General features: G+C 68.8%; 52 protein-coding genes and 1 pseudogene (1 of these 53 cut by a window edge). 29 read left to right on the forward strand and 24 right to left on the reverse strand.

Going from position 1 to position 56,546, the window contains the following annotated elements:
- Positions 1-31: 31 nt before the first annotated feature.
- A complete protein-coding gene (locus tag Amac_RS13690; RefSeq protein WP_246268306.1) occupies positions 32-1,192 on the reverse strand; it encodes a sensor histidine kinase in 1,161 nt (386 codons plus the stop codon).
- Positions 1,193-1,449: 257 nt separating this feature from the next.
- Here Amac_RS13690 and Amac_RS13695 point away from each other — a divergent pair, with 257 nt between their 5' ends.
- Entirely contained in the window at positions 1,450-2,589 is a 1,140-nt protein-coding gene (locus Amac_RS13695) for a cystathionine gamma-synthase (RefSeq protein WP_155354749.1), read from the forward strand.
- Here the strand turns inward: Amac_RS13695 and Amac_RS13700 are convergent.
- The 3 genes from Amac_RS13700 to Amac_RS13710 all read right to left on the reverse strand — a co-directional run bounded on the left by Amac_RS13700 (position 2,586) and on the right by Amac_RS13710 (position 3,693).
- Positions 2,586-3,026 (reverse strand): hypothetical protein, encoded by a 441-nt coding sequence (locus Amac_RS13700; protein WP_155354750.1) that lies wholly within the window; start codon positions 3,024-3,026, stop codon positions 2,586-2,588. The two genes, Amac_RS13695 and Amac_RS13700, sit on opposite strands and share 4 nt — an antisense overlap.
- 82 nt (positions 3,027-3,108) lie before the next feature.
- Complete coding sequence (locus tag Amac_RS13705) at positions 3,109-3,357, reverse strand: hypothetical protein (RefSeq protein WP_155354751.1); 249 nt, start codon at positions 3,355-3,357, stop codon at positions 3,109-3,111.
- 162 nt (positions 3,358-3,519) lie between these two features.
- Entirely contained in the window at positions 3,520-3,693 is a 174-nt protein-coding gene (locus Amac_RS13710) for a hypothetical protein (protein WP_155354752.1), read from the reverse strand.
- Between the two features lie 239 nt (positions 3,694-3,932).
- Here Amac_RS13710 and Amac_RS13715 point away from each other — a divergent pair, with 239 nt between their 5' ends.
- Positions 3,933-4,712 (forward strand): GntR family transcriptional regulator, encoded by a 780-nt coding sequence (locus tag Amac_RS13715; RefSeq protein ID WP_170322473.1) that lies wholly within the window; start codon positions 3,933-3,935, stop codon positions 4,710-4,712.
- Between the two features lie 71 nt (positions 4,713-4,783).
- Positions 4,784-5,182, forward strand: coding sequence for a DUF6292 family protein (locus Amac_RS13720; RefSeq protein WP_155354754.1), 399 nt, complete (start codon positions 4,784-4,786; stop codon positions 5,180-5,182).
- Here Amac_RS13720 and Amac_RS13725 read toward each other — a convergent pair.
- A complete protein-coding gene (locus Amac_RS13725; protein ID WP_155354755.1) occupies positions 5,148-7,097 on the reverse strand; it encodes a vWA domain-containing protein in 1,950 nt (649 codons plus the stop codon). The genes Amac_RS13720 and Amac_RS13725 overlap by 35 nt on opposite strands.
- A complete protein-coding gene (locus Amac_RS13730) occupies positions 7,094-8,533 on the reverse strand; it encodes a sigma 54-interacting transcriptional regulator (RefSeq protein WP_155354756.1) in 1,440 nt (479 codons plus the stop codon). The genes Amac_RS13725 and Amac_RS13730 overlap by 4 nt, the downstream gene beginning before the upstream one ends.
- Before the next feature lie 140 nt (positions 8,534-8,673).
- Between Amac_RS13730 and Amac_RS13735 the strand changes: the two genes are divergently transcribed.
- The 5 genes from Amac_RS13735 to Amac_RS13755 all read left to right on the forward strand — a co-directional run bounded on the left by Amac_RS13735 (position 8,674) and on the right by Amac_RS13755 (position 13,888).
- Positions 8,674-9,849, forward strand: a complete 1,176-nt coding sequence (locus Amac_RS13735; RefSeq protein ID WP_155354757.1) for an FIST signal transduction protein — start codon at positions 8,674-8,676, stop codon at positions 9,847-9,849.
- Positions 9,850-9,861: 12 nt separating this feature from the next.
- Positions 9,862-10,824, forward strand: coding sequence for an ROK family protein (locus Amac_RS13740; protein ID WP_155354874.1), 963 nt, complete (start codon positions 9,862-9,864; stop codon positions 10,822-10,824).
- Positions 10,825-10,848: 24 nt separating this feature from the next.
- Positions 10,849-12,063: a threonine ammonia-lyase gene (ilvA, locus tag Amac_RS13745; protein ID WP_155354758.1), complete on the forward strand. Its 1,215-nt coding sequence runs from the start codon at positions 10,849-10,851 to the stop codon at positions 12,061-12,063.
- A gap of 78 nt (positions 12,064-12,141) precedes the next feature.
- On the forward strand, positions 12,142-13,092 hold the full coding sequence (locus Amac_RS13750; protein WP_155354759.1) for an ATP-binding cassette domain-containing protein: 951 nt from the start codon (positions 12,142-12,144) through the stop codon (positions 13,090-13,092).
- Positions 13,085-13,888 carry an ABC transporter permease gene (locus tag Amac_RS13755; RefSeq protein WP_155354760.1) on the forward strand — a complete coding sequence of 268 codons (804 nt, stop codon included), beginning with the start codon at positions 13,085-13,087 and terminating at the stop codon, positions 13,886-13,888. The genes Amac_RS13750 and Amac_RS13755 overlap by 8 nt, the downstream gene beginning before the upstream one ends.
- Here Amac_RS13755 and Amac_RS13760 read toward each other — a convergent pair.
- Positions 13,877-15,328: a M1 family metallopeptidase gene (locus Amac_RS13760; RefSeq protein WP_155354761.1), complete on the reverse strand. Its 1,452-nt coding sequence runs from the start codon at positions 15,326-15,328 to the stop codon at positions 13,877-13,879. The two genes, Amac_RS13755 and Amac_RS13760, sit on opposite strands and share 12 nt — an antisense overlap.
- 131 nt (positions 15,329-15,459) lie before the next feature.
- The gene (gene hppD / locus Amac_RS13765) at positions 15,460-16,554 is read right to left on the reverse strand and encodes a 4-hydroxyphenylpyruvate dioxygenase (RefSeq protein WP_155354762.1); all 1,095 of its coding nucleotides are present in this window, start codon (positions 16,552-16,554) and stop codon (positions 15,460-15,462) included.
- 96 nt (positions 16,555-16,650) lie between these two features.
- On the opposite strand from hppD, the gene Amac_RS13770 reads away from it, so the two are divergent.
- From Amac_RS13770 to Amac_RS13795, 6 genes are all read left to right on the forward strand, one after another.
- Positions 16,651-17,118 carry an Lrp/AsnC family transcriptional regulator gene (locus Amac_RS13770; RefSeq protein WP_246268310.1) on the forward strand — a complete coding sequence of 156 codons (468 nt, stop codon included), beginning with the start codon at positions 16,651-16,653 and terminating at the stop codon, positions 17,116-17,118.
- Positions 17,119-17,206: 88 nt separating this feature from the next.
- Positions 17,207-19,432: a transglycosylase domain-containing protein gene (locus tag Amac_RS13775; protein ID WP_246268312.1), complete on the forward strand. Its 2,226-nt coding sequence runs from the start codon at positions 17,207-17,209 to the stop codon at positions 19,430-19,432.
- Between the two features lie 117 nt (positions 19,433-19,549).
- On the forward strand, positions 19,550-20,467 hold the full coding sequence (locus Amac_RS13780; RefSeq protein WP_155354764.1) for an ABC transporter ATP-binding protein: 918 nt from the start codon (positions 19,550-19,552) through the stop codon (positions 20,465-20,467).
- Positions 20,467-21,171: an ABC transporter permease gene (locus Amac_RS13785; RefSeq protein ID WP_155354765.1), complete on the forward strand. Its 705-nt coding sequence runs from the start codon at positions 20,467-20,469 to the stop codon at positions 21,169-21,171. The genes Amac_RS13780 and Amac_RS13785 overlap by 1 nt, the downstream gene beginning before the upstream one ends.
- Positions 21,172-21,178: 7 nt before the next feature.
- A complete protein-coding gene (locus Amac_RS13790) occupies positions 21,179-22,420 on the forward strand; it encodes a sensor histidine kinase (protein WP_155354766.1) in 1,242 nt (413 codons plus the stop codon).
- Positions 22,417-23,052, forward strand: a complete 636-nt coding sequence (locus tag Amac_RS13795; protein ID WP_155354767.1) for a response regulator — start codon at positions 22,417-22,419, stop codon at positions 23,050-23,052. Before Amac_RS13790 ends, Amac_RS13795 begins: the two co-directional genes overlap by 4 nt.
- A 55-nt stretch (positions 23,053-23,107) precedes the next feature.
- On the opposite strand, the gene Amac_RS13800 is transcribed toward Amac_RS13795, so the two are convergent.
- The gene (locus tag Amac_RS13800; protein ID WP_155354768.1) at positions 23,108-25,135 is read right to left on the reverse strand and encodes a thioredoxin domain-containing protein; all 2,028 of its coding nucleotides are present in this window, start codon (positions 25,133-25,135) and stop codon (positions 23,108-23,110) included.
- 195 nt (positions 25,136-25,330) lie between these two features.
- Here Amac_RS13800 and Amac_RS13805 point away from each other — a divergent pair, with 195 nt between their 5' ends.
- Complete coding sequence (locus Amac_RS13805; protein WP_155354769.1) at positions 25,331-26,479, forward strand: hypothetical protein; 1,149 nt, start codon at positions 25,331-25,333, stop codon at positions 26,477-26,479.
- A gap of 1 nt (position 26,480) precedes the next feature.
- Here Amac_RS13805 and Amac_RS13810 read toward each other — a convergent pair.
- The 3 genes and pseudogenes from Amac_RS13810 to mca all read right to left on the reverse strand — a co-directional run.
- Positions 26,481-26,744 (reverse strand): annotated as a pseudogene (locus Amac_RS13810) (GNAT family N-acetyltransferase); the annotation flags it as partial.
- 38 nt (positions 26,745-26,782) lie between these two features.
- Positions 26,783-26,938: a hypothetical protein gene (locus Amac_RS53615; protein ID WP_170321646.1), complete on the reverse strand. Its 156-nt coding sequence runs from the start codon at positions 26,936-26,938 to the stop codon at positions 26,783-26,785.
- A gap of 9 nt (positions 26,939-26,947) precedes the next feature.
- A complete protein-coding gene (gene mca / locus Amac_RS13815; protein WP_155354876.1) occupies positions 26,948-27,808 on the reverse strand; it encodes a mycothiol conjugate amidase Mca in 861 nt (286 codons plus the stop codon).
- 172 nt (positions 27,809-27,980) lie between these two features.
- Here mca and Amac_RS13820 point away from each other — a divergent pair, with 172 nt between their 5' ends.
- The 3 genes from Amac_RS13820 (at position 27,981) to Amac_RS13830 (ending at position 30,298) form a co-directional block, all read left to right on the forward strand.
- Positions 27,981-28,397, forward strand: coding sequence for a DUF4307 domain-containing protein (locus Amac_RS13820; protein ID WP_155354771.1), 417 nt, complete (start codon positions 27,981-27,983; stop codon positions 28,395-28,397).
- 77 nt (positions 28,398-28,474) lie between these two features.
- On the forward strand, positions 28,475-28,975 hold the full coding sequence (greA, locus tag Amac_RS13825) for a transcription elongation factor GreA (protein ID WP_155347057.1): 501 nt from the start codon (positions 28,475-28,477) through the stop codon (positions 28,973-28,975).
- Between the two features lie 99 nt (positions 28,976-29,074).
- Positions 29,075-30,298, forward strand: coding sequence for a C40 family peptidase (locus tag Amac_RS13830; RefSeq protein WP_155354772.1), 1,224 nt, complete (start codon positions 29,075-29,077; stop codon positions 30,296-30,298).
- Here Amac_RS13830 and Amac_RS13835 read toward each other — a convergent pair.
- On the reverse strand, positions 30,295-30,882 hold the full coding sequence (locus Amac_RS13835; RefSeq protein ID WP_155354773.1) for an acyl-CoA-like ligand-binding transcription factor: 588 nt from the start codon (positions 30,880-30,882) through the stop codon (positions 30,295-30,297). The genes Amac_RS13830 and Amac_RS13835 overlap by 4 nt on opposite strands.
- Positions 30,860-32,335, reverse strand: coding sequence for an MFS transporter (locus Amac_RS13840; protein WP_155354774.1), 1,476 nt, complete (start codon positions 32,333-32,335; stop codon positions 30,860-30,862). Before Amac_RS13840 ends, Amac_RS13835 begins: the two co-directional genes overlap by 23 nt.
- A 76-nt stretch (positions 32,336-32,411) precedes the next feature.
- Between Amac_RS13840 and abmR the strand changes: the two genes are divergently transcribed.
- Positions 32,412-32,930 carry an ATP-binding transcription factor AbmR gene (gene abmR / locus Amac_RS13845; protein ID WP_155347061.1) on the forward strand — a complete coding sequence of 173 codons (519 nt, stop codon included), beginning with the start codon at positions 32,412-32,414 and terminating at the stop codon, positions 32,928-32,930.
- Positions 32,931-33,196: 266 nt separating this feature from the next.
- On the forward strand, positions 33,197-35,017 hold the full coding sequence (locus tag Amac_RS13850) for a phosphoenolpyruvate carboxykinase (GTP) (protein WP_155354775.1): 1,821 nt from the start codon (positions 33,197-33,199) through the stop codon (positions 35,015-35,017).
- 186 nt (positions 35,018-35,203) lie between these two features.
- Here the strand turns inward: Amac_RS13850 and Amac_RS13855 are convergent, their stop codons facing one another.
- The 3 genes from Amac_RS13855 to Amac_RS13865 form a co-directional block, all read right to left on the reverse strand.
- Positions 35,204-36,130 carry an RNA polymerase sigma-70 factor gene (locus Amac_RS13855; RefSeq protein WP_155354776.1) on the reverse strand — a complete coding sequence of 309 codons (927 nt, stop codon included), beginning with the start codon at positions 36,128-36,130 and terminating at the stop codon, positions 35,204-35,206.
- A 6-nt stretch (positions 36,131-36,136) separates the two neighbouring features.
- A complete protein-coding gene (locus Amac_RS13860) occupies positions 36,137-37,081 on the reverse strand; it encodes an NAD-dependent epimerase/dehydratase family protein (protein WP_155354777.1) in 945 nt (314 codons plus the stop codon).
- Positions 37,082-37,231: 150 nt separating this feature from the next.
- Positions 37,232-37,699, reverse strand: coding sequence for a DoxX family protein (locus Amac_RS13865; protein WP_155354778.1), 468 nt, complete (start codon positions 37,697-37,699; stop codon positions 37,232-37,234).
- Between the two features lie 414 nt (positions 37,700-38,113).
- Here Amac_RS13865 and sigJ point away from each other — a divergent pair, with 414 nt between their 5' ends.
- From sigJ to Amac_RS54860, 5 genes are all read left to right on the forward strand, one after another.
- Positions 38,114-38,992 (forward strand): RNA polymerase sigma factor SigJ, encoded by an 879-nt coding sequence (sigJ, locus tag Amac_RS13870; RefSeq protein WP_246268314.1) that lies wholly within the window; start codon positions 38,114-38,116, stop codon positions 38,990-38,992.
- 754 nt (positions 38,993-39,746) lie between these two features.
- Entirely contained in the window at positions 39,747-40,778 is a 1,032-nt protein-coding gene (locus Amac_RS13875; RefSeq protein WP_155354780.1) for a TIGR04222 domain-containing membrane protein, read from the forward strand.
- Between the two features lie 553 nt (positions 40,779-41,331).
- Positions 41,332-42,132 carry an MbnB/TglH/ChrH family RiPP precursor modification enzyme gene (locus tag Amac_RS13880; protein WP_246268316.1) on the forward strand — a complete coding sequence of 267 codons (801 nt, stop codon included), beginning with the start codon at positions 41,332-41,334 and terminating at the stop codon, positions 42,130-42,132.
- 83 nt (positions 42,133-42,215) lie between these two features.
- Positions 42,216-43,016, forward strand: a complete 801-nt coding sequence (locus tag Amac_RS58475) for an SCO6045 C-terminal-like domain-containing protein (RefSeq protein WP_486303477.1) — start codon at positions 42,216-42,218, stop codon at positions 43,014-43,016.
- Between the two features lie 575 nt (positions 43,017-43,591).
- Complete coding sequence (locus tag Amac_RS54860) at positions 43,592-43,780, forward strand: hypothetical protein (RefSeq protein ID WP_218041069.1); 189 nt, start codon at positions 43,592-43,594, stop codon at positions 43,778-43,780.
- Here Amac_RS54860 and Amac_RS57895 read toward each other — a convergent pair.
- Entirely contained in the window at positions 43,755-44,135 is a 381-nt protein-coding gene (locus Amac_RS57895) for a hypothetical protein (RefSeq protein WP_170322474.1), read from the reverse strand. The genes Amac_RS54860 and Amac_RS57895 overlap by 26 nt on opposite strands.
- A gap of 667 nt (positions 44,136-44,802) precedes the next feature.
- On the opposite strand from Amac_RS57895, the gene Amac_RS13895 reads away from it, so the two are divergent.
- The gene (locus tag Amac_RS13895) at positions 44,803-45,585 is read left to right on the forward strand and encodes an isoprenyl transferase (protein ID WP_155347068.1); all 783 of its coding nucleotides are present in this window, start codon (positions 44,803-44,805) and stop codon (positions 45,583-45,585) included.
- Positions 45,586-45,863: 278 nt separating this feature from the next.
- Entirely contained in the window at positions 45,864-47,138 is a 1,275-nt protein-coding gene (phoH2, locus tag Amac_RS13900) for an RNA 5'-3' helicase PhoH2 (RefSeq protein WP_218041065.1), read from the forward strand.
- Here the strand turns inward: phoH2 and Amac_RS13905 are convergent.
- The 3 genes from Amac_RS13905 to Amac_RS13915 are packed head-to-tail and all read right to left on the reverse strand — an operon-like array spanning position 47,135 to position 49,751.
- Positions 47,135-47,662, reverse strand: a complete 528-nt coding sequence (locus tag Amac_RS13905; protein WP_155354784.1) for a hypothetical protein — start codon at positions 47,660-47,662, stop codon at positions 47,135-47,137. The two genes, phoH2 and Amac_RS13905, sit on opposite strands and share 4 nt — an antisense overlap.
- On the reverse strand, positions 47,659-49,080 hold the full coding sequence (locus Amac_RS13910; RefSeq protein ID WP_246268319.1) for an ATP-binding protein: 1,422 nt from the start codon (positions 49,078-49,080) through the stop codon (positions 47,659-47,661). The genes Amac_RS13905 and Amac_RS13910 overlap by 4 nt, the downstream gene beginning before the upstream one ends.
- The gene (locus Amac_RS13915; RefSeq protein ID WP_155354785.1) at positions 49,077-49,751 is read right to left on the reverse strand and encodes a response regulator; all 675 of its coding nucleotides are present in this window, start codon (positions 49,749-49,751) and stop codon (positions 49,077-49,079) included. Before Amac_RS13915 ends, Amac_RS13910 begins: the two co-directional genes overlap by 4 nt.
- Before the next feature lie 399 nt (positions 49,752-50,150).
- On the opposite strand from Amac_RS13915, the gene Amac_RS13920 reads away from it, so the two are divergent.
- Positions 50,151-50,771, forward strand: a complete 621-nt coding sequence (locus Amac_RS13920) for an aggregation-promoting factor C-terminal-like domain-containing protein (protein WP_246268320.1) — start codon at positions 50,151-50,153, stop codon at positions 50,769-50,771.
- A 77-nt stretch (positions 50,772-50,848) separates the two neighbouring features.
- Positions 50,849-52,759, forward strand: a complete 1,911-nt coding sequence (locus Amac_RS13925) for a glycosyltransferase family 2 protein (RefSeq protein ID WP_155354787.1) — start codon at positions 50,849-50,851, stop codon at positions 52,757-52,759.
- On the opposite strand, the gene Amac_RS13930 is transcribed toward Amac_RS13925, so the two are convergent.
- The 3 genes from Amac_RS13930 to Amac_RS57305 form a co-directional block, all read right to left on the reverse strand.
- Positions 52,756-53,580 (reverse strand): 3-hydroxybutyrate dehydrogenase, encoded by an 825-nt coding sequence (locus Amac_RS13930; RefSeq protein WP_155347134.1) that lies wholly within the window; start codon positions 53,578-53,580, stop codon positions 52,756-52,758. The two genes, Amac_RS13925 and Amac_RS13930, sit on opposite strands and share 4 nt — an antisense overlap.
- Before the next feature lie 76 nt (positions 53,581-53,656).
- Positions 53,657-55,045 carry a class II fumarate hydratase gene (locus Amac_RS13935; protein ID WP_155354788.1) on the reverse strand — a complete coding sequence of 463 codons (1,389 nt, stop codon included), beginning with the start codon at positions 55,043-55,045 and terminating at the stop codon, positions 53,657-53,659.
- A gap of 10 nt (positions 55,046-55,055) precedes the next feature.
- A protein-coding gene (locus Amac_RS57305; protein WP_155354789.1) for a serine/threonine-protein kinase crosses the window boundary here: on the reverse strand, positions 55,056-56,546 show its 3' portion. The gene runs 744 nt beyond the window's last position; only the last 1,491 of its 2,235 coding nucleotides appear in the window; its start codon lies beyond the right edge, outside the window; the stop codon is at positions 55,056-55,058.

Here is a 56,546-nt window from a genome sequence, read left to right on the forward strand (position 1 = left end):
GGTGGGAACACCCACGGCAAGCATTCGGCGCTCACCTTCCTCGTGACGCGCTGACGGCTGGGAACTCGGCGACGACTTCCCAGCCGTTCTCCCTGGTAGGACCGGCGGTCAGCTGGCCGCCCAGGGCTTGGACGCGTTCGACCATGCCGACCAGGCCGAACCCGCCCCCCAGCCGGGTCAGCCGGGGGTCGCCGGGCGAGCCCACGTTGCGGACCCGGAGCCGTACCAGATCGGGGGGCGCGCTCAGGGCGGCCTCCACCCACGCCGCGCCGGGAGCGTGGCGGCGGACGTTGGTGAGCGACTCCTGGAGCACGCGGTGCAGTGTCGTCAGAACCTCCGGCGGGAGCGCCAGATCGGTGACCCCGTGGCCGATGTCGAAGCTCGCCCGCGGCCCTTGGGCGGCGAACCGCTCCACCATGATCCGCAGGTCGGCGAGGTCGACCCCCGGACTGCGCGAGGCCTGTTCGTCGGCGCGTAACACCCCGACCAGGCGGCGCATCGAGGTCAGCGCCTCGCCCCCGGCGGTAGCGATGGCGTCCAGGGCGGGCAGCACCGTCTCCGGCCGCTGCTCGCCGACGGCTCTGGCCGCCTGCGCCTGGACCACGATGCCGGTGATGTGATGGGCCACCAGATCATGCAGCTCGCGGGCCAGATCCAGCCGCTCGGACCGGCGCACCGCCTCCACGGCCGCCTCCCGCCGATGCTGCTGCAGCCGCAGATAGGCCCCGGTCACCGCGCCGACCGCCCAGCCGACAAAGAACAGGACCTCGAACACACCCCCCGGCGTGCCGCCGCCCACCCGCAGCCCGGCCGACAGCTGCAGCGTGATCAGGGCCGCACCAGCGAGCACGACGGCGCCTCTCAGCGGCCGCACCCACCGCAACACGCTGATCGTGAGCACCATCAACGCCCCGGCTTCGGCCATGCCTGGCACCGGAAGATCGTCCATCGCCGCGGCGGCGAGGGTGAGCACCAGCGACACCACGACCAGCGTCACCATCGAGCCCACCCGGAACCGGCTGCGCGCCAGCACGGCCACCAGCCCCGCCAGACCGCCCACCGGAATCAGAAAGGCCGACGCCTGCCCGTGTGACACCGCCAACGCGGTTTCGAGCAGCAGAATCATCCCCAGCAGCCCCAGCAGGGCGAACTCGCTGAGCCGCTGGATCCAGTTGACGAAACCTTCACCCACGCTGGCCGAGCCTAGAACCCCCCACCGACAAACCGCATCGGCCGTTCGGCCGACCCCTGGACGGCCGAACCCATCGTTCGGGCGAGATGAACCCAAGCTTCGAAAGTGTTCTATCTACAGAGGAGGTGGGGGGCATGACCGTCCTCGGAATCATTTTTGTGCTCATCGTGGTGCTACTCGCGCTGGCCGATCCGCTGCTGCTGTCGCGATTCGAGCGACTGGACGAGAAGAAGAACGGGTGGCGGTAGCCTCACTGCATGACTGAAGGCTTTGAGACCCTGGCCATTCACGCGGGTCAGGAGGCGGACCCGCTGACCGGAGCCGTCGTTCCGCCCATTTACGCCGTATCTACCTACAAGCAGGACGGCGTGGGTGGGCTTCGTTCCGGATACGAGTACAGCCGGTCGGCCAACCCGACCCGTACCGCACTGGAAGAATGCCTGGCCGCCGTGGAAGGCGGGGCGCGGGGATTGGCGTTCGCGTCCGGCCTGGCCGCGGAGGACACGCTGCTGCGCGCGGTCTGCCGCCCGGGTGACCATGTGATCATCCCGAACGACGCTTATGGCGGGACATTTCGCCTATTCGCGAAGGTTCTGGAGGCCTGGGGGCTGTCCTACGACCCGGTCCCGCTGAGTGACGTGGACGCGGTCCGAGCCGCCGTCCGGCCGCAGACCAAGGTGATCTGGGTGGAGACGCCCACCAACCCGCTGCTCGGCATCGCCGACATCGCCGCGCTCGCGTCGATCGCGCACGACGCGGGGGCCATGCTCGTGGTGGACAACACCTTCGCCTCGCCGTACCTGCAGCAGCCGCTGGCGCTCGGCGCCGACGCGGTGGTGCATTCCACGACGAAGTATGTCGGGGGGCATTCGGATGTCATCGGGGGCGCGCTTGTGGCCGGGTCGGCGGAGCTGGGGGAGCGCCTGGCGTACCACCAGAACGCGATGGGCGCGGTGGCCGGGCCTTTCGACGCGTGGCTGACGCTGCGCGGGCTCAAGACGCTCGCGGTGCGGATGGACCGGCACTGCGACAACGCCGAGCGGATCGTGGATCTGCTGCTGGCGCACCGGAAGGTGACCGAGGTGCTGTACCCGGGCCTGCCCGGACATCCCGGACATGAGATCGCGGCCAAGCAGATGAAGCGTTTCGGCGGAATGATCTCGTTCCGGGTCGCCGGGGGCGAGGCCGCCGCCGTGGAGGTCTGCAACCGGGCGCGGCTGTTCACGCTCGGCGAGTCCCTGGGCGGCGTCGAATCCCTGATCGAGCACCCCGGCCGGATGACACACGCGTCCGTGGCCGGTTCGGCGCTGGAGGTGCCCGCCGACCTGGTCCGCCTGTCGGTCGGCATCGAAACCGTCGACGACCTGCTCGCGGACCTCTCCCAGGCGCTCGGCTAACTCCCGGGGCCCCCGTTGAAGACCATCAGCACCAGGATCACCAGCCAGATCAGCGAGGTCACCCCGCCCAGCGCGGCGATCCTCCCGGTCTGAACCTTCGCGTCATCCTCCGGGTTGTCGTTCTCGAGAGCCCGGAGGGCCTTGCTCATATCCCGATCGATAATGACCAGCAGCACAGCGGCCACGATGAACAAGGTCATCGAGACCGTCAGGTACACCTTCGCCAGGTCGGACCGGCCGAGCAAGGCCCCGAACAGGAAGACCCCCAGCGTCAGCGACCCGAACAGTCGCCCGGCCCGCTTCAGGAAGCGCAGGACGTTGAGGTCACGCGCCCGGATGTACCGCGGCACATAACTCGTGACGGCGGTGAGCGGACCAATCGCGAAGATCGCGAACGCGATGTGCAGCCACAGCAGCACCTTGTCGGAAAACGACATGCGCTGAGGCTATCGCCTCAGTGATCAGACCGGCAGTGCGATTCCGTACGGCTCCCGCAAGACATACGGAATCACGCCGATCTCAGACCCGCAGTTCGCGGTCCAACTCCAGACAGGTCGGGCACGCGTGCTCCGGATGAATGACGCAGGCCGTGTGATCGACGCTGAGCCCGAGAATGCGCCGCGTCCCCGACGACAGCACGCTCCGCGGGCTGAGGGTCAGCGACCGCCGCCGGTCCTCCCGCCGGATACTGTGGACGACGAGCATGAACGCGCTGAGCGCGACCAGCCCCGCGGTGAGACTGAACAGAACGATGATTGTGTACAACACGTGCGACTCCCCATGCTGATGTTGGGTCTGTGTCGCCGCTGACTCCCCGATTGCCAGGCATGACACGCTGTAAACCGACCATATGAGGGCGATCCGACCCTGAGTTGTGAGGGTTCGGACAGGTTTGGCTATGCCGGACGGATAGCGCCCCTGCCCTCGTGGTTAGCTCCGGTTGTGGCTGTAGCGGCGCGCGCAGATCGGGCATGGCGGCACCCGGTAGTCACAGGTGTGGTGCGTCCGCGCCCGGTCGGTCAGCACGATGTTGACCGCCAGCGCCACAAAGGCGAGGGCGATGCCGGCGCCGATGACCAGCGACGCGATGAGGATGAATTCCACGGCGGATCCTTTTCTTCGGTGGCCTCTATATCAGCATTCTCAGGGCCTGCGAAGGAAGGGTTGGAATATAAACTCAGCCCTGTTGGCCATCGTTAAACTCATGACCGGACTCATGCCATTGAGCTACTCATTGGAATGAGTGCGACGTATTACGACGACCGGCTCGTCTCACTCATAGGCATGAGCGGCTTGTACCAATGAGTGGTCTAGGTCTAACTTTGCCAGGGGAAGGGGTTCACGTGGCGGAAGCGCTCTATCGTCAGGTCGCGGCAGATCTCCGGGCGAAGATCAACACGGGGGAGCTGCCGCCGGGCATCCAGCTCCCGTCCGAATCGGCGCTGGAGCGGCTGTACGGCCACCTCTCCGGCTCGCGCGGGGACGCGAAGCTCTCGCGCAACACGGTGCGGCTCGCGATCGCGATCCTGCAGAACGAGGGACTCGTCGAAGCCCGCCACGGCAGGGGCACGTTCGTACGCGAGCGCGTGACGTTCACGGTCCTCGCCTCGGCGGAGGAGGGCGTGGAGGTCACCGACCGCGACGCTTTCGTGGCGGCGGTGAGCGTGCAGGGCCGGAAACCCGAGCAGCTGGGCCTCCGGATGGAGATCAGGACCGCCTCGCCCGAGGTGGCGGAACGGCTGCGCATCGAGGAAGGCGACACCGTCGTCGTGCGGAGCATGAACCGCCTGATCGACGGCCGTCCCTGGTCGATCCAGGAGTCCTTCTACCCGATGGACATCGCCGCGGGCACCCTGCTCATGTCCCCGCAGAACATCGAACACGGCACGGTCACCGAGCTGCGCCGGCACGGGCACGGCCAGGTCGGGTATCGGGACGAGATTGTCTGCCGGATGCCGACCCAGGCGGAGGCGGTGTTTCTCGGCCTCGGCGCGGGCGTGCCGGTTCTAGAATTGTTCCGCACGGCCCACTCGCCGGACCGGCCGATCCGTTTGACCATCAATGTGTATGCGGGGGACAGCACCCAGCTGGCCTACAATATCGGTGAACCCGGAAACGAGTGATCGTCCGCCGCTGGAGTATATTGTGGCGCGCGAATTAACAACCGGTCGATTAATAGAATGGAACACGCGTCATGATCTTCGTGCCCGAAGCGTACAGCGACGCTTGGTTGGAGCTTCCCCTCGCTTATGTGGCGCGGGTGGCCGAGGTGCTGGGCGCTGAACGCTGGTGGGACGATCCCTTCGATCCCCGGGACGCGACGATCCTGCTCGGGCACGGGCGCGCGCTCGTCTGGGACGAGGAGAGCGGGTGGCGGCGCGGAACCTTCCTGTCCGGGCACAAGGGCGTGCGCACCGAGCTGGCCGGGGCCGTCTACCTGGGCGGCGGCGTGCTGCCGGAACCGGAGCGGGTGGCCGACCTGCTCGCGGGCGGCGGAACGGAGCGGCCCGTCTACCGGTCCTACCGGGATATCGGCGACGGGTTCGACCAGGAACTGGTCAGGTACGCCGGCGGGCTCGTAGGAAGTCGTTGACGACGTACTCACCGAGGCGGTCGGCGCTGGGGGCGAAGACGCGCCCGCCGTTGCGGCGGGCCACCTCGTCCACGAACTCGCGCAGGCGTTCGTCGGCGGCGAGCATGAAGACGTTCATGGTGGCGCGGCGGCGGGTCATCTTGTCGACCTCGGCGAGGGTGAGCTCGAGGGTCTCCCGGGAGGGCGGCCACTCGAAGCGGGGCACGCCGTTGCGCATCAGGTGCGCGGTGGGCTCGCCGTCGGTGACCACCAGCACGACGGGTTCGAAGTCGGGGTGGCGGTCGAGGTGGCGGCCCGCGATGAGCAGGGCGTGGTGCAGGTTGGTGCCCTGGACCATGTCCCATTCGAGCCCGGCCAGCTCGTCGGGCTGCAGCACGCGGGCGTAGTTGGAGAAACCGACGATCTGCACCGAGTCCTGCGGGAACTTGGAGGCGACCAGGGCCTGCAGGGCGAGCGCGGTCTGCTTGGCGGCGGCCCAGGTGCCGCGCAGCGCCATCGAGTAGGACAGGTCGACCAGCAGGCAGACGGCGGCGGCTGAGCGGCGTTCGGTCTCGGAGACCTCGAAGTCGTCCACCGAGAGGCGCACCCGGCCGTTCGCCGCGCCGCGCCGTACCCCGTTGATGACGGTGCGGACGACGTCGATGGGCTGCTCGTCGCCGAAACGCCAGGGGCGGGTGGAGCCGGTGAGCTCGCCCGCCGCGCCCGCGTCGCGCTGGTCGTGGTCGCCGCGGCGGCTGGAGTCGAGGGAGGCGAACACGCGGCGCAGGGCGGTCTCGCCCAGGCGGCGTACGGCCTTCGGAGTGAGTTCCAGTTTGCCCCGATTGCGGCGGAGGTAACCCTGGTTCTCCAGCTCGCGCTCGATCCGGCGCAGGGCTTCCAGGTCGTCCACGCCGGAGCGGCCGAGAGCGCGCCGGACGGCGGCTTCGTCGATGTCGTCCAGGCGGGCGCCCGGGTAGTCCTGGCGGAGGGCGGCTTCGAGCTCGCTCAGGTCGGCGAGTTCCTGGAGGGCGCCCACGGCGTCGCCCATGCCCATCGGGTCGTCGCCGCTGACCCGCTCGGGGGAGCTCCAGGACAGGTCGGGACGCCGGGCGTACAGGGAGTCGCCGAGGCGGCGCATCTGGTCGGCGAGACCGGCGCGTTCGAGCGTCTGGGCCATGAGACCGGCGAGTTCCTCGCGCTGCTGCGGCGTGAGCGAGGCCAGCAGCCGCTGCGCGGCCGCGGCCCGCCGGGCAAGCTGATCGACGAGCTCCTCCAGGTTCCGCGGATTCTCCGGGAACATGTCCCCATATTTCCGCATGAAGGAGTCAAAATCCTCCTGGGTGTGCTGCCCCTGGGCGTCCCTGTCCAGCATGTCGTTCAGGTCGGACATCATCTGCCGGACCCGTTCCATCGCCTCCGGATCCGGATTGGCGAGAGCTTCCTTCATGCCGCGGAACTGGCTGTCCAGGATCTCCCGGCGCAGCAGGTCGCGCAGCTCCTCGAAGGTCTGCCGGGCCGCCGCCGACCGCCAGTCGTACTCGTCCAGCTCCCGCACGGCCCGCGCGGTGTCGGACGGCAGCGCGTCCAGGGCCGCCTCGCGGAACCGCGCGTCGTCCGAGGGATCGGGGAACAACTCCGCGCGTTCCTGGCCGATCGCCTTGTCCAGCAGGGCGCGGGCGCGTTCGAGGGTGCCGTCCAGGCGGGTGTTCTCGCGGAGCTCGCGGCGGCGTTGCCGTACCTGGCGGAGGAGCTCTTCCAGGCCGCGCCGGTCCGGCGCGTCGGGGAGGCCGCGTTTGAGCAGGTCGCGCAGGGCGTCCAGCGGGGTGGAGCCGGACAGGATGGCGTCGCCCATCTCGTCCAGCGCCGAGCGCACGTCGTAGGGCGGGGCGAGCGGATCCGGCCCGTCCTGGTATTCGCCGTAACGGTAGGCCGTCATGTGCGGTAGACCGCGCCGCCCGCGATGTCGTCCTTGGAGAGGCGGCGCATCAGGTAAAGGCCTTCGAGCGTGAATTCCAGGGCGGCGGCGGCGTGGCCGGGGGATTCGTCCCCCTCGCCCATGCCGATCCGGGACATGATCTTGGCGAGGCCGTCCACCCGGCCGATCCGGCGCAGCAGTTCGGTGGCGGGCACCAGCTCGCCGGATTCGATCTGGGCGCCTTCGGAGAACTTTTCCAGCAGCGGCGCGAGCTCCAGGCCGCCCAGCGTGTTGCGGAAGGTCTCGGCGGTGGCGCGGCGGAGCAGGTGGGCCAGCACCTCGACCTCGCGGCCCTCCTCGCTGACCTCGAACTCCACCTTGCCGCGCAGCGTGTGCACGATGCCGGGCAGGTCGCAGACCCGGGTCACCGCGTTCTCCTCGCCGGTCAGCGCGGCCCGGCGGACCGCGGACGCGGCGGCGGTCTCGGTGGCCGCGATCGAGAAGCGGGCCGACACGCCCGAGCGGGTGTCCACGGCGGTCGATTCCCGGACCAGCCGGGTGAACCTGGCGATGATCTCGACCAGGTGCTCGGGCACGTCCGCGCCGATGTCGGGGATGACCTCCTGGCGGATCAGGACCAGCTCATCCTCGATCGTCTTGGGATAGTGGGTACGGACCTCCGCGCCGAACCGGTCCTTGAGCGGGGTGATGATCCGCCCCCGGTTGGTGTAGTCCTCCGGGTTGGCGCTGGCGATCAGCAGCAGGTCCAGAGGCAGCCGCAGGTTGTAGCCGCGGACCTGGATGTCCCGCTCCTCCAGCACGTTCAGCAGCGACACCTGGATGCGTTCGGCCAGGTCAGGCAGCTCGTTGACGGAGAAAACGCCCCGGTTGGTCCGGGGCACCAGGCCGTAGTGCACGGTTTCCGGGTCGCCCAGCGTGCGCCCTTCGGCGATCTTGATGGGGTCCACGTCGCCGATCAGGTCGCCCACCGAGGTGTCGGGGGTGGCCAGCTTCTCGCCGTACCGCTCGCTGCGGTGCTTCCACGCGACGCGGATCTCGTCGTCGGCCAGGCCCCGGCAGCGGGCACAGACGGGAGCGTACGGATGGTCGTTGATCTCGCACCCGGCCACCACCGGCGTCCACTCGTCGAGCAGCCCGATGACGGTGCGGATCAGGCGGGTCTTGCCCTGACCGCGCTCGCCGAGGAGCACGAGGTCGTGACCTGCGATGAGGGCGCGTTCGAGATGCGGGAGCACGGTCTCGTCAAAGCCGACGATGCCGGGGAACCGGGGCTCACCCGCGCGCAGGCGGGCCAGCAGGTTCTCCCGGATCTCGGCTTTCACCGACCGGTGGACGTGTCCACTCTCGCGCAGTTCACGCAGAGTGCTCAGTGACGGAGCAGGTGCGGGCGATTTGTGCACGGGATTGAGCCTACGTCGCGGATGCAACACCCGCATCCGATTGCGCTGCGGATCTTGACCATTCAGTGACGAATCGGGTGAGTTCCGGAACGGTGTTGTGGGGAGAATCGGGCATGAGGGCTATGAAATAGAACTACACGAGATAACGGACTTGTCCTGATGAGAGGGGGCGCGCGATGGCAGTGTTGACAAGCCGGTTCGCTGACGGGCTAGCCGTCGGGCCCAACCTGGTGGAGAGCGCGGAGACCGCGATCCGGCAGGCTCTCGCAGGGCTGACCGGGCCGGCCGACCTGGTCTGTTTCTTCATCTGCGGCGAGGACGCCGAGGACGTGACGAAGGCCGGGCAGCGGGCGATGGAGCTGGCGGGCGAGGCGGCGGTGATCGGCTGCAGCGCCACCGGCGTGATCGGCGACGCCCAGGGCGTCGAGCTGTCCCCGTCGGTGAGCGCCTGGGCGGCTTCGCTGGGAGAGGCCCGGGTGACCACATTTGCCCTGGAATCACTCCGAGCCGATGACCGATTTGTGGTGATCGGGTTGCCGGAACGGGAGGTGGACGACCGGGTGGCGATCATGCTCGCCGATCCGTACACGTTCCCGACCGATGCCTTCGTGGAGCACTCCAGCGAGGTGCTGGGGAACCTGCCGCTCATCGGCGGCCTGGCCAACGGCCTGCAGGGCCGTGGTTCGGTCCGGCTGTTCGCCGACGGCGAGGTCTACACCGAGGGCGCCATCGGCGTCATGCTGAGCGGCGCGGTGCGGGTGAGCACGGTGGTCAGCCAGGGCTGCCGCCCGATCGGCCCGACCATGGTCGTCACCCGCGCCGAGGAGAACGTGCTGCTGGAACTCGCCGGCCAGCCCGCGCTGGCCCGGCTGGAGGACATCGTCAGCGCGCTCGACGAGGAGGACCGCGAGCTCGTCGCCTCCGGCCTGCAGATCGGCATCGCCATGGACGAATACGCGGAACGCCACGAGCGCGGCGACTTCCTCATCCGGGGCGTGCTCGGCATCGACCCCGAGCGGGAGGCGGTCGCCATCGGCGACATCGTGCCGGTCGGCCGCACCGTACGCTTCCAGGTCAGGGACGCGGAAACCGCCGACGAGGACCTCTACGAGCTGCTGGACGCGCACCTGGCCGAAGGGGGCCGGGTGGACGGCGCCCTGCTGTTCTCCTGCAACGGCCGGGGCTCGGCCATGTTCGGCACGCCCGATCATGACGCGCTCGCCCTGCGCGACACCCTCGGCCCGATCGGCGTCGCCGGATTCTTCGCGGCCGGCGAGGTGGGCCCGGTCGCCGGTCACAACCACGTGCACGGTTTCACCGCCTCCGTCCTGGTCTTCTCCACCACAATCTGAGGGAGCTCCGTGATGGTCGTGCTGGCGGTCGACATCGGCGGGACCAAACTCGCGGTCGGCCTGGTGGACACCGACGGCGAGCTGGTGCTCTCGGAGCGGGTCCCGACCCCGCCCGGCGGCGACGCCGACGACTTATGGAAGGCCCTGGCCGGGCTGGCCGAGAGCGTCGCCGAGCGGGCGGCAGGCGAGCTGATCGGCGTCGGCATCGGCGTCGGAGGGCCGATGGCCTGGCCGGAAGGCGTGGTCTCCCCGCTCAACATGCCCGGCTGGCGCGACTTCCCGCTGGTCGCCCGCCTGTCGGAACGTTTCCCCGGCATCCCGGTGCGGATCCACAACGACGCCGTGGCCTTCGCGGTGGCGGAACACTGGCGCGGCGCCGGTCACGGCAGCGACAACATGCTCGGCATGGTCGTCTCCACCGGCGTCGGCGGCGGCCTAATCCTGGGCGGCCACCTGATCGACGGCGGCACCGGCAACGCCGGGCACATCGGCCACATCATCGTCGAACCGGACGGGCCCGCCTGCGGCTGCGGCGGCCGGGGCTGCCTGGAGGCGGTCGCGCGCGGTCCCGCGCTGGCGAGCTGGGCCCTGGCGCAGGGCTGGCAGCCCGGAGGACGCCCCTCGCTGGAACCGCTCTACCTGGAGGCCGCCGCCGCCTCGGCCCGCCAGCTGGCCTTCGACGCCGCAGCCGGGGACCCGATCGCGCTGGCCGCGATGCGCAGGGCCGGGCGGGCGATCGGGCTCGCGCTGGCCTCGGCCACCCACCTCTGCGACCTCGACCTGGTCACCATCGGCGGCGGCCTCTCCCAGGCAGGCAAACTGATCTTCGACCCGCTGGAGGAGAGCCTGCGCGCCCACGCCCGGATGGACTTCGCCCAGCGCGTCCGGGTCCTGCCCGCCGCGCTCGGCCAGGACGCCGGCCTCATCGGCGCCGCCGCGCTCATCCTGCGGAGCGACCGCTATTGGGCAGGCTGAATCTCACCCTGCGAAGATGACGCCATGGACGTTCCTCAGGTGACGTACGACGATGTCGTCGCCGCACGCAAGCTGCTGACCGACGTGGTCGTGCAAACGCCGGTCATCCACTCCCGGGTGCTGTCCGAGATCGTCGGCGGCCCGGTGCACCTCAAATGCGAGAACCTCCAGCGGGCCGGCTCGTTCAAGGTCCGTGGCGCGTACGTCAGGATCGCCCGCCTGAGCGACGAGGAACGGGCGCGCGGCGTGGTCGCGGCGAGCGCGGGCAATCACGCCCAGGGTGTGGCGTTCGGCTCGGGCCTGCTGGGCGCCAAGTCCACGGTCTACATGCCGGAGGGCGCGCCGCTGCCCAAGGTCGAGGCCACCCGCGGCTACGGCGCTGAAGTGATCTTCGCGGGCCACACGGTCGACATGGCCCTGCAGGAGGCCAAGAAGCACGCGGCCGAGACCGGCGCGATCTTCATCCATCCCTTCGACCACCCGGACGTGATCGCCGGTCAGGGCACGGTCGGCCTGGAGATCCTGGAGCAGCTGCCGGAGACCGGCACGATCGTGCTGGCCATCGGCGGCGGCGGGCTTGCGGCCGGGGTCGCGCTGGCGGTCAAGCAGCTCCGGCCGGGGGTGCGGATCGTCGGCGTGCAGGCCGAACGCGCGGCCGCCTACCCGGAGTCGCTGGCCGCCGGGCATCCGGTCATGGTCGAACCGGCCACCACGATGGCGGACGGCATCGCGGTCGGCCGCCCCGGCGAGCTGCCGTTCGAGCTGATCCACTACCTGGTGGACCAGGTGGTCACCGTGTCGGAGGAATCGCTGTCGCGGGCGCTGCTGCTCTGCCTGGAGCGGGCGAAGCTGGTGGTGGAGCCCGCCGGGGTCGCCGGGGTGGCCGCGCTGCTCGACCAGCCGCACGCGTTCGACGCGCCGGTGGTGGCGGTGCTGTCGGGCGGCAACATCGACCCGCTGCTGCTGGCCAAGCTGCTGCGGCATGGTCTGGCGGCGGCCGGGCGGTATCTGGCGTTCCGGATCCGGCTGCAGGATCGGCCGGGGGCACTGGCGGCCCTGCTCGGGCGGCTGGCCGAGTTGCGGGCCAACGTGCTGGAGATCGTGCACGAGCGGGTAGGGGCGCGGCTGCACCTGGATGAGGCCGAGGTGCTGCTGCAGCTGGAGACCCGGGGGCCGGCGCACTGCGACGAGGTGCTGGGAGCGCTCCGCCGGGAGGGTTACAAGCTCATCTTCTCCTAAAGCTTCCAGGGGTCGTACGGGCCGAGGGGAGAAAACGGGCATCAACCACGTCAATGGGGGTGAAACGTGGTTGAAACCATGATTAGCGCTGAAGGCCTTGCAAAGCACTATGGCAAGGTCAAAGCGCTTAATGGGGTGGACCTTGAGGTTCCCCGCGGCAGCGTGCTGGCCCTGCTCGGTCCCAACGGGGCAGGGAAGACCACCGCCGTACGGATCCTGGCGACCCTGCTCCGCCCCGACGCCGGGCGCGCCACCATCGCGGGCATCGACGTGCTGGCCCGGCCGGACGAGATCCGCAAGGTGATCGGGCTGACCGGGCAGTACGCGGCCGTGGACGAATATCTGACCGGGCGCGAGAACCTCGTCATGTTCGCGCGGCTCTACCACATGGATCAGCAGACGGCCCGGGACAGGGCCGCCGAGCTGCTCGAACAGTTCGGATTGGCGGACGCGGCCGACCGGCAGACCAGGACGTATTCCGGGGGGATGCGGCGGCGGCTGGATCTGGCGGCGTCGCTCGTGGCCAAACCCAAGGTCATCTTTCTGGACGAGCCGACCACGGGGCTGGATCCGCGCAGCAGGAACGGCATGTGGGACGTGATCAGGGAGCTGGTCCACGATGGCGCGACGTTGCTGCTGACCACGCAGTATCTGGAGGAGGCGGACGCGCTCGCCGACAACATCATGATCATCGATCACGGTCTGGTGATCGCGCGGGGGACGGCGGACCAGCTCAAGGACCGCCTCGGCGGGGAGCGTATCCAGGTCGCGGTGAAGGATCGGTCCCGGCTACCCGAACTGAAGGCGATCGCGTCCAACGTCGGCTGTGGCCTGCCCGAAGTGGATCTCGAGAGCCACAGCGTCACCGTCGAGGTGCGCGACGGGGCGGCGTCGCTGGTGGAGTTCGTGCGCCGGCTGGACGCCAAGGGCATCGAGCCAAGCGACGTGGAACTGCGCCGCCCCACCCTGGACGAGGTCTTCCTGGCCCTGACCGGCCACCGCACCGAGAGCGTGATCCGCGATGGCTAAATGGTCCGAGATGGCGCAGCCGTTCGGGGCGGCTCGCTGGACTGTCGCCGACAGTTTGGTGATCACGCGGCGGTATCTGACGCACATCCCGCGCATCCCGGAACTGGTGTTCTTCACGATCGTGCAGCCGATCATCTTCATCCTGCTGTTCTCGATCGTGTTCGGCAACGCGATCCGGGTGCCCGGCGGCGACTACATCAACTTCCTGCTGCCCGGCATCTACGTGCAGACCATGGCCTTCGCCACCACGAGCACCTGCGTCGGGCTCGCCGAGGACCTGCACAAGGGCCTGGTGGATCGGTTCCGGGCGCTGCCGATGGCCAGGTCCGCGGTGCTGGTCGGGCGGCTGCTGTCGGACACGGTGAAGAACGCGCTGATCCTGGCCATCATGATCGTGGTCGGCTACATCGTCGGGTTCCGGATCACCAACGGGTTCTTCCCCGCGCTGGCCGGGATCCTGCTGCTGCTCCTGTTCGCCTTCACCTTCGCCACCATCGGCGCCTGGATCGGCCTCTCGATGAAATCCGTGGAGGCCGCGAACATGGCCGGCATGGTGTGGATCTTCCCGCTCACCTTCGTCAGCAGCGCGTTCGTGCCGGTCGACTCGATGCCGTCGTGGATCCGGCCGTTCGCCCACAACCAGCCGGTCACCGTGACCGTGGACGCGCTGCGCGCCCTGTTCCACGGCGGCCCGACCCTGTCACCCCTGATCCAGTCGCTGGTCTGGTGCGTGCTCGTCACGGCGATCTGCCTGACCGGCGCGATCACCACCTACACGAGGGTGTCATCCCACTGAGGCGGGCTTGGCCGGCTTGAACAGCCAGGCGTCGAAGAGGTCGTCCAGCTGCTCGCCCGAGATCTTCTCGGCCATGTCGATGAACTGCTCGGTGGTGACGTTGCCGTAGCGGTGGTCGGCCGTCCACTTCTTGAGCAGCGGGAAGAACTTCGTGTCGCCGATCTCGGTGCGCAGCGCGTGCAGCGCCATGCCGCCCCGGACGTAGACCGAGGCGTTGAACAGGTCGTTGGGGCGGGTCACGCCGGGCGGATATTTCCAGATCTCGTCGGTGGCGCTGGCGTAAGCGTCCTCGAACGACTGCTGGGCGGTCCCGTTGCCGCGGTGCTCGCTCCACAGCCACTCGGCGTAGGTGGCGAAGCCCTCGTTGAGCCAGAGGTCCTTCCAGCGGTTGATGCTCAGGCTGTTGCCGAACCACTGGTGGGCCAGCTCATGCGCGATGATGCCCTCGTCCGGCTCGAAACCGCCGTAGATCGGCTTGGTCTGGTTCTCCAGCGCGTAACCGGCCGCGAAGTCGTCCACCACGCCGCCGGTGGACTTGAACGGGTAGGGCCCGAACACGGTCGTCCAGTAGTCGGTGATCCTGGCGGACTGGTCATACAGGCTGTTCAGGCTCTTGCTGAAGCGGGGGTCGGTGGCGGCGTAGACCGGGATGCCGCCCGGCGAGTCGCCGGTGCGGACCTGGAACTTGCCGGTGGTCATGGTGGCCAGGTAGGTCACCATGGGGTTGGACTCGCGCCACACGAACGTGGTCTTGCCGTCCTTGGTCTGGGGCGTTCCGGCCAGCTCGCCGTTGGCGATCGCGGTCACGCCCTCGGGAACGGTCAGGGTGAAGTCGAAGGTGGCCTTGTCGGAGGGATGGTCGTTACTGGGGAACCAGGTCTTCGCGCCGTTGGGCTCGCACGTCACGAACGCGCCGTCCGCGGTGGGGATGAAGCCGTAGGAGCCCAGGTTCGAGGAGTTCTGCACCGGGTCGGGCGTGCCCGCGTAGGCGACCGCGACCTTGAACGCGGCGCCGTCCCGGAGATCGGAGAAGATCGTCAGCTCATCCCCGTGCCGCTCGAACTGGGCGGGTCGCCCGTTGACGGTCACCGCGCTCACGGTGAACCCGTGCAGATCCAGGTTGAACTGCGACAGCTCCTGCGTGGCCTTCGCATCGATGGTCGCCGAGCCGCCCAGGTGTTTGCTCCGCGGTTCGTAGGCCAGCGCCAGCGCGTAGTGGGTGACGTCATACCCGCCGTTCCCGTCCCCGGGAAAGTAGGGATCCCCGATCCCGGTCGTCCCCGCGGTCGCGGCCGACACCGACCGCGCCGCGGCCGGTGGGTTGGACGCGATCGGCGCCTCCCTGCCCGCGGCGTTGTCGGCGCCCGTGGCGCTGTTCGACGCCGAGCAGGCGACCGTAAGGCCAGCCGCGAGCAAGCTGACCACCTTGCGTCCACGCATGTGTGACGTGCCCCCTCCGCACCCGATCCCTGACGAGCAACCCTACGCGAGGAGAACGACAGGTTCAGGCGGCGGCGACGGAGGTTTGCAGGGCCTTGTCGGGCCATGCGGCTTTCGCGGGGCGAAAAGATCTACAGGTTTCCGCGAAGCTCCTGCTCACGCTCGATCGCCTCGAAGAGAGCCTTGAAGTTGCCCTTACCGAAGCCGAGCGAGCCGTGGCGCTCGATGAGCTCGAAGAACACGGTCGGGCGGTCCTGCACCGGCTTGGTGAAGATCTGCAGCAGGTAGCCGTCCTCGTCCCGGTCCACCAGGATGCGGCGCTTCTTGAGTTCGGCCACGGGGGCCCGTACCTGGCCGATCCTGGCGCGGAGCTCCGGGTCGTCGTAGTAGGAGTCGGGGGTCTCCAGGAACTCCACGCCCGCCGCCCGCATGCGGTCGACCGTGTTGAGGATGTCGTTGGTGGCCAGCGCGATGTGCTGCACGCCGGGCCCGCCGTAGAACTCCAGGTATTCGTCGATCTGCGACTTGCGCTTCCCGGCGGCGGGCTCGTTGAGCGGGAACTTCACCTTCCGGGTGCCGTTCGCGACGACCTTGGACATCAGCGCCGAATACTCGGTCGCGATGTCGTCGCCGATGAACTCGGCCATCCGCGTGAAGTCCATGACACGCTCGTAGAACTCCACCCATTCGTCCATGTGCTCGACATTGCCGACACAGTGGTCGATGGCCTGGAACATCCGCTGACCAGGCTCCACGATCGGGTCCGCGGCGACATATCCCGGTAGGTACGGCCCGGTGTAGTTGGCGCGGTCGACGAGGGTGTGCCGGGTCTCGCCGTACGTCGCGATGGCGGCCATGACCACTTTGCCGTGCTCGTCCTCCCGCACGTACGGCTCCACGAGGCCGCGCGCTCCCTGCGCCAGCGCGTGCCGGTAGGCGGCGTCCACGTCCGGCACGTCCAGGGCCAGGTCGATGACGCCGTCGCCGTGCTCGGTGACATGCCTGGCCAGGTCGGAGCCGGGCCGCACCGCGCCACGCAGTTCGAACCGCGCCGCGCCCGAGGCCAGCACGTAGGCGACCTCCTCCCGGCTGCCGGTCTCCGGCCCGCGATAGGCGACCAGCCGCATGCCGAAGGCGGTCGAGTAGAAGTGGGCGGCCTGCTTGGCGTTGCCGACGGCGAACACGACGGCGTCCATCCCATGGACCGGAAACACGTCATCAGTCATGGCGACACTCTCGGACGCGATGGCCAACCTGCGCAACACTCACCGAAAATAGTGGACAATATGCTCAGGAAAAGCGGCGATCATCGGAGCATTATTGTGACCGTTGACCAGTTGGATGTCCGGCTTGTCGCGTTACTGGAGGAAGAGCCGCGCATCGGCGTGCTGGAATGTTCGCGGCGGCTCAACGTGGCGCGCGGGACCGTGCAGGCCCGGCTCGACCGCCTCGCCGCCCGCGGCGTGATCATCGGGTACGGCCCGCAGATCGATCCGGCCGCGCTCGGTTTCGATGTGACGGCGTTCGTGACGTTGCAGATCCGGCAGGTCAGCGGGCATGATCCAGTGGCGGACCGGCTGGCTCTGATCCCCGAGGTGCTGGAGGTGCACACGATCACCGGCGGGCATGACATGCTCTGCCGGGTCGTCGCGCGCAGCAACGCCGACCTGCAGCGGGTGATCGACCAGATCGTGGACGTGCACGGGGTGGTCAGGACCGAGTCCGTGATCGCGTTGGACACCCCGGTGCCGTACCGAACCCTGCCTTTGGTCAAGGCCGCGCAACGGTAGTGGACGATAGCCGCAAGGTAGCTGCAATGTCCCAAGCATCGTTATCTATCGTCTACCGTGAACGCCTGCGAGAGGTCTGGGGGATCGCGTGCGAAGCGGTGAGGAAGATGGGGCACCTGGTCAGGAGGCCGCCGAACCGGCGGTTGCCCAGGAGGCCGGCGAGCCGACGGCTGTGCTGGAGGCCGTTGAATCGACGGCCGAACCGACGGCGAAACCGCGCCGGAGGCTGCTGCGTCGTGTCCTCATCGCCGGCGGGATCGGGATCGCCGGTCTGATCGCCATGTTCGGGGTCGTCTGGGCGATGACCCCGATCCCGGACACCACCCAGGCCCTGGCCACCGCGCAAGGTTCGCTGTTCTACTACCGGGACGGCAAGACCGTCCTCGCCACCCAGGGCGTCAACCGCAAGAACGTGCCGCTCAGCAAGGTCCCCGCCGTGGTCAAGGACGCCGTGATCGCCGCCGAGAACCGGACGTTCTACCAGGACACGGGCGTGTCACTCACGGGTACGGCTCGCGCCATGTGGTCCACGTTCACCGGGCAGCAGATCCAGGGCGGATCGACCATCACCCAGCAGATGGTGCGCAACTACTACAGCGGGCTGAGCCAGGAACGTTCCGTGATCCGCAAGCTCAAGGAGATCATGATCTCGTTGAAGGTGGATCGCTCCAAGTCCAAGGACTGGGTGCTGGAGCAGTACCTCAACACGATCTACTTCGGCCGGGGCGCGCACGGGGTGCAGGCCGCCTCGCTGGCCTACTTCAACAAGGACGTGAGCAAGCTGGGCGCGGCCGAAGGGGCGTACCTGGCGGCGGTGATCCAGCAGCCGACCCGGTTCGCCGACCCGAAGGGCGCGGACCTGGCGGCGGTCAAGGCGCGCTGGCAGGCGGTGGTCTCCGGGATGACCGAGACGAAGGCGCTCACCTCGGCGCAGGCCGCCGGGCTGGTGTTCCCGACGCTGGTCAAGCAGAAGTCGCCGCTGTCGCTGGGCGGGCAGAAGGGCTACATGCTCGCGCAGGTACGGGCCGAGTTGAACCGGCTCGGGTACAGCGACGAGGACATCAACCAGGGCGGCCTGAAGGTCACCACGACGTTCGACCGCAAGTTGATGGGGCTGGCCGAGGAGGCGGTCAAAGCCGTGCTGCCGGCGGACACGCCGAAGAAGGTACGCACCGGGCTAGCCGCGGTCGATCCGGCCACCGGGGAGGTGGTGGCCTTCTACGGCGGGCGGGACTACAACGCGACCGAGTGGAACAACGCTTTCGACGCGAAGGTGCAGGCCGGGTCGACGTTCAAGGCGTATGCGCTGGCGGCGGCGCTGGAGAACGGGTTCGACCTGTGGACCCGGGTGGACGGGAACTCGCCGATGCATATCGCGTCCGCGACGATCCCGAACTCGGGGGATGCGTCGTACGGGTCGGTGGATCTCGTGCAGGCCACCCGGAGTTCGGTCAACACGGCGTTCGTCGATCTCGGGCAGAAGGTCGGGCTCGCCAAGGTCGCGCGGGCGGCGGAGGCGGCCGGGATTCCGGCCGATCAGTTGACGCAGCATCAGGCCGCGCCCACGTTCCCGCTGGGGGTCGCGTCGGTGAGCGCGGTGCAGCAGGCGTCCGCGTATGGAACGTTCGCGGCGGACGGGATCCATCATGACGCGCACGTGATCCGGTCGATCACCGATGTGCGGGGGCACACCCGGCAGATCACCGCGCCCGGGAAGCGGGCCTTCAGCGCGGAGACCACGGCTGACACGACGTTCGCGCTCGAGCAGGTCGTCCAGGGCGGCACCGGCACGGCCGCACGCCTCTACGACCGCCCCGCCGCCGGCAAGACCGGCACCACCGACGAGTCGGCCGCCGTCTGGTTCACCGGCTATGTTCCGCAGCTGTCCGTGGCGGTGGACATGTTCAGAGACGACAACAAAGCGGTGACCGTCCCTGGTTATGGCGCTTTGTACGGAGGCACGCTACCCGCCCAGATCTGGAAGTACTTCATGTCGGCCGCGATGGACGGCAAACCAGTCGAGGAATTCCCGCCACCGACCGACTACCAGACCATGTGGGACAGCCCGAACAGCCCTTCCGACCAGAACAACCAGAACGGCGACGGCGATAACTCAACCCCCTGGGACAGCCCATCACCGTTCCCAACCGCAACGGACACGCCCGAAATGCCCGACTCACCCCCACCAACCGAGGGCGACGGCCAGGGCAACCAGGACAACCCAGGCAACGTCAGCGACACCGCGAACCCCGACCCCCCAACCCCAGCCGAACCAGTAGCCCCCGACCCCACAACAACCGAAGTGAACTTCTAAGAACACCGCCCGGGGATTGCATCAACCGATCGGTGGATTCCGGGCTCAGCCGGATCAGCGGCGGATCATGGCCGGGCAGGCGATTCGGGCGAGGGAGCGTCCGGCCAAGCTGAGTGCATGGCGGTTATCGAGGTGAACGACCTCGTCAAGAGGTACGGCAGGCTCCCGGTGGTGAACGAGGTGTCCTTCTCCGTGGAGCAGGGCGAGATCTTCGGCATCCTCGGGCCCAATGGGGCGGGCAAGACGACCACCGTGGAGTGCGCCGAGGGATTGCGGCGGCCCGACTCGGGATCGATCAGGGTGCTCGGGCTCGACCCGGTCAGGGATGGGCGGGAGCTGAGTCACCAGGTCGGCGTGCAACTGCAGGAGTCGCTCCTGCCGGAGAACATCAAGGTGTGGGAGGCGCTCGACCTGTACGCCTCCTTCTACCGCGCCCCCAAGGACTGGCGCGAACTGCTGGCGGAGTGGGGGCTGGCCGACAAGCGCCAGGCCAGGTTCGGCACCCTGTCCGGCGGGCAGAAGCAGCGCCTGTTCATCGCCCTGGCGCTGGTGGGCGACCCGAAGGTGGCCTTCCTTGACGAGCTGACCACGGGGCTGGATCCGGCCGCCCGCCGGGTCACCTGGGAGCTGATCAAGCGGATTCGGGCGGCGGGCGTGACGGTCGTCCTGGTCAGCCACTCCATGGACGAGGTGGAGGAACTGTGCGATCGGGTCGCGGTGTTCGACCGGGGGCGGATCGTCGCGCTGGACACCCCCGCGAACCTGATCTCGGCCGTGGACGCCGACCAGCATCTGCGCTTCCGGCCGCTGACGCCCTTCGACGACGCGGTGCTGACAGGGCTGCCGGGGGTGGTGTCGGTGACTCGCTCCGGCGACCGGGTGATCGTCGCGGGCCGAGGCGACTTCGCCGGCGCGGTGACCTCCGCGCTGGCTCGTGACCATGTCCCGGTGGCCGAGCTGCGGGTCGAGCAGCACACGCTCGACGACGCCTTCATCGCCCTGACCGGTCGTGCCTTCGACACCCAGGAGAGGTGATGGCCGGCTTTTCCAAACTCGCCAAGGTCGAGTCCAAGCTGCTGCTGCGCGACCCCGGCGCGATCTTCAGCATGGCCATCCCGCTCTTCATCCTGGTGATCTTCAGCGGCGGGGCCGGTCCGGGGGACACCGCGCTGCCCTCGATGTCGATGACGATCGCGGTGGGGTTGGTGGGGCTCTACATGGTGCCCACCACCCTGGCCACGTATCGGGAGCGGGGCATCCTGCGCAGGCTGTCCACCACGCCGGTCAGCCCGGGCGCCCTGCTGGGCGTGCAGCTGATGCTCCAGCTCGTGTTCGCGGTGCTCGCCTCGGCGGTGCTCGTCGCGGTCTCGGTGGTGATCTTCCAGGCGGCCCCGCCCGCCCGCGTCGTGGCGATGGCGACCGCCTTCCTGCTCGGCACCTCGGCGATCTTCGCGGTCGGTCTGCTCATCGCCGCGACCGCGGCGAACGGGCGCGCCGCCAACGGTATCGGCGTGCTGCTCTACTTCCCGCTGGCCTTCCTCGGCGGCCTGATGCAGCCCAAGGAGGCCATGCCCGAACTGCTGGCCGCGATCGGCGAGTTCACCCCGCTCGGCCTGTTCAGGCAGGCCGTCCACGACGCCTGGAGCGGGGCGGCGACACAGCCTCTGCTTCTTGCGATAATGGCGGTATATGCGCTGGTCATCGGCTTGGTCTCGGCCCGTTGCTTCCGCTGGGCGTGAGTCGGCGATGACGCCGTCCGACCCGCTCGACACCGCGGAAGGGCGGTTGGCCACCGGTCTGGCTGTCGTTCCGTACGTGCTGCTGGCCGTCTCGGTGGGGCTCGCGCTGCTCACCGGGGACATCTCAGGGGACCATCGGTTCGGCGTCCTGGGGCTGAGCGCGCTCGCTGCGGGATGGACGCTGTGGATGGTCACGCTGCACCCGGCTTGGATGGTGAACGGCAAGGCGGCGGGCCTCTATATCGCCGGGCTGGTGGCGTTCGTCGCGGCGCTGGGCCTGCTCAGCCCATGGTTCGCCGGTTTCTACGCCTTCACCGGCTACGTCCACTCCTGGCACCTGCTGCGTGGGCGATGGCGGATCGCGGGCGTGGTCGCGACGGCGGCGGCCGCGGTCACCGGCTACTTCGGCGGGCTGCCCGGCCCTGATCCGGCCGTCATCTCCTCCTACGTGCTGGTCATCGTCGCCATCGTGATCCTGGTCGTCCTGTTCAGCCTCTTCGGCGATATGACCGCCGACCAGAGCGTTCGGAGGAAGAAGATGGTCGATCAGCTCGCCGAGGCCAACTCCAAGCTGGAGGAGACGATGCGGGAGAACGCCGGGCTCCAGGCCCAGCTCCTCCTGCAGGCCCGCGAGGCGGGCGCCACTGACGAGCGCCAGCGCATGGCACGGGAGATCCACGACACGCTGGCGCAGGGGCTGGCCGGGATCATCACCCAGGTCCAGGCGGCCGCCCGGGCCAAGCACGACCCGGTCGAGTGGCAGCGCCACCTCGACTACGCCGCCCGGTTGGCCAGGGACAGCCTCGCCGAGGCTCGCCGGTCGGTGCACGCGGTGGGTCCGTGGGAGCTGGAGTCCGCCCGGCTGCCGGAGGCGCTGGCGGACGTGGTGAAGCGGTGGGAGGGCATCCACGGCGTGCGGGCCGAGTTCGCCACGACCGGCCCGGCCCGGCCGCTGCACCCCGAGGTGGAGGTGACCCTGCTGCGCGTGGCGCAGGAGGCCCTGGCCAACGTGGGCAAGCACGCGGGCGCCGCCCGGGTCGGCGTCACCGTGTCCTACATGGACGACGTGGTAACCCTGGACGTGCGCGACGACGGCGCTGGGTTCATCCCGGGCGCCCACAGTGGCGGCTTCGGCATGACCTCCATGCGGCAACGCGTGACCAGGCTGGCGGGCAGCCTGGAGATCGAGTCGGAGCCCGGCGGAGGCACCGCCGTATCGGCCACGGTCCCGGCTCAGGAGCCCAGGTGAACGAGCCCCCGATCCGGCTGATCGTCGTCGACGACCATCCCATCGTCCGCGACGGCCTGCGCGGCATGTTCACCGGCGAGCTGGGCTTCGAGGTGGTCGGGGTGGCGGGTGACGGCGCGCGGGCGGTCAGCCTCGCCGAGGAGTTGCGGCCCGACGTGATCCTGATGGATCTGCGGATGCCGGGCACCGACGGGGTCACCGCGATCAGGCGGCTGGCCGAGCGCGGCAGCACGGCCAGGATCCTCGTGCTGACCACCTACGACACCGACAGCGACGTGCTGCCGGCCATCCAGGCGGGCGCGACCGGCTACCTGCTGAAGGACGCGATGCCCGAGGAACTGGTCCGTGCCGTGCGGGCCGCCGCGCGCGGCGAGGCGGTCCTGTCTCCCTCCGTGGCCACCCGGCTGATCGGCCAGGTGCGCGCGCCGTCCGATCCGCTGAGCGCACGCGAGCTGGAGGTGCTCGCGCTGATCGCCCGCGGCTCCACCAACCGCGAGGCCGCCGCCCGCCTGTTCATCAGCGAGGCCACCGTGAAAAGCCACCTGCTGCACATTTACGCCAAGCTCGGCGTCAACGACCGCGCCGCCGCCGTCGCGGTGGCCTTCGAGCGAGGGCTGTTCGACCGATCTTGATGAAGCTCAGCAGCGGCGGCTGCGACTCGGCGGCCTGGTCATTTGTTGGGTGTTCTCAAGCTGTCTGGCTGAGTTCGTTCTTGAGTGCGCTGGGGGTGGTGACGGGAAGTCTGCACGCGAACTGGCGGCAGACGTAGGCGGCCGGTTCCCCGTTGATCGTGCCCCTTTCGCGTAGGAGGGGTACGGTCTCGTCTCCGTTTCCCCACGCTACGACCAGGCCGGGGACCGTCGACATCAATGCCGTCCGATGGAGTTGTTTTGCTCGGAGGTCGTCTGGTGGCCCGACTATGGCGACCTCGATTGGTCCGTCCAAGGCGGCCTGTGCCACTGCCAAGCCCCATCCGGCGAAACGGGCGTACTTCGCCGCCAGGACCGAAACAGCCCCCAGTGCCGCCTCGGCTGCCTCCCGATGTCTGGTCGATCCGCTCAGGGCTGCGTATGACAACAATGCCCCTGCCGCCGCGAACTGCCCGGAAGGGGTTGCGTTGTCCGTCGGGTCCTGGGGTCGCTGGAACAAACGCTCCCCATCATCTGCCGTATCGAAGAAACCGCCATTCCCGTCCCCGAAGCGTTCCAGCACGCTCTCCAGCAGTTCCCCGGCACTCTCGAACCACCGCGTCTCCCCGGTAACGCCATAAAGCGCGATAAGTCCCTCGGCTAGATCTGCATAATCCTCGAGAACTCCCGAATTCCGTCCTGCGTGTCCGCCTAGGGAGGTACGCAACAGCCACACACCGGTCGATCCGGTGGAAGTCCCCTCCGGGCTGAAGTCGTCGTGTGGATCGATGGATTTGTGTGGATTTTTCGTGACATGTAGGTCTATGAGCAACTCGGCAGCAGATCTGGCTGCATCAACTAGATCTGGACGGTCGAAAAGTGCGCCAGTTTCGGCGAGTGCGGCTATCGCGAGGCCATTCCATCCAGCTACGACTTTGTCATCCCGTCCCGGGCGGACACGTTCTCCCCGGGCGGCGAGCAATGCATTCCGTACCCGTTCGAAACGATCATCGGGATCCACTGGCAGTTGAAGAACCGAAGTGCCGTGCTCGAAAGTCCCCGAGACGTCGAACACCGTCACCGCCCAGGTGCCGTCCTCGTCTCCGAGGACCTCCCTGAGCTGGTCAGGAGTCCAGACGTAGAACCGGCCCTCCTCGCCTTCACTGTCGGCGTCCAGAGCCGACGCGAAACCGCCCTCCGGGGTTCGCATTTCTCGCAGCAGCCAGTCGGCGGTTTCCAGGGCGATTCGTTTGGCGAGCACGGAACCAGTGGCCCGCCACCAATGCGTGTACACGCGAAGCAGCAGCGCGTTGTCATACAGCATTTTCTCGAAGTGGGGGACAATCCACTCCGCGTCCACGCTGTAACGCGCGAAACCGCCGCCGAGCTGGTCGTAGATTCCGCCCCTGGCCATGGTGTCGAGCGTTTTCTCCGCCATCGCGAGAGCATCCGCCGTACCTGCACGAAGAAGAAACTCCAGGACCATCGACGGCGGGAACTTGGGCGCGCTGCCGAAACCTCCGCGTGCCGCGTCGAAAGTATTGGCCAGATCGCGAACGGCTGCGGCGAGGGTGTCCCGTGACGGCAGCGGACCCGAGGGCAGGCCCGCTCGCTCGTTCAGCGCCTCCACCACATTCACGCCCTGCGCCAACACGGCAGGCCGGTCGTTCAGCCACGCCTGCGAGATGCCATGAAGCAACCGCTGGAACTGCGCACGCGGAAAATACGTCCCCGTGTAGAACGGATGCCCATCCGGCGTCGCGAAGACGGTCATCGGCCAGCCGCCGTGCCCGGTCATCGCCTGGGTGGCCCCCATGTACACGGCATCCACATCGGGACGTTCCTCCCGATCGACTTTCACGTTGACGAACTTGTCGTTCATCATCCGGGCCGTCGCCTCGTCCTCGAAGGACTCGTGCGCCATCACATGGCACCAGTGACAGGCCGAATATCCCACCGAGATCAGCAGCGGCACATCTCGCTCGCGCGCCGCCGCGAACGCCTCCTCGCCCCATTCCCACCAGTCCACCGGATTCCCGGCATGCTGCAACAGATAGGGACTCGTCGCATCAACCAGCCGATTCATTTCCGACCTCCTGGGTAGCCGCTCCTTCCATCTTCCCCTGCCGTCGAGGTCCCGCGGAGGTCGCCTGGCGAGGTGGCGAAGCAGGTATGGGGTCCGGGGATGTATTCGGGTGGCGGCGGGCGTAGGCTCACGGGACGTGAGCGAGGACGTCAGGTGTCGCGGTGGGGTGTGGGCGTGGCCGGTGGAGGAGGCTGCGTGAGCGTGGATTTGGAGTTTGCGATCCGGCATTCCGGGCGGGCGGGGAAAGATCTCACCCGGCGGGATGTGGCGCGGGTGCTGCTCGCGGTGCCGACGGGGCAGGCGCTGGTGTCGATGCCCGACCTGAAGCGAGAGCTGCTCGCGGTGGGGAATCCGCTGTCGGCGGCGTTCTGGGAATCGGCGAAGACCACGCTGGCGCGGATCGAGTCGGGGCTGGCCACGGTGGGCGACGTGCAGCGGTGGCTGGAGTCGACCGGGACCGAGCCGATCCTGCTGACCCGCAGCTATTTCGTGTGGCCGGACGAGGGCGAGCGCGGCCCGGTGGCCACCGAGATGTACGCGCGCCTGGTCGAGCACCTGGAGTCGCTTCTGGCGATCGGTGTGATCGATCCAGATTTGCTGGCGGCGGGGGATCCGGCGGCGCGTGAGGCGTACGAGGAGTTGCAGGAGCGGTGGCTGGCGACGTCGCTGCCCGATGGGCGGGTGCCCAGCGCGGTGGTCAGCGACGAGCAGGACGAGGAGCTGTTCGCGGCCTGGGACGAGGAGGAGGCGTTCGCGCTCGGGGAGTTGCGCCGGAGCATGGCCGATCTGCCCGCGCCGCCGCTGCCGGTGGAGGATCTGCGGGCGGCCGCCGGGCGGCTGCGGCGCACGCTGGTGCGGCCGGGGTTCCCAGGGAACGTGCTGCGGGCCTGCGCGGGTCTGGACGAGGCGGCGCTGCCGGCCGAGGACGAGGATCTGTGGCTGGCGGTGGCGGCCGGGATCACCGCGCCGATCTCGGACCTGCCGGACGAGGAGGACGCGGCCCGGTTCTTCGACCTGGACGGCGAGCTCAGCCACGAGGACTCGGTGCTCGCCTCGCTGTGCGCGATCAACCACGCTGACTGGCTGGCCGCCGTCACGGCTCTGGCCCGGTACGGCCCCGGCGTGCTCGCCTCACCCGAGCGGATCGCCCGGTTCATCGCGGACTCGGAGGAGAACGACGGCGAGGCCGACAGCCTGGAAGACCTGGAAGCGACCGAAATGCTCTTCACTGCTGTCACCCCGCTGTGGGCTCACCTCGGCATCGTCGACAAAGCCGAAGTCCTCACCCCACTGGGCTGGTGGGGCCTCCCGAAGGCGTTGGAACGCGCCTGGTCCCCCGAGTAGGTTAGGCGATTTCGTCCTGGTAGTTGTCGGGGACGAGGTCGGCGTATTCGGGGTGGCGTTTGATGTAGGACGCGATGAAGGGGCAGAGGGGGACGACGGAGAGGGCGCGGTCGCGGGCGCCGTTGAGGGCGGCGCGGGCGAGTTGGCTGCCCAGTCCCTTGCCCTCGAACGCCGAGTCGATCTCGGTGTGGAGGAAGACGATTTTCCCGGGGCGGAGCCGGTATTGGGCGAACCCGGCCACATCGCCTTCGACAAGGATCTCGTAACGGTGGGTTTCGGGATTGTCGACGACGGTGGCCTAGGTCACTTTTTGTCCTTCTCGTGCGGGACCTGGATTTTCGAGAGCTGCTTGTTCATGGACTTGACGAGGAAGAACAGCGCGACGCCCAGCGCGAACACGACGAGGAAGCCGAGCAGCCCCGGGCCGTACTCAGGAGCGGCGGCGGCGATGAAGTTCATCTCTCAAGTCTACGAGCAGGCGGTGGGGGCCTCCGCGTGGACTCCCGCGAACAGGTCGTCCTCGGGGACGGTGGTGTCCACCAGGGCGCGGGCCAGGTGGAAGTCCTCGGTCGGCCAGACCTCCATCTGGATCTCGATCGGGCAGACGAACCAGAAGCCGTCAGGGTCCACCTGGGTGGCGTGCGCGAGGAGCGCGCGATCCCGGGTCTCGAAGAAGTCGGCGCACGGCACCCGGGTGGTGACATCCCACTTCTCCGGCCTGTCCTCCCAGCGAGAGATCCAGTCCGCATACGGCGAGCCCATGCCCCGCGAGGTCATCGCCTCATGAAGCGCCTCGAACTTGTTCTTGGAGAAACCCATCTGGTAGTACAGCTTGAGCGGCTGCCACGGCTCCCCGGCCTCGGGGTAACGATCGGGATCCCCGGCCGCGTCGAACGCCTCCACGGAGACCCGGTTGGTCATGATGTGGTCGGGGTGCGGGTAACCGCCGTTGTCGTCGTACGTCAAGATCACATGCGGCCGGAACTCGCGGACCGCGGCCACCAGCGGCGCGGAGGCCACCTCCAGCGACTGCAACGCGAAACACCCCTCCGGCAGCGGCTCGTTCTCGTCCTCGGGCAGCCCGGAGTCGACGAAACCGAGGAAACGCTGGCGCACGCCGAGGATCTCGCGGGCCCGCTCCATCTCAAGCCGCCGCACCTCGCCCATGTTCTCCAGGATGTCCGGCCGGTCCATCTTCGGGTTCAGGATGGATCCGCGCTCGCCACCGGTGCAGGTGACCACCAGCACGTCCACGCCCTCGCTGGCATAGCGGGCCATGGTCGCGGCGCCCTTGCTCGACTCGTCGTCGGGGTGCGCGTGCACGGCCATCAGCCTCAACGGCGCGATCTCAGCACTCACGGGTCTCCTCAAATGTCCTGGGCAACTGCTCAAAGAGGCTAGCTTCAGGGTGCGACAGTTTTCGCCTCGGGCAAGCCTCCGCGGCACCCTCCGCGAACAATTGTCTCGGACAACGCCGCCAGACCGCAGGGAGATTCCGCGCATGTCCCCAGAGCCAGTCACGCGCCCGGTTCTCGGCACGCCCGCGGACTTCCCCGAACGTCCTCCCGCGGGCCGCAGCCGGTTCGTGGTGTATGCGGTGATCGGCCTGATCGTCGCCGTGATCGCCTCCGGCTGGGGCTACGTGATCCTCAGCGCGCGCGGAAATCCGGACGTCCGGGCCGAGGTGGTCTCCTTCGACGCGAGCGCGGCCGACTCGGCGGCGATAACCTTCCTGGTGCACAAGCCCGCCGACCGCGAGGCGAGGTGCCTGGTGCGCGCCCTGGACACCCACCACGTCGAGGTGGGCACCCGCGAGGTCACGATCCCCGCCGGAGAGTCCGACAATTCGTTCACCGAGCGCGTGAAGACCAGTGCGCAAGCCACAGCCGTGCACGTTCAGTATTGCAATCTCGTATAGTGGAATCTTTGGGGAAGCGTTCGAAGGCGTTAACTTCTACGCCTTTCGACTCACCTAGGGAAGCAAGGAGAACCCGCGTGGCCGTCTCCCAGAACGATTCCGTCACCTGGCTGACGCAGGAGGCGTACGACCGCCTCAAGGAGGAGTACGACCGCCTTTCTGGTCCGGGCCGGATCGAGATCGCCAAGAAGATCGAGGCCGCCCGCGAGGAGGGTGACCTCAAGGAGAACGGCGGATACCACGCCGCCAAGGACGAGCAGGGCAAGATGGAGGCCCGCATCTTCCACCTCCGGCAGATCCTCGACAGCGCCAAGGTTGGCGAGGCCCCCCGAACCGAGGGGGTGGTCGGGCCCGGCATGACGGTGACGATCCGCTTCGTCGGCGATGACGACGAGGTGACCTTCCTGCTGGCCTCCCGCGAGGAGAGCGGCGCCCCGATCGACGTGTACTCGCCCAAGTCCCCGCTCGGGGCCGCCATCAACGGCAAGAAAATCGGCGACAAGGCGACGTACACGATGCCGAACGGCCGGGCGATCACGGTCGAGGTGCTCGAAGCCGTGCCGTACATCGGCAACTGACGTTTGTTCAAAATCCGCCGGAGACACGCGCTCCGGCGGATTTCGGCGTTTTGGATCCGCTAGCCTCGTGGGTCGGGCCATGGCGAGAGGGGTGAGGGCGTGATCCGCAGGGCGCTCGCGGAAGCCCGCAGGGATCTCGCCTACCGTCCCCGGCTGCCGGGCCGCCGTCCGCTCCGGCTGCCCTGGCTGTGGCGGCGGGCGATCCCGCTGCTGGTGGTGCTGCTGGTCGCGGTCATCTCCGCCGACCTCCTGATCCTGGCCGAGCTTTACGGGCAAGCCGAACGTCCGGTGGCCGCCCGGCAGCGGAACTTCGTGGCCACCGCGGAGGAGTCCAGGGACGACCCCCCGCCGCCGGTGGCCCCGCTGGGCAAGTTACGGCAGCCGCACCTGTTCGTGGTGAGCGATCAACCGCTCGCGGCGGATACGATCGCCCGGATCCGGGAGGTGCCGGGCGTGGCCGCGCTGGATGTCACCGACGCGGCCGAGGTGACCATGGACGGGCGGCGGGTGCCCACCATGGGAGTCGATCCGTCCACGTTCCGGGCGTACACCCCGGCGCCGACCGCCGGGTCCGACGTGTTGTGGGCGAACATCGCCAAAGGCGAGGTGGCCGTCTCGTTCGAGCTCGGCAACGACGGCGGCCTGCCGCTCGGGTCCGAGGTGACCAGCGGCGGGCGGAAGCTCAGAATCGGCGCGTACGCGACGGTGGGCATGAGCACGATCGCCGCGATCGTGTCCCGGCCGACCGCCAGAGCCCTGGGCCTGCCGGAGGGGAACGCGCTGGTGGTCAGCGCGCCCAAGGTCGACTCCGGGAAGCTGCGCCGGACGCTGCTGCGGCTGCTGCCGAAGGGCAGCCAGGTGGCGACGATCAATCCGGTGCTGGCCGGGCCCCGGCGGCAGACCGCGTGGCCGGCGTCGGCGTTCATGTCGGCGCAGCAGACCGAGGCGATGTTGCGGGCGGCGGTGGGCAAGCTGGGCCGGCCGTACGAGTGGGGGGCCGAAGGGCCGGAGAGTTTCGACTGTTCCGGTCTGGTGCAGTGGGCGTTCCGGCAGGCGGGGGTGAGCATGCCGAGGGTGGCGTCCCAGCAGTGGGCGAGCGGGCCGCAGATCCCGCTGGAGCAGGCCCAGCCGGGCGATCTGCTGTTCTGGCGCAGCGATCCCACCAACCCTGCGTATATCTCCCATGTGGCGATTTACTGGGGCGACGGGAAGATGCTGCACGCACCCAGGACCGGCGACGTCGTCAAGATCGCCAAGATCCACACCAGGGGCTTCGCCGGCGCGGTCCGGGTCAGCCCGGGCGTCGCCGCCCAGGTTCGCTAGATCGGCAGCCCCGCCTCCAGCAGCGCGAGCGCCTCGTCCACCAGCTCGGCCAGCGGGCGCGCGCCGTCCTCCTGCACCCAGCGTTGCAGGGTGGGGATGAGCGCGCCCACGACCGCGCCGGTGAGCGTCTGCACCGCGAGGTCGGCCGGATCACGGCCTTCCCGCTTGGCGATCGCCTCGGCCAGCAGGCCGAGCGTGTCCATCATGTTCTGCGTCACCCGGGCGCGGATCGCCGGAATAGTCAGCTGCAGCCGGGCTCGGGCGAGGAGCTCCCGCTGCTCGTCCGCCGGGATCATCGCCATCGACTCCCGGAATGTGTCCCGCAGCGCCCGCAATGGCGGTTTGTCCTTCGGCTGCTCGGCCAGCATGGAGATCAGCAGGGGGTCGTAGTCGTCCTGGACGACGATGTCCTCCTTTGTCGCGAAATATCGGAAGATCGTGCTGGGGGAGATCTCCGCGGCCTCCGCGATCTGCTCGATGGTCGTCGCGTCATAGCCCTGCTCGGCGAACAATCGCAGGGCCTGCTCCTGGATCGTCCGCCGAGTCCTGGCCTTCTTCCGTTCACGCAGTCCCGGCGAGTTCATGGACCGATTCTCCCGCCTCCTCCGCGCTCGTGCCACGCATGAACACCGCCACCAGCACCGCGCTGAGCAGCGCCGCCGCGCCGCATGTCCACAGCACCGCGTCCATCGCCGCCGCGAAGGCGTCCTGCCCCGCCGCGGCGAACTCCGGCACGTGTACGGCTGCCGCCACCGAGTCGCGCACTCCCTCGGGGGCGGAATCGGGCAGGTTGCCGGCGTACACGGCGGAGAGCAGGCTGCCGAGCCCGGCCACCCCGAAGGCCCCGCCGGTCTGGCGCAGGGACTGGAGCACTCCCGTGCCCATGCCGGTGCGATGCTCGGGCAGCATGGCGAGCACGCCGTCCATGGCGGGGACCATGGTCAGGCCGACGCCCGCTCCGGCGACCGTGAGCCAGGCGGCGGTGTAGGCGTACTCGCCGGGCAGGATCGCGCCGAGCGCGAGCCCGGCGGTGAGCAGCAGCAGCCCGGCGGTCATGATCGGCCGCAGCGTGGTCTTCTTGAGCAGGCGCTCGCCCGCGAATCCGCCGAGCATCAGGCCGAGGATCATCGGGGTGATGCGCAGGCCGGTGCCCATCGCGTCGAAGCCCTGCACGGCCTGCAGGTAGAGCGGCACCACGAACAGCACGCCCATCATGCCGAGCGAGACCAGCGAGGCCGCGATCGAACCCCATAGGAAGACCCGGTCCCGGAAGAGGCTGAGGTCCATCATCGGGGTGCTGCTGCGCATTTCCACCCGGACGAACGCGGTCAGAAGCACCAGGCCCACCGCCAACGGGATGAGAGCCCCGGGGGAGCCCCAGCCGTCCACCGGGGCCTGGATCACGCCGTATACCAGGGCGGCGAGGCCGGTCACCGACAGCAGCGTGCCGGTCACGTCCAGCCGGGGTGCGGCGGGGTCGCGCGACTCCGGCACCAGCAGGACCACGGCGACCAGCGCGATCGCCACCGCGGGCAGGTTGATCAGGAAGATCGATCCCCACCAGAAGTGGTCGAGCAGGTAGCCGCCCACGATCGGGCCGAGCGGCAGCCCGACGGCCATGCCCGCCGTCCACACCGCGATGGCCTTGGCCCGCTCGCCCGCGGGGAAGATGCTCGGCAGGATCGAGGTGGACAGCGGCATGATCAGCGCCGCGCCCGCGCCCATCAGCGCGCGGCCCGCGATCAGCCAGCCGGTCGTGTCGGCCAGCATCGCCATCGCCGACGCCACCCCGAACGCGGCCAGACCGGCGACCAGCAGCTTCTTGCGGCCGAGCCGGTCGCCGAACACGCCCGCGGGGAGCAGCAGCGCCGCGAACGTCACCAGGTAGGCGTCGACGATCCACTGGAGTTCGCCGGTGGAGGCGTTCAGGTCCACGGCGAGCGTGGGGAGCGCCACGTTGAGCACGGTCGCGTCCAGTCCGATGACCAGGACGCTGAGTACAAGGGCTGACAGAGCCCACCATCTGGAAGTAACCATGAATTGATAGTAACTCTCAAAATGTAGTTACTGTCAACGCCTTTGCTCTGGCGAGATGCGGTGTAATCTTTATTACATGGATGCAGAAGAACAGCTGAAAGGCTGGTTCACCGGGCGGTTGCCCGAAGGCTGGTTCACCGGGCGGCCCGAGATCGTGCTGGACCGGGAAGAGATCACCGTGCTCGGCGCGCTCCCGCCGCTGACCGTCGCCGACGACCTGCCGGACGTGGAGAAGGCCGCCGCGCTGGAGGGCTACGTCGAGCGGTTCCGCGAGGAGACCAGGGAACGCCGGATCGACATCGCCCGCGAGGCCGAGCACCGGTTCCGCCGCAAGGTCTCCTGGGGGGTCACCGCCGGCGAGGAGACAGTGATGTTCACCACTCTCTCGGTGCCCGTCATGACCCGGCTGCGGCAGCCGGAACGGCAGGTGCTCGACACGCTCGTCGCCGCCGGGGTCGCGCGCAGCCGCTCCGACGCCCTCGCCTGGTGCGTCAGGCTGGTCGGCAAGCACACCGACACGTGGCTCGCTGACCTGCGCGATGCCCTCCAGCACGTTGATCGAGTTCGCGCGGCGGGCCCCGACGTAGTGGACTAAACCAATTAATCAAAAGGTCTGGACCAATGCGATTGGCCTATACCAATGTGTGGGCCGGAAAATTCGGGTAAGGAGTGGGCACGTTTTCTTTGAACCGGGCCTTGGCGGGTAGGCTCCCACTGAGCATCATGGCCGCCACCTGCGCTTAGGTGGCTGGATATGGCCTGATTAACGGCGTGGAAACATACTGGTCTACGCCAATTGGATTAGGCGCGTATTCATCGTCAATGATGATTTGGCCCCGCTAGACAAAGGAGCCGTCGCCGATGTCCGTCACCGTTTCGCGTAATCCCCAGCCGACTTCTGAGCAGTTCTCCCACCCGACCACTCACCGCGAGTTGGCCGCCTGGGTCGGCGCGATCGCCGAACTCACCGAGCCGGACCGGATCGAATGGTGTGACGGCTCCGAAGCGGAATGGACCCGGCTGACCAACCTCCTGGTCGACCAGGGCACCTTCACTCGGCTGGTACGGCGCCCCAACAGCTTCCACGCCGCCTCCGACCCGAGCGACGTGGCCAGGGTCGAGGACCGGACCTTCATCTGCTCCGAGCGGGAAGAGGACGCCGGGCCGACCAACAACTGGGTCGCGCCCGCCGAGATGCGCGCCACCTTCGGCAAACTGTTCCGGGGGAGCATGCGCGGGCGCACCATGTATGTGGTTCCGTTCTGCATGGGGCCGCTCGGCGGTTCGATCTCGCAACTCGGGGTGGAGATCACGGACTCGGCGTACGTGGTGGTGTCGATGCGGGTCATGACCCGGATGGGCGACGACGCGCTCCGCCTCATCGAGGAGCGCGGCGACTACGTCAAGGCGGTGCACTCGGTCGGCGCGCCGCTCGAACCCGGGCAGGCCGACGTGCCCTGGCCCTGCAACCAGACCAAATACATCAGCCACTTCCCGGAGACCCGGGAGATCTGGTCGTACGGCTCTGGCTACGGTGGCAACGCTCTCCTGGGCAAGAAGTGCTACGCGCTCCGCATCGCCGGCACGATGGCCCGGGACGAGGGCTGGCTGGCCGAGCACATGCTGATCCTCAAGCTCACCCCGCCAGCTGGCGAAGCCCGCTATGTGGCGGCGGCCTTCCCGTCCGCGTGTGGCAAGACCAACCTGGCCATGTTGCGGCCGACCATTCCCGGCTGGAAGGTCGAGACGATCGGGGATGACATCGCCTGGATGCGGTTCGGGGCGGACGGGCGGCTTTACGCGATCAACCCGGAGGCCGGGTTCTTTGGGGTCGCGCCCGGCACCGGCGAGAGCACCAACGCGAACGCGATCAAGACGTTGTGGGGGAACAGCATCTTCACCAACGTCGCGCTCACCGATGACGGGGATGTCTGGTGGGAGGGCATGACCGATGAGCCGCCGGCGCATCTGACCGACTGGAGGGGGCGGTCCTGGACGCCCGCTTCGCCCGAGCCCGCCGCCCATCCGAACGCGCGCTTCACCACGCCCGCCGAGCAGTGTCCGACGATCGCCAGGGAATGGCAGAACCCCGACGGAGTTCCGATCTCGGCCATCCTGTTCGGTGGGCGCCGGGCTACCGCCGTGCCGCTGGTCACCGAATCTCTCAGCTGGGAGCAGGGCGTGTTCCTCGGCGCCAACGTGGCGTCGGAGAAGACCGCCGCCGCTGAGGGCAAGGTCGGTGAACTGCGCCGCGACCCGTTCGCGATGTTGCCGTTCTGCGGTTACAACATGGGCGACTACTTCGCGCACTGGATCTCGATCGGCCGGACGCCGGGGGCGCAGCTTCCGAAGATCTACTACGTCAACTGGTTCCGCAAGGACGATCAGGGGCGCTTCGTCTGGCCCGGGTTCGGCGAGAACAGCCGCGTACTCAAATGGATCGTCGACCGCCTCAACGGTCAGGCCTCCGCCGTCGAAACCCCGATCGGCCGCCTTCCTGTCTCGCTGGACACCGAGGGTCTCGACATTTCCCCTGAGGATCTCTCGTTGCTCCTGACCGTCGACCCGGAGATCTGGCGGGAGGAAGCCGCGCTCGTCCCCGAGTTCTTCAGAACCTTTGGCGATCACCTGCCCAAGGAACTCTGGGAGGAGTACCACGCTTTGCTCGCCCGCCTAAACTGACAGCGGTGAGCGGCGCCCACCCCAAAGCAGGAATGCCCGCCAGCGTCGTCGGGCGTTCCGGAGGGGTTCTCCCACCCTGATCTACCTCGGGGCTCCGCCCGGCCGTCACGGTGGTTTTCCCACCCGCCCAGCCCTTTGTTTCCCCTCGGGGCTCCGCCCCGCCCCCGCTGTCACGGTGGTTTCCACTCACCCTTCCCCTCGGGCTCCGCCCCGTCCCGCCCGTAGCAGGGCGCCGGCGTCGCCGATCCGGTCGACGTGGTGGAGCTTGTCGGGGTTGGCAATGGAGTGGATCGTCTGGATCTGGCCGTCGGCGATGCTGAGGCCCATGATCCCGACCAGACGGTTCTGCGCGTCGAATGCCATGGCGCCGGGCTGGCCGTTGACCTCGGCGGCCTGGATGCGCACGCCCCGGCGCGCCAGCGCGGACATCCCGGCCGACAAGGTCCGGGCCACCCGCTCCCGGCCGAAGACCGGCCGCGCCTGCGCCGGCACCTTGCCGCCGCCGTCAACGTACAGCGCCACATCCTGCGCCAGCAGCGCCTCCAGCGCTCGCAGGTCGCCCTGCCCGGCGGCGGCGAAGAAACGCTGAGCCAGCTCTTCCCGCTGCCGCCGAGAGGCGTGGTAACGCGGTCGGCGCTCTCGGACGTGGCGGCGAGCCCGCGCGACCAGGTGCCGTGCGCTGTCCACATCGGTGCCGATGAACTCGGCGACCTCGGCGTACGGATACTCGAACACCTCCCGCAGCAGGAACGCGGCCCGCTGCCGCGGCGACAAGCTCTCCAGCAGGACCAGGAACGCCAGCGACAGTGAGTCGGCGGTCTCGGCATGCTCGGCCGGTGACGGACCGGTGACCACCGGTTCCGGCAGCCACTCACCGACGTACCGCTCCCGCCGGACCCGTGCCGAGCGAAGCTGGTCGATGGCCAGTCGGGTGACCAGCGTGGCGAGGTACGCCCGCGGCGAGGCGATCTGCTCGTCGCGTCGCAGGGTCTGGTGCATCCGCAGGAACGCTTCCTGCACCACGTCCTCGGCTTCGCTGACGCTGCCGAGCATCCGGTAGGCGATGGCGAACGCCCGCGGTCGCAGCTCGTTGTACAGGTCGGCGGCAGACATGTCCGGCTATCTCATTCCCTCGGTGAAACCCGTACGCCAGGTCGGGTACCGCGGCGCCCAGTCCAGTTCGCGTTTGATCTTCTCGCTGGAGATCCCGCGGGCCCGCGTCATCATGTCCACCGGGGTCCGGCCGGCCAGCAGGCGTACGAGCCAGGCCGGTACGCGGCGCGGCGGTTTGGCGCCGAGCGCGCGGGCCAGTTCCGGCAGCCAGTCGCGCACCGGCGCCGGTTCATCATCGCCGACGTGGTAGATCCCGGGCTTGCCGCGTTCGATGGCCGCGACCGTGGCCGACGCGGCATCGGTGATGTGCACCAGCGACCACACCCCACCGCCGCCACCCACGATCGGGAACCTTCGCTTGCGGATCAGCCCGGCCATGACCGCGTCCGGCGCGGCCTCGATGCCGGTCCCCGGGCCATAGAAGCCACCGTAGCGAAGCACGATGCCGTCGGCCCAGCTGATGCCGGTCACCGCTTCCTCCAGGTGGCGCAGCGCGGCCACCGCCGCCGCGGCGTCCGCGGGCGGGTTCGGCTCGATCCGGCCGTTCTCGTCGGCGACCGGCCCGCCGGTGCGCTCCATCCACCCGGAGTTGCTCTGCGCCACGAACTTGGCGACGCCGACGGCACGCGCGGCGGCCAGCAGGTGGTCGGTGCCTTCGGTGCGCAGCCGGTTGGTGGCGGCCGCCATCCGCTTCACGTGCCGAAAGTCCGCCGGTCCGCTCAGCGCGGTGAGCTGATGGACGATCACCTCGGGCTCGGCCCTGGCCACCACGTCGGCCACCGAGTCGGGGTCGAGCGCGTCGACGATCACCGGTTCGGCGCCGAGCGCCCGCAGCGCGCCGGTCTTGGCCGCCGAGCGGGTCGTGCCGATCACCTCGTGGCCGCGCGCCACGAGCTGGAAAACGAGGTGGCTGCCGATCGCGCCGGACGCTCCGGCAATGAAGATCCTCATGACGTCTCCGTTCGTCGTGCTCACCAACAGGAGACGAGACACCCCCGCAGCCCATGAACGGCAGTTACCCATTTCACAGTAGGGCGGGGTCATGCCGCCGGGCACTCCGGTCAACGTGTTCGAGGGCAACAAGGCCGAGACGACAGGCGTTCATGAAGCCCACCGGCTGCCCGACGCCGACCGGCGGAGGCTGTGCCCACGGCGTCCCGGCCGGGTTGTAGCCAGACGTCGCGCTGGGTCAGCCGGTGAAGGACTGGGGCCGAAGCGGCCCCACGCCACGAGGGCGGCCAGGGCGAGGAAGGCGAGGTTGACCACGATTGCCTGGGCCTCGTGACGGCGGAGGTGTGTGATGCTCGCACCGATCATCAGCAGCACCAGACCGACGGCGGCCAGTGGCACCAGAACCGGCGCGATGTCGAGCAGGGCGGGCAGGATCAGGCCCACTGCGGCCAGGATCTCGAGGGTGCCGATGGCCTTGACGGCGCCGGCGCTGAAGTCTTCGGCGAATCCCATGCCGGAGGCGGCCAGCTTCTCTTTGGGCTGGATCAGCTTCACGGCGCCGCTGGCCAGGAAGATTACAGCCAGCAGTCCCGTAATGATCCACAGAGCGATGTTCATAAGGGTTTCCTCGCAAGGTTGTGAGCGACTTCGGGTTCGGAGTCGGAGGGAGTGATCGGGGGCCCCACGTGAGGGTGGCGGTGCCGATCTGGCTGGTGGGGTCCCGGCAGGCCGGTGCTGGATGGCGCTGCTGAAAGCGTCCATGCCGGCGGTGCAGTCGGAAGCGGTCAGGCGCAATCGCAGGACGGAGAGGGCGGGTCGTGATGTCGCGAGCTTTCTTGTTCGCTGGATGATGTGTTCGTCTCAGCAGTTCGACGACACAGCCCCTCGAAAGGTGAGGTGCTTTGCCGGCCTCACAGTTCGGTGCCTTGTCTCGTCGAACTGGTGAGGCCAGATGCGACCAAGGGAGTCGTCGACACCATGACCCGATCCGAGCCAGGACACAGCCGACCCGATCCGAGCCTGAGCGCGATCATGAGCGAGCGGCGTCAGCTGATCAATCTCGCGTACCGGCTCCTTGGCTCCCTGGCCGAGGCGGAGGATGTCGTACAAGAGACGTACGCCCGCTGGTACGCCATGTCCCAGCAACAGCAGGAAGCCATCGAATCTCCCGGCGCCTGGCTGACGAAGGTCGCCAGTCGCATCTGCCTCGACCTGCTCGGCTCGGCACGCGCCCGGCGGGAGCGCTACGTGGGCGAATGGATCCCGGAGCCGCTGCCCGGACGTACGGAGTGGATCAACGCCCGGACGGGCGGCGCCACAGCCGACCCGGCCGACCGGGTCACCCTCGACGAGTCGATCAACATGGCCTTCCTCGTCGTGCTCGAATCGATGACCCCGGCCGAGCGCGTCGCGCTCATCCTGCACGATGTCTTCCGCTACTCCTTCGCCGAAGTCGCCGAGATCGTCGGCCGCACCCCGGCGGCATGCCGCCAGCTGGCCTCCTCAGCCCGCCGTCGCATTCGCGCGTCCCAGCCTCCCGCGACTCCGACAGCCCAGCAGGCCGGCATCGTCAGGAACTTCAAGCAGGCATGGGAAGCCAAGGACATCGACGCCCTCATCGGCCTCCTCGACCCCGAAGCCACCGCGATCGCCGACGGCGGCGGCCTCGCCAGCGCCCACCTCCACCCGATCACAGGCGGCGAGCCGATCGCGCGCGCCTTCCTCGAGGTCGCCGGCAAGGCACCCAACCTGACGCTCCTGGAACGCACGGTCAACGGCCAGCCCGGTCTGGTGGCTCAACTGGACGGCATCACCGTGGTAGTGGTGGCGTTCCACGTCGCAGGCAACCGGATCAAACACATCTGGGCAGTACGGAACCCCGAGAAACTCCGACCTTGGACGACGGCCTGACGCGCGTCTCCGTACTCGGGTCTCCGGTCGGTGCCGGGAAGGAGCCCGTAACGACGGGAACGGGGCGGAGCCCAGAGGGCGCAATGGCGGGGTCGGGCGGAGCCCCGCTATCGGGAAGTTAGGTGGCAGGGCTTGCCGTCAATTGCCCTGAAACCAGGACGGATCTCCTACTAGAACGTGGCTCGACCAAGATCTAATTCTGCGGGAGCTCCGAATGGGCGAGCGTGTGGTGCCGGTGGATGAGCATGTGTTCGATCCGGCGCGTCTGCCCGGACTGCGACCTACCACATCATCATTCACCACACTTGACACCCACACCCACCGACTAACTTCCCGCCATTCGGGTGGAGCCCCTGAGGGCGTAATGGCGGGAACGGGGCAAAGCCCAGGGCAGAGCTCCTGAGGGCGTAGTGGCGGGGGCGGGCGGAGCCCGTGGGGAATCGAAGGGATGGGTGGGTGGGACATTCACGGTGACGGCCGGGGTGGAGTCCCGAGGTAGGTCAGGGTGGGGAGAGCCACGCGGATCAAGCTGCTGTTTCGTCGGGGTGACCGCGGTGTTGGCGGGGGTGGGCGGAGCCCGTGGGAAAACAAAGGGATGGGTGGGTGGGGAACAACCACGGTGTTGGACGGTCTGTGGCTGTGGGGCGTTCGTTCTTCAGGTGGATGCGAAACTATCGCGGGCATGCGATCGTCTATCGGGTAGACGGGGTGATGCGGGACAGAAGGCCCCCCGTCCTCTCCCCCAGGAGGCGACATGGAGCTGGTGCTTCTGGTCTCCGCGATCGTTATCGCGGTGCTGGTCTTCTCGGTCGCGTCGGCGGTGAGTCGAGAACTTCGGCGGGTCCGGTCCAGGCATACGCTCGGCGGGCCACCCCCGGACGTGTACGAGCTCGCGTACCTGGCCGGAGGGCCGCGACGGACGGTGAACACGGCGATCGCGATGCTCAGTGCGCAGGGCAAGATCCGGGTGGCCCGGGGCGGGCGGGTGACCACCGTGGCCGGCGCCGGCGGTTCGCGGGAGGCGGTCGAGCAGGAGCTCCTCGATCTGGCCGCCGTGCCCGGCGGTCGGACGGCCGGTGAGGTACGCCAAATAATGGCCCAAGGACCCGCGTTGATCGGGCTCATGCACCGGCTGATCGGCCGCGGCTACATGGTCCAAGACGCCGCCCTCACGCACGGCCGCGTCCTCAACCGCGGCCTGGGCTGGTTCGTCGTGTTGTCCGGCCTCAACTGGGTGATCTCGGTGGTGGCGCTCGCCACCGATTCGGTCCCGGTCAGCGTCTTCAATATCCTCGCCCTGGTCGCCGGCGCGTTCGTCAGCCTGATCGGCCTGGGCTTGCACCAGGCCAACCGGAACAGGCTGCGAAACCTGCTGACGAACGCCGGGTACGAGGTACTGAGCACGGCCCGGCTCACGCACCGACCCGGTTCCGGGGTCGGCCGGAACTTCGTCTTCTACTCCGACCACCACCCCGGCCACGCCAACGACAACGCCTTCGCGTACGCGGCGGTCGGCGGCGCGGTCGCGCTGTACGGCCTCGGCGAATTCAACTCGCCCGACGCGGCTGAGATCGCGAGAGAAGACCAGACCTCCGGGAGCAGCGGATACGGGTGCGCGGCGGGCGCTTGCGGCGGCGGAGGCGGCGGGTCCAGCGATTCCAGCAGCTGGGGCTCCGACCCGGGCGGCTTCGGCGGTGGGGACTTCGGCGGCGGCTCCAGCGATTCGGGCGGCGGCTCGAGCTGCGGTGGCGGTGGCTGCGGCGGTGGCTGCGGTGGTGGTGGTTGAGGTGGCGGCTGATCCCGCTCGCTCGCATGTCCCTCCGCTGAGTGAGGGCTTGCCGGATTCGTCGGGGCAGGGTCTTTCCGCGCACCCGCTGGGTTCCGCGCCCTTGCCGGATTTCTTAGGGCAGGGCTCTTCCGCGCACCCGTCGGATTCCGGGCACTTGCCGGATTCGGCGCCACGGGGTTCTTCGCCACGAGGTTCTTCAGCGCATCCGGTGGCTTCCGGACACTTGTCGGATTCTGCTTCACGGGAGGATCGGGGATTCTCCGCGGATCCGTTGGATTCTGGGCACTTGCCAGATTCTGCGCCATGGGAGGGGCGGGGGTTCTCCGGGGATCCGTTGGGTTCTGGGCGCTTGCCGGATTCGGTGCCACGGGAGGGGCAGGGTTTTTCAGCGCATCCGATGGATTCCGGGCGCTTGTCGGATTTTGCTTCGCGGGAGGGGCGGGGGTTCTCCGCGGAATCGTTGGGTTCTGGGCGCTTGTCGCTGTTTTCGCCGTCGGAAGCGCCTCTCACCGGGAGCGGTCGATCGAGGGGGCCACGGGTCGAGTTGGGGGTGGGGATCGGATGGCGGTCCGAGATCGATCTCACCGTGGAGCGGCTGCCGGGGGTCGAGTTCGTTGAGGTGATCGCGGAGACGTTGCGGCCGGGGCGGCTTCCGGAGTCGTTGCGGGTGTTGCGGGAGCGTGGGGTGCCCGTGATTCCGCACGGGGTGGCGCTGGGGATCGGCGGCGCCGACAAGCCGGAAATTTCGCGACTTGAGCACTTGGCCGCTTGCGCGGAAGCCCTGGACGCGCCGCTGGTCAGCGAACATCTGGCCTTCGTCCGGGGCGACGGCATGGAGGCCGGTCACCTGCTCCCCGTTCCCCGGACCCGCGATGCGCTGACGGTCGTCGTCGAGAACATCAAGATCGCGCAAGCCGAGTTGCCCGTTCCATTCGCGCTGGAGAACGTCGCCGCCCTGTTCGGCTGGCCCGACGACGAGCTCACGGAGGCCGAATTCCTCGGCGAACTCGTCGAACGCACCGGCGTCAAGCTGCTCATCGACGTGGCCAACCTCTACACCAACGAGGTGAACCTGGGCTCCGACGCCAAAGCCGCCCTCGATCGCCTGCCTCTCACCGAACTGGCCTATGTCCACGTCGCCGGCGGACACTCCCACAACGGCGTCTGGCACGACACCCACACCGCCTCCGTCCCGGAACCCATTCTGGACGTCCTTACCGAACTCTGTAGCCGTGTCGACCCGCCAGGAGTCCTCCTGGAATGGGACGACGACTACCCAAGCGACGCCGCCCTCGCCCAAGAACTCACCCGCATCCGCACCGCGATGAGCCGAGCCTCCACCCACCCATGACCGACCCTCAACCTCACCCGGCACCTCCAACGAGCCCGGCAGATCCCACGACACCCCCAGCTGCTGCCGACCCTGCGGGTCCGATGGCCTCTGCGGATTCCGTGGCCTCTGCGGATTCCGTGGCCTCTGCGGGTTCGTCGGAGTTTGTGGGGCTGGTGGAGTTGGGCTCTGTGGGGCGGGTGGACTCTGCGGGGCTGGTGGACTCTGCCGGTTCGGCAGGTCCTGCGGGTTCGTTGGGCTCGGGGGACTTTGTGGGTTCGGCAGATCCTGCGGGTTCATTGGGCTCGGGGGACTCTGGGGGTTCGTTGGAGTTTGTGGGGCTGGTGGAGTTGGGCTCTGTGGGGCGGGCGGATTCTGCGGGGCGGGCGGATTCTGCGGGGCTGGTGGATTCTGCGGGGCTGGTGGACTCTGCCGGTTCGGCAGATCCTGGGGGGTCGCAGAACTCTGTTGATGTGGCTCGGGAGCGCCTGGCCGTGGCCGAAGGTCGATTGCTTGCGGCTCTGGTCGCCGGGGGTCCGGAACCTCCCGGCTTCGATGGTTCCCGCCTGAGGATTCAGGCACATAGCTTGATCGCCAAACGACGCGGTCTGGTGGCGACCGCTCTTCCCGCGCTGGCCTCCGCGCTCGGTGGGAACTTCGCCCGCGAGTTCTTCGACTACGCCAACGGCCGACCCAAACCGCCTGGCGGCTCCCGCGCCGACGCCCGAGCCTTCGCCGAATGGCTTCGCGCGGAAGGCCGCCTCCCCGAGCAACCCGACAGGACGGACAGCCCAAAGGCCGTCAAACCCTCGGGCATGGGAAGCCAGGCAATCGTTTGGGCTGGAGAGGAAGTCGCCCAGTCCCCGTGGTGGCGACGGTGGCGACAGCGTAAGCAGCCGAGCTGACCCACATCCGCAAGCAGCCCTTCAACTACGTGGTTTTCCCACCCACCCATCCCTTTGTTTCCCCTCGGGCTCCGCCCGCCCCCGCCAACACCGCGGTCACCGGAACGAAGCGGCAGCTTGATCCCCGTGGTTCTCCCACCCTGGTCTACCTCGGGACTCCGCACCGGCCGTCACCGTGGTTCTCCCACCCAGCCTTGCATGTGAACGACAGCCTCACCGTGGTCGCCGTCATCGGCCGCACCGGCAGATCCGGTGCCATCGTCGGATTCTCTTTCGGGCAGCTCCGACTCACCCCTGTTGATCGCCCTTTCGGCATGTCCATGTGTTGCATACGGGTGGCGGTCGATGGCCCGTGCACTGGACTGCTCCCGTCATCCTCGTGGCTGCCAACCCCCAGGACGGGACCGCCGCGTCAAGATCAGCGAAGCGAGGTAAGCCCCTGACTCCTCGGGCACGATCTGGACACGTGAGCAGCGAGGACGGCGGAGAACTTCACCGCATTCAACCGCGATACGCCTAGGGTGATGATCTAGCTGCGCTCGTGGGGTGCGAGGGTGTCCGGTCTGCCTGTAGGCGTGCGTCGTCCGCCTGAGGCGGGGCCGGGTGTGGAGGCGGGCACGCGGCTGGAGTCGGGCGCGACCTCCCGGGCCATGCCGGAGTCGGGTGCGACCTCCTGGGCGAGGCCGGGGTCGGGTGCGACGCAGGCGGAGTCAGGCGTGGTCGGGGCCTTGTGCAGCCTCAGCTCGCCGGTCGTCTCGTCGTAGGCGATGGCGTCGATGAACGTGCCGCCGATGCACTGACCCGAGGAGGAGCATGACCGGGATCAGAGGCGGCGCCTATATCGTCGGCGCCTACTTGTACCGGGGTTGGGTGCGACACCCCGGGCGGGGCTGGGGTGCCGCCGTCGCCGTCGAGGGCGTCGTTACCGCTGCCACCCCAGTGGATGTCGTCGCCGCTGGCGCCGTTCAGGTGGTCGTTGCCGGGGCCTCCGTTGAGGGTGTCCTTGCCCGCGTTGCCGTGACATCGGTGAGGGTTCGGGGACAGGATCGCGCCCCTGGCCAGGAGCGCTCGGACCAGCATCAAAACAGCCTGTCTCCATGGGTGGGAGAGTCGCCGCATTAATACATGTCGGGTTTGGGGGGATGTGCGGTGGATATCCTCTGGAGGTGGGAGGACTACGTTGTGTTGATGGTTCGTACCTGAGCGTTAATCCAGTCGTTTGCCGGGATAGCGCAGGCATCCCGTACGAGATCACCCTGGCGTTGTATCGCGACGGCGCGCCTTACGGGATGGTCGGAGAGAGGTGCGGGTGGTTGCTGGCGCGGCTGGCCAGAGGGGTGGCGGAAGCGCGGGAAGAGATGGGGGAGTGGGGGGATCCGGATGACCGATTCCCACGGGGTGAAGACGAGTTGTTCGCGTTCCGATATCGCGCGAGGACCGACATTGTGGGGCGTGGGGAGCTGCGGTGTCAGGTTCGGACGATTCCGGTGTGGGAGCCGCGAGGCGGCCGGGCGCGCGGGGAATGGCGGCTGACCAGGCGGGCGTTCGTGGAGGCGTGGGGGAGTCAGGGGGTCGGGCTGCGAGCGGTGCTCACGTCCGGTCAGCTCGGAGCCTTCCTCGACGGCCTAGTCGCCGAGGCAGAAGACCGACTTGGCACCTGTTTTGGGATGGAACGCAACAGCAACCTCATAAAGGGAGCGGGCACTATCGCGCGCCCCCGATAATTGCTTGACCCGGCTGTCTCGGAAGTCGGCCTGAGGCGGCGGCGACGAAACCTGGGGGCGCCATGGGCGTGCGCGATCTCGTATACCGCAATCTCCTGTACAAGGTGTACGAGCGCAGGCTGGAGCACAAGATTGCCAAAGCGGCGGCTCCGATCCCCCGGCATGTCGGCGTGATAGTGGACGGGAACCGTCGCTGGGCCAGGATGATGGGCCTGGAAGACGTCAACCGCGGCCACCAGAAAGGCGCGGACAAGATCTCCGAGCTGCTGGTGTGGTGCCGCGAGGCCGGAGTGGAGTACGTCACCCTCTGGCTACTCTCCACCGACAACCTCTCCCGCGACAAGGCCGAGCTGGAACCCCTGCTCCAGGTGATCGAGGGCCTGGTGGGCAATCTCGTCGAGCAGGGATGGCACGTCACTCCCATGGGATCGCTCGATTTGTTGCCCGATCACACGGCTCGTGTCCTGAAAGATGCCAAAGAAGTCACATCACACCGTCCCGGGCTGATTGTGAACGTTGCGGTTGGGTATGGAGGAAGACGTGAGATCGCTGATGCGGTGCGCTCTCTTCTCCAGGAGCACGCCAGCAAGGGCGCGAGTATCGAGGACCTTGTCGAGGTCCTCGATGTCGAGCACATCGCGGAGCATCTCTACACGCGTGGCCTGCCCGACCCGGATCTTGTCATCCGGACCTCGGGAGAGCAGCGACTGTCCGGATTCCTGCTCTGGCAGAGCGCCCACTCGGAGTTCTACTTCTGCGAGGCCTACTGGCCCGACTTTCGCAGAGTGGACTTCCTCCGGGCACTCCGGTCCTATGGCGCGCGTCACCGTAGGTACGGCTCCTGAAACGGCACGTGAACAGCCCCTATCGGACAGGATTGAAGCGTTGGCGGGCGGGGATTCAGGTCGTACCGTAAGAAGTAAGCAGCAGTGCTTACCTCGGGAGAGGGCCCATCCTTGCGTCTCAAAGACCTTGCGAGGAGGGCCGGTCCACGGTTCCGCCTCGGCGGGGTCCGGGCCCGGTCCGTTCACCACCAGTCAAGGCAGGGCGCCGCGCTTTGGCGCCCGGGGGAGAACGCGTGGCATTGTCCTCAGGCAACCCGTCCAAGTCCCGTCGCACGTACATCCTCGACACATCAGTGCTGCTCGCTGATCCAGCGGCGATGAGCCGCTTCGAAGAGCACGAGGTTGTACTCCCGATCGTCGTCATCACCGAGCTGGAGGCCAAGCGGCATCATCCCGAACTGGGGTACTTCGCCAGGCAGGCTCTGCGCTCACTCGACGACCTCCGGGTGCGGCACGGACGACTCGACGAGCCTATGCCCATCGGCGAGGGCACGATCAGGGTGGAGCTCAACCACAGTGACCCATCGGGGTTGCCGGCCGGGTTTCGGCTGGGCGACAACGACACCAGGATCCTGACCGTCGCGCAGAACCTCGCCAGCGAGGGCTTCGACGTGGTGCTGGTCTCCAAAGATCTGCCGATGCGGGTGAAGGCCGCGTCCATCGGCCTGGCCGCGGAGGAGTACCGGGCCGAGTTGGTGGCCACCACCGACAACGGCTGGACCGGAATGTCGGAACTCCAGGTGACGACGGAGGATGTCGAGGCGCTCTTCGAGAGCGGCACGGCAGACCTGGAGGAAGCGCGCGAGCTGCCCACCCACACCGGGCTGCGGCTGCTGTCCAGCAAGGGCTCGGCGCTCGGCCGGGTGCTGCCGGACAAGTCGGTCCGGCTGGTCCGCGGCGACCGCGAGGTGTTCGGCCTGCACGGTCGCTCGGCCGAGCAGCGCATCGCCCTCGACCTGCTGATGGACCCCGAGGTGGGCATCGTCTCGCTCGGCGGCCGGGCGGGCACCGGCAAGTCGGCGCTGGCCCTGTGCGCGGGCCTGGAGGCCGTGCTGGAGCGCCGCCAGCACCGCAAGGTGATCGTCTTCCGCCCGTTGTACGCGGTGGGTGGCCAGGACCTCGGCTACCTGCCGGGCACCGAGAACGAGAAGATGGGCCCCTGGGCGCAGGCGGTCTACGACACCCTGGGCGCGGTCACCACACCGGAGGTGATCGAGGAGGTGCTCGACCGCGGCATGCTGGAGGTGCTGCCGCTGACGCACATCCGCGGCCGGTCCCTGCACGACGCGTTCGTGATCGTGGACGAGGCCCAGTCGCTGGAGCGCGGCGTGCTGCTGACCGTGCTGTCCAGGATCGGGGCCAACTCCCGGGTGGTGCTCACCCACGACATCGCGCAGCGTGACAACCTGCGGGTGGGGCGGCACGACGGCGTGGTGGCGGTGGTCGAGAAGCTCAAGGGCCACCCGCTGTTCGCGCACGTCACGCTGACCCGCTCGGAGCGCTCGCCGATCGCGGCCCTCGTCACCGAGATGCTCGAAGACATCACGGTCTAACGGGGGAGCTGCCGGCCTTCTGCCGCGAGGTCCCAGAACTCGCGGCAGGTGTGCTCGCCGAGGGTTCTCGGCCCGCTCACGTCGGTGTGGGTGATCTTCACGGCCCAGATGTCCTGCCGCTGCCGCATGGCGGTGCAGGTCATCTGGGCCAGCGCCGTTCTGGTGATCTGCCCGCCGCCGGTGATGAACAGCGACAGCCGGAATCCGTCGGCGTTCTCCGGGTCGTTGCGTACGACACCGAAACGCGTCATCTGGCTGGACTGCCACTGCAGCCCGGCCAGGTCGGTGCTCAGCCCGTCGGTGGTCCTGGCGCCCGCCTGGAACAGGGCGCCCATGACGTCGTCCATGGAGTGCGAGGCCGCCGCGACCTTGAGCGGTTCGAGCCGGTTCTCGCGAAGCAGGTAAACCGTGGCGAAGGTGAATTTCGGGCTGATGACCGGCGGCATCCCGCCGTCCAGCACATCGGTCGGCCGCACCCCGCAGGCGGTGAGCAGGATCAGGGCGAGCAGCCAGAGCCTTCTCATGGGCGTGGCACCCAGAGCGTGAACTGCGTGCCGGGCTCGGCGAGCTTCACGGTGATCGTGCCCCGGTGCAGTTCGGCGTTGGCCTTGGCGATGGACAGCCCCAGGCCGCTGCCGTCGCTGCGGGTCCTGGTCACCCCGGCCTTGAAGAACCGGTCGAACACGTGCGGCAGGGCCTGGCGCGGGATGCCCTCGCCGTGGTCGCGCACCATCACCTCCAGGCCGCTGGGCAGCACCCGGGCGCTGATCAGCACCGGCGGCGCGCCGTGGCTGAGCGCGTTGCCCGCCAGGTTGGCCACGATCACGTCGAACCGCCGCGGGTCCAGCGAGTAGATCAGCCCCGGCGGCACGGTCAGCTTCACCTGGTCGCTCCACCCGCGCATCTCCAGGCAGTCGGCCAGCGCGTCGCCCACGTCCACATTCTCCCGGTGCAGTACGGCCGCGCCGGAGTCGAACCGGCTCACCTCGATCAGATGCTCCACCAGCACCCGCAGCCGGACGATCTCCTTCACCACCAGGTGCGTCGCTTGCCCGGCGTCCTCGGGCAGCTTGCCGGCCTCCTCGGTGAGCATGTCGGTGACCGCGATCATGGTGGTCAGCGGGGTGCGCAGCTCGTGCGACACGTCCGCCACGAACCGGCGCGACATGGCCTCGAGCCCGCGCAGCTCGGAGACGGTCTGCTCCAGCGCGGCGGCGGTCTCGTTGAAGGTGGCGGTCAGCTCGGCCAGCTCGTCCCGGCCGTGCACCGGCAGCCGGGTGTCGAGCTCGCCCGCGCCGAGCGCCCGGGCGGCCGCGCCGAGCCTGCGGATCGGGAGCAGCACCTGGCGGGCCGAGAGCAGGGCCAGGCTGAGCGCGATCACCAGGGTGAGCAGGCCGGCCTGGAGCAGCGCGTAGCGCAGGTTGGCGAGGACCCGCTCCTCGTTGCGCATCGAGACGAAGACGTACACCGACATGCCGGTGGAGCGGGTGGAGCCGGTGCCGGTGAGGCGTTCCACGTCGGTGCCGACCAGGAGCGTCGGCTCGCCGTTGATCATCAGGGTCTGGTAGGAGAGCCGGTTCCTGGCCTCGGCGCGGAGCTTGTCGGGGATGTCGTCGGGGCCGAGGGTGGCGCCGTCGCTGGTGCGGGGGACCTCCTGGCCGTACTCCAGGACGACCTGGCGGTCGGGCCCGCTCAGCGATTCCACCAGGCCGGCCAGGTCGTCGTCGGTGACCGAGGCGTCGTTGGGCCAGAGCAGGTCGCTGGTGCCGATCGGCAGGGTCATCCGGTCCAGCACGTCGCGGACGTCCTCGATCGCGCTGCTCTCGGCGCGGTGTAGCAGCTCACCGCGGACCAGCTGGTAGCCGATGCCCGCGACCATCACCGAGGCGGTCACCGCGACGATCGTGAACGTGACGACCAGCCTCTTCCGCAGACTCCTCACGGGGGGCTGAAGCGGTAGCCGAAGCCGCGGACCGTGTGGATGAAGATCGGCTCGGCCGGGACCGGCTCGATCTTGGCGCGGATGCGCTGCACGCACGCGTCCACCAGCCGGGAGTCGGCCACGTGGGTGTGGTCCCAGACCGCGCGCAGCAGGTAGCGCCGGTTGAGCACCTGCCCGGGGTGGCGGACCAGCTCCAGCAGCAGCCGCAGCTCGGTCGGGGTGAGGTGGATCTCGCGGGCGTGCAGGGTGACCTTCAGCGCGCCCCGGTCGATGACCAGGTCGCCGAAGGTGATGCGGTCGGTGGAGGCCGATTCGAGCCGCCGCAGCACCGCCCTGATCCGGGCGTCGAGCACCCGCGGCTCGACCGGTTTGACCACGTAGTCGTCGGCGCCCGCCTCCAGGCCGACCACCACGTCCAGGTCGTCGCCGCGCGCGGTGAGCAGGATGATCGGCAGCGAGTCCAGCTTCCTGATCCGGCGGCACACCTCGACGCCGTCGATTCCGGGCAGCATCACATCCAGGATCACGATCTCCGGCCGCCGGGCCCTGATGTGATCGAGCGCCTCTTCACCCGTCGCGTACCCGGTGACGGAATGCCCCTGCCGGGCCAGCGCGAGCTCGAGGCCGGTACGGACCGAGGGGTCGTCTTCGACCAGGAGGATGCCTGCCACTGAGTCATTATGAGGCCTCGTATGTACCGAAACCGTGACACCGGACGCACAGGATCCCAACGATCCCCCGGAAGGCTGGCCAGGGGGCCCTCCTTCGGTACGGGGGTCCGAGGGGCGGCCCCTCCAGCAACACGCACCACACGAGCACTGTGACCAAAATCACAATGACCAAGAAACCCCATGTAACCGGCGGTTAGGTCAAAGGAACACCAACTCACTTTCATGTATGGGTTGCGGACTACCCCCCGTCCCAGGGCAAGCTCATAGGTCGTGAGTCCAGGTCAGCAGTTATCGGATCGGTCGGCGCCAGCGCGCGCCCGGTCCCGACGCGCCCGGCGTCCGGAGCGTCCCGCCCGGCAGGATCGCCCCGATCTCCCGCCGCGCCGCCCGCGCCAACCCGTGCTGACCCCCAAGCGCATCGCCATCATGGCCGTCACCGTGGCGGTGATCGCGGGGGGCACCACCTGGCTGGTCAAGACCTCCATCTACAACAACAGCCTGGCGCCGCAGGTGATCGACCCGGCCGTGCTGGCCGGCGACTTCGAGAGCAGCCCCCAGCTCGACGCCCTGAAGGCGCACGCCGCCGCGGCGATCCAGAAGGAGAAGATCGAGGCCGACCGGGAGGGCCGCAAGCCCCTGGACCCGGCCAAGCGGCCGACGCAGGCCCCCGGCGGCGGCGGATTCCCGCCGATCGACTTCCCGACCGGCTCCAACCCCGACCCCGGCAGCAACAAGGCCCTCGGCAAGACCATGAACGAGGCCATGGGCTGGTCGGACGAGTGGGGCTGCCTGGAGAAGCTCTGGGACAAGGAAAGCGGCTGGAACGAGCGGGCGATGAACCGCTACAGCGGCGCGTACGGCATCCCGCAGTCGCTGCCCGGCAGCAAGATGGCCAGCGCCGGCAGCGACTGGCAGACCAACTCCGCCACCCAGATCAAGTGGGGCCTCGGTTACATCAAGAACCGGTACGGCTCGCCGTGCGGCGCGTGGGGACACTCCCAGCGGGTGGGCTGGTACTAGCGAAATCCAGGTCAGGGTTTCCTGATCCTTCGGCAAGGCGGATTCGCCCCCGCCGGTGAGCGGCGCACGCTTGCCGCATGGGTGTGAAGGTCAGCGTGGTGGTCTCGGTGTTCAATCCGGGGCCTTCGAACGACTCCTTCGACGCGTGCGTACGCTCGCTGCTGGAGTTGCCGCCGGACGAATATGAAGTGATCTTCGCGGACGACCAGTCCACGGACGGCACCGAGGCGCGCCTGGACGCGGTCGCCGCGGTCCGCCCCAACATCCGGGTGCTGCATCTGGAGCACAGCGGGTCGCCGCTCAAGGGGCGCAATTCGGGGCTCGCCGCCGCGCGCGGCGACTACGTGTTCTTCATGCACGCCCACGACCGGCTCGAACCCGGCTCGATGGTGAAGATGCACGCGAAGGCCGTGGAGACCGACGCCGACGTGCTGCTCGGGCGGCTGGCCCTGGACGGGCCGCCGCTGTCGGTGTTCAGCCGGAACCGGGATCGGGCGGATCTGCTCAAGGACCGGCTGCTGACCGTGCCGACCGCGCACAAGCTGTTCCGCCGCGACTTCCTGGAGGATCACCAGCTGCGCTTCGCCGAGCGGGCGCTGTCGGAGCACGCCTTCGTGCTGCACGCCTACCTGGCGGCGAAGGTGGTGGCGATCCTGGCCGAGCCGGTCTGCTGCCACGTGGCGCCGGGCGGGCCGGGGGAGCCGGAGGATCCGCGGGAGCTGGTCTCGGGGCTGCGGGCGCTGATGGACATCGTGGACGCGCAGACGCAGCCGGGGGCGCAGCGGGATCGGATCAACGCCTACCTGTTCCGGGTGCTGGCGCTGCGGCGGCTGGGCGGCGCGCGGTTCACCAGCGGCTCGCAGCCGCGGCGGACGGCCACGTTCACGCTGCTGCGCGAGCTGGCCGCCGATCGGTTCCCGGCGCGGCTGGATCCGTACCTGCCGGTCTACCAGCGGGCGCGGGTGGCGCTGCTGCGGGCCGGGCGGCAGGCGGAGCTGACCGATCTGGCCTGGGAGTCGAAGGGGACCCGGCTGCGGGCCCGGCTGTCGGACGTGCGCTGGGAATCGAGCGTGCTCACCCTGTCGCTGACGGTGGAGATCGTCCGGGCGAACGGCTCGCCGCTGTGGTTCCGGCAGGAGAACGGGCGGCTGCTGTGGACGCCGCCGGTGGCCATCGACGGGCTGCTCGATCCGGAGCTGGCCGATGTGACGGAGGCCGCGGCGAACGCGCGGATGGAGGTGTTCATCCGCAATCCGGACACCGGCGCCAGCTTCTTCCTCCCGGTGACCAGCGAGGTCGACCAGAAGGTCGTGGGCGAGCGGGTACGGCTGCGCGCGGTCGGCGCGGCCCGGCTGGACGTGGGCACGGCCGCGCTGGGCAATCCGGTCGATCCGGGGGTGTGGGAGGTGCACGTCCGGATGCGGGGCACCCATCCGGCGCGGAGCCGGGTCGGGCGGCCGGACTCGGGCATGAACGTGGCCGGGGTGCTGGCGGACTATCCCCGGCGGCTGGTGGTGCCGTGCTGGTCGGAGCTGGGGGAGCTGAGCGTGTGCGTGGAGCCGCGGTCATTCCCCGAGTCGATCGCGCTGGTGTCGCCGGGGGTGTCGGTGGCGCGGCGGGACGGGCACGTGTATGTGGCGATGCCGGTGCCGTACGTGCCGCCCAGCGGGGGGCCGATGGTGGAGCTGCTGCTGCGGCAGAAGGGCGGGCGGGGGCGGACGATCGTGGTTCCGGCGCTGGTGGAGCCGGGGGTGCCCGGGCGGCTGGCCGGGCAACTGGTCGCCAAGGTGCCCGTCCGGCGGTTGAGCGGGGCCGGGGTGCTCGGGCCGGGAACGTGGCGGCCGCGGTTGCGGATGGACGACAAGGTGGTCGAGCTGCGGTTCGGGCTCGAGGTCAGCCGGGCGGGGCAGGTGCGGGTGCTGCCTGTGGAGCCCGCCGCGAAGCCGTCCCTGTTCCGGCGGATCGCCCGGCGGTTGTCGAGGTCCTAGCGGGCGCTCCAGCCGCCGTCGAGGGGGATGGAGACGCCGGTGATGAACGAGCCCTGGGGGGAGCAGAGGTAGGCGACCATCTCGGCGACCTCCTCGGGCTCGATCAAGCGCTTGATCGCGGCGGGCTGGAGCATGATCTGCTCGACGACCTCGGCCGGGTCGATGCCGTGGCTCTCGGCCTGGGCGGCGATCTGGGCCTCCACCAGGGGCGTACGCACATAGGCCGGGCTCACGCAGGTGGAGGTCACGCCGAAGGACGCCCCTTCCAGGGCGATCACCTTGGACAGCCCTTCGAGCGCATGCTTCGCCGTCACGTACGCGGATTTATACGGCGAGGCCCGCAGGCCGTGCACCGACGAGATGTTGACCACCCGGCCCCAGCCCTGCTCCTTCATGTACGGCAACGCCGCCCGGACCAGCTGGAACGGCGCCTCCACCATGACCTTGAGGATCCGGGCGAACACCTCGAGCGGGAACTCCTCGATCGGCGCGACATGCTGGAACCCCGCGTTGTTCACGATGATGTCCGGAAATATCCGGACCTCGTCGGGGGGCGACGGCGCCGTCCAGTCCGCGCTCTCCTGGGCGTACGGGCTGCGCGCGACCTGATCGCGGATCGCCGCCATGAACCCGGGATCCGACAAATCCACGGTCACCGGAGTCCCACCCAGCTCGGCCGCCACCTTCTCGGCCGACTCGGCGTGCAGATCCACGACCACGACATGCGCCCCCGCCGCCGCCAGCCGCCGCGCACACGCCCGCCCGATGCCACTGCCCGCACCGGTGACCAGTGCGGTACGTCCCGCTAGATCCCCGTTCATACTCGTCATGCTCGCAGAATCTAGGCGGCGTTCCGGAGGCCGCCCATGGGGTTGGCCGACATACTCCCGTATCGCACTATGTGGATGGATAAGTCATCGACAGGACGTCCAGGGCCTGGTCCAGCTGGGCTTCGGTGAGAGCGCCGCCGGCCACGTGGCCGCGTTCGATGACGACCTGGCGGATGGTCTTGCGCTCGGCCAGGGCCTGTTTGGCGATCTTCGCGGCCTCCTCGTAGCCGAGGTAGCGGTTGAGGGGGGTGACGATCGCGGGGGAGGATTCCGCGTACTCCCGGAGGCGTTCGGCGTTGGCCGTGATGCCGGCGACGCAGCGGTCGGCGAGCAGGCGGGAGACGCTGGCCAATAGGCGGATCGACTCCAGGACGTTGCGGGCGATCACCGGGAGCATCACGTTGAGCTCGAACGCGCCGGACGCGCCGGCCAGGGTGACCGTGGTGTCGTTGCCGATCACCTGGGCGGCGACCATGGTGACGGCCTCGGGGATGACCGGGTTGACCTTGCCCGGCATGATCGACGAGCCGGGTTGCAGGTCGGGCAGGCTGATCTCGGCCAGCCCGGCGCGCGGCCCCGAGCCCATCCAGCGCAGATCGTTGGCGATCTTCATGAGCGACACCGCGACGACCTTCAGCGCGCCGGAGAGCTCGACCAGCCCGTCCTGCGAACCCTGCGCCTCGAAGTGGTTCCCGGCCTCGGTGAACGGCAGGCCGGTGGCCCCGGCGAGTTCGGCGATGACCTTTCCGGCCCAGGCCCGGTCGGGGGTGTTGATCCCGGTTCCGACCGCCGTGCCGCCGAGCGGGAGTTCGGCCACCCGGGGGATCGTGCCCAGCACGCGGTCGATGCCGTGCTCGATCTGCGACGCGTAGCCGCCGAACTCCTGGCCGAGTGTGACCGGGGTCGCGTCCATCAGGTGAGTGCGGCCGGATTTGACCACATCGGCGAATTCTGTGGACTTGGCGACTAGGGCGGTCGCCAGATGCTCCAGGGCGGGCGTGAGATCGTCTGTGAGGGCTTGGACGGCTGCTATGTGAATGGAGCTCGGGAAGACGTCGTTGGAGGACTGTGCGGCGTTAACGTGGTCGTTGGGGTGGACCGGGCGGCCCAGCCGTTCCTCGGCCAGGGTGGCGATCACCTCATTGGCGTTCATGTTGGACGAGGTGCCGGAACCGGTCTGGAACACATCCACGGGGAAGTGATCGTGCCACTGGCCTTCGGCCACCTCGTTTGCGGCCTCCCGGATCGCCTCTGCCATGTCTTGGTCGAGCAGGCCGTACTCGGAATTGACCGTGGCGCACGCGGCCTTGATGCGGCCTAGCGCCGCGATATGGACGGGTTCGAGACCCCGGCCGGAGATCGGGAAATTCTCCACCGCGCGCTGGGTCTGGGCCCGCCATTTGGCCTCGGAGGGCACCCGTACCTCGCCCATGGAGTCATGTTCGATCCGCGTCATGACTCCAGTATCAAGAACCTCCGGACGGCCTCTCCAAAGTGGGGGCGAAGGAGGCGAAGACCGCGTCCCGCTCGGGGGCGGACTTCTCCCATTCGGATTCGAGGGCCTGCCAGGAGATCGCGTACGTGGCTCCGCCGGGCACGGACACCCAGCGGCACAACACCCGGACGGTCTTGCCGCCGTCCTCGTAGGTGAACTCCCAGTCGGCGGTGTCGGTGCCGGAATACGGGCTCGGCTGGACCGGGGCGATCCTGATCAGCTGGTAGCCGGGATACTGACCGTCCTGCTCGCCCGCCGCCTCGACCGCCTGGATGGCCTCGACCAGGTCGGCCGGACGCTCGGGGACGACCTCCACGCGCATCCGGTTCAGGCCCTTGCCGAACGTGATGCCGTCCTCGTCACCCTTGGGCTCGGCGAAGCGGCTCGGGTAGTCGACGGTGAAGCCGTTGGAGTCCTCGTGATGCTTCAGGGCGGGGTCGGGATCGGCCGCCGAACTGCTGGGGGCGCCCTCCTCCGAACCGCTGGTCGTCCGTGCCGGGCGCTTCAGCTGGGTGGCGTCGTCGGCGCTCGCGCCGAGCGCGTTCATCGCGAACACCGCGATCGCGGCGGCCGCGATCACGGCCAGCGCGATCGCAATGATCAGCGCCGTCTTGCGGCCGTTGCGTCCCTTCTTGGCCGGAGGCCTGCCCTGCTGGGACTGCATAGCGAACAGGTCGGTGCCAAGGCCCTGCTGCGGCGGGGTCAGTCCCGCCGGGATGGGTACGGCCCGCGTCGCCGAATCCGGGCCGATCCCCAGCGGAGCCACCATCGGCGGCACCTGCGGCACCTCGCCCTGCGGATAACCCTGCTGCGGGTATTGCGGCTGCTGTTGCGGTACGGGCGGGGGCTGGCCGTACATGGGCATGGCCGGCGGACCCGGCTGGTACTCCGGCGGCGGAGCGTAGCCCGGGGACGGATGGGCGAAGGGCGGAGGGGCGGGCTGGTTCTGGAGAGGCGCGGGGCCCGGCGGCGGAGGCGGAGGCTGCTGCGGGCGCTGCGGAGCGCCGGGCAGCGGGAGCGAGCTCGGGGTGGCGTCGTTGTCGGGCGGGAAGACGCGCTTGCCCGGCAGCCGTCCCCCGACCGTCGTGTCCTCGGCGGACGACTTCTTGACGACGGTCGGCGTGTCGGCGGCGGGCATTTCCGCCACTTCCGGAAGGAGCGCTCCGCCAGGCGAACGGGCGATCACGACCGTGCGATCAGTTTCGTCCGACCCCGCACCCGGCACCGGCGCGGGTGGCGGCGGTGGTGGCGTGGGCGGTGGGCTCGCGGGCCGAGGCGCCTGCGGCGGTGGCATGGGCGGCGGGCTCGCGGGCCGGGAGGCCTGGGGCGGAGGCGGGGGAGCCGCGGGCCGCATCGGCGGAGCGACGGGCTCGCCCGGCAGGCGGACCGACGTCGGGGTGTCGGCGATCGTGCGCAGCATCACCGCCGCTCGGTCCGGGGTCAGCCGGAGCGTGTAGTCCTT

It is taken from the genome of Acrocarpospora macrocephala (assembly GCF_009687865.1).
Lineage (GTDB): Bacteria > Actinomycetota > Actinomycetes > Streptosporangiales > Streptosporangiaceae > Acrocarpospora > Acrocarpospora macrocephala.

What these genes read in the sequence shown, in the direction of transcription:
- Amac_RS13695 (WP_155354749.1), top strand. Translation starts at nt 1,450, where the DNA reads ATGACTGAAGGCTTTGAGACCCTGGCCATTCACGCGGGTCAGGAGGCG.
- Amac_RS13700 (WP_155354750.1), bottom strand. Translation starts at nt 3,026, where the DNA reads ATGTCGTTTTCCGACAAGGTGCTGCTGTGGCTGCACATCGCGTTCGCG.
- Amac_RS13720 (WP_155354754.1), top strand. Translation starts at nt 4,784, where the DNA reads ATGATCTTCGTGCCCGAAGCGTACAGCGACGCTTGGTTGGAGCTTCCC.
- Amac_RS13725 (WP_155354755.1), bottom strand. Translation starts at nt 7,097, where the DNA reads ATGACGGCCTACCGTTACGGCGAATACCAGGACGGGCCGGATCCGCTC.
- Amac_RS13730 (WP_155354756.1), bottom strand. Translation starts at nt 8,533, where the DNA reads ATGCGGGTGTTGCATCCGCGACGTAGGCTCAATCCCGTGCACAAATCG.
- Amac_RS13735 (WP_155354757.1), top strand. Translation starts at nt 8,674, where the DNA reads ATGGCAGTGTTGACAAGCCGGTTCGCTGACGGGCTAGCCGTCGGGCCC.
- Amac_RS13740 (WP_155354874.1), top strand. Translation starts at nt 9,862, where the DNA reads ATGGTCGTGCTGGCGGTCGACATCGGCGGGACCAAACTCGCGGTCGGC.
- ilvA (WP_155354758.1), top strand. Translation starts at nt 10,849, where the DNA reads ATGGACGTTCCTCAGGTGACGTACGACGATGTCGTCGCCGCACGCAAG.
- Amac_RS13750 (WP_155354759.1), top strand. Translation starts at nt 12,142, where the DNA reads ATGATTAGCGCTGAAGGCCTTGCAAAGCACTATGGCAAGGTCAAAGCG.
- Amac_RS13755 (WP_155354760.1), top strand. Translation starts at nt 13,085, where the DNA reads ATGGCTAAATGGTCCGAGATGGCGCAGCCGTTCGGGGCGGCTCGCTGG.
- Amac_RS13760 (WP_155354761.1), bottom strand. Translation starts at nt 15,328, where the DNA reads ATGCGTGGACGCAAGGTGGTCAGCTTGCTCGCGGCTGGCCTTACGGTC.
- hppD (WP_155354762.1), bottom strand. Translation starts at nt 16,554, where the DNA reads ATGACTGATGACGTGTTTCCGGTCCATGGGATGGACGCCGTCGTGTTC.
- Amac_RS13780 (WP_155354764.1), top strand. Translation starts at nt 19,550, where the DNA reads ATGGCGGTTATCGAGGTGAACGACCTCGTCAAGAGGTACGGCAGGCTC.
- Amac_RS13785 (WP_155354765.1), top strand. Translation starts at nt 20,467, where the DNA reads ATGGCCGGCTTTTCCAAACTCGCCAAGGTCGAGTCCAAGCTGCTGCTG.
- Amac_RS13790 (WP_155354766.1), top strand. Translation starts at nt 21,179, where the DNA reads ATGACGCCGTCCGACCCGCTCGACACCGCGGAAGGGCGGTTGGCCACC.
- Amac_RS13800 (WP_155354768.1), bottom strand. Translation starts at nt 25,135, where the DNA reads ATGAATCGGCTGGTTGATGCGACGAGTCCCTATCTGTTGCAGCATGCC.
- Amac_RS53615 (WP_170321646.1), bottom strand. Translation starts at nt 26,938, where the DNA reads ATGAACTTCATCGCCGCCGCCGCTCCTGAGTACGGCCCGGGGCTGCTC.
- mca (WP_155354876.1), bottom strand. Translation starts at nt 27,808, where the DNA reads ATGGCCGTGCACGCGCACCCCGACGACGAGTCGAGCAAGGGCGCCGCG.
- Amac_RS13820 (WP_155354771.1), top strand. Translation starts at nt 27,981, where the DNA reads ATGTCCCCAGAGCCAGTCACGCGCCCGGTTCTCGGCACGCCCGCGGAC.
- Amac_RS13835 (WP_155354773.1), bottom strand. Translation starts at nt 30,882, where the DNA reads ATGAACTCGCCGGGACTGCGTGAACGGAAGAAGGCCAGGACTCGGCGG.
- Amac_RS13840 (WP_155354774.1), bottom strand. Translation starts at nt 32,335, where the DNA reads ATGGTTACTTCCAGATGGTGGGCTCTGTCAGCCCTTGTACTCAGCGTC.
- abmR (WP_155347061.1), top strand. Translation starts at nt 32,412, where the DNA reads ATGGATGCAGAAGAACAGCTGAAAGGCTGGTTCACCGGGCGGTTGCCC.
- Amac_RS13850 (WP_155354775.1), top strand. Translation starts at nt 33,197, where the DNA reads ATGTCCGTCACCGTTTCGCGTAATCCCCAGCCGACTTCTGAGCAGTTC.
- Amac_RS13855 (WP_155354776.1), bottom strand. Translation starts at nt 36,130, where the DNA reads ATGTCTGCCGCCGACCTGTACAACGAGCTGCGACCGCGGGCGTTCGCC.
- Amac_RS13860 (WP_155354777.1), bottom strand. Translation starts at nt 37,081, where the DNA reads ATGAGGATCTTCATTGCCGGAGCGTCCGGCGCGATCGGCAGCCACCTC.
- Amac_RS13865 (WP_155354778.1), bottom strand. Translation starts at nt 37,699, where the DNA reads ATGAACATCGCTCTGTGGATCATTACGGGACTGCTGGCTGTAATCTTC.
- sigJ (WP_246268314.1), top strand. Translation starts at nt 38,114, where the DNA reads ATGAGCGAGCGGCGTCAGCTGATCAATCTCGCGTACCGGCTCCTTGGC.
- Amac_RS13875 (WP_155354780.1), top strand. Translation starts at nt 39,747, where the DNA reads ATGGAGCTGGTGCTTCTGGTCTCCGCGATCGTTATCGCGGTGCTGGTC.
- Amac_RS58475 (WP_486303477.1), top strand. Translation starts at nt 42,216, where the DNA reads ATGGCCTCTGCGGATTCCGTGGCCTCTGCGGATTCCGTGGCCTCTGCG.
- Amac_RS57895 (WP_170322474.1), bottom strand. Translation starts at nt 44,135, where the DNA reads ATGCGGCGACTCTCCCACCCATGGAGACAGGCTGTTTTGATGCTGGTC.
- Amac_RS13895 (WP_155347068.1), top strand. Translation starts at nt 44,803, where the DNA reads ATGGGCGTGCGCGATCTCGTATACCGCAATCTCCTGTACAAGGTGTAC.
- Amac_RS13905 (WP_155354784.1), bottom strand. Translation starts at nt 47,662, where the DNA reads ATGAGAAGGCTCTGGCTGCTCGCCCTGATCCTGCTCACCGCCTGCGGG.
- Amac_RS13925 (WP_155354787.1), top strand. Translation starts at nt 50,849, where the DNA reads ATGGGTGTGAAGGTCAGCGTGGTGGTCTCGGTGTTCAATCCGGGGCCT.
- Amac_RS13930 (WP_155347134.1), bottom strand. Translation starts at nt 53,580, where the DNA reads ATGAACGGGGATCTAGCGGGACGTACCGCACTGGTCACCGGTGCGGGC.
- Amac_RS13935 (WP_155354788.1), bottom strand. Translation starts at nt 55,045, where the DNA reads ATGACGCGGATCGAACATGACTCCATGGGCGAGGTACGGGTGCCCTCC.